Genomic DNA, 53,495 nt, shown 5'->3' on the forward strand with positions numbered 1-53,495 from the left:
TGTAACGCCCCGTTACAAGATTCAATCGGCTGGCGAGGTTGTAACGCCCCGTTACAAGATTCAATCGGCTGGCGAGGCTGTAACCCCCGGTTACAAAAACGCAGCCGCTGGCGGCGACAAAAATCCTGTATCCACTGGATACAAAAATGTAGCCGAAATCCCTGTATCGGGGGGATACAAAACCGGCAGCGCGCAAATTGCTGTGTCCGGGGGACACAAAAACCTGTTCGCTGACAATGGCGACAGCGCAAGCCCTGCATCAGCAGCGCGCATGGACGCATTTACTGGAACAGCATGGACGGCTTTCGCTGCAACTGGTCGGGACGGCATGGTTTTCTTTGGGGCAGGACGGAGCGCGTTTACTGTTGCAGGATGTTTTGAACGGTTTGCGTCTGGCATTCGCTGTGCCGGATGCGGTTATGTCGTGATGAATTCATTTTTCGCATGCCGTGATGGATTTATTTTTTCCCGGCTTGTCATTTCCTTTCTTCCTTTAAAGGAACCTTTAAGGGCAAGGGGGATTTTTCTCTGTTGGAGGTTTTATGAGTGTTGATACTGACGATGTAAAAAATGTGGCTGCGGAGACTGCGGCAGGGGCGGAACAAAATGCCGCCTCCGTATTGCCGGATGATGTGCCGGCGGAAGTCAGAACCCGCTGGCTGGATGGTACGCGCAGCCGTGAGCTGGAAGCCGCCGAGCAGGAACTGGCGGATGACCCGGAAATAAAATTGTCGTCGCTGGACCAAGACATGATTCGCGCGGAATCCGAAACCCCGGAAGAAGCTGCGGCGGTAATCGCCGGCGAGGAATCGCGCCTGCGCAAGGACAAGGCGCTGGAGCAGGCGGCAAAGCTGATTAACCAGGAAACGCCGTCGCGCATGTTGCTGGAGCGTCCGGCCTGGGGCATCACCGGGGCAACCGGGGAACTGCACATGCGTTCGTCATGGGCGATTTGTCTGGGACGGAGCAGTCCGATGATTACCGGTATGTACGGTTTCGCTGCCAAGGTGAAAGCGGTCATCGGCGCTTACCGCCGGGGCTGTCCATTTGCGGCGCAGCGCCTGCTGAAGCTGGAAGACGAGCTGAAAAAGGTCAACGGGATTTTCCGCATCAAGGAAGTTGAGGTGCGCAAAATGTTGGGCTCAGCAGTACGCACCAAAATGGAGCCGTTTACTTCGGAGCGGCCTTCTTCGGTCAGCGTCCATTTTATTTCGCCGTATGCCTATCACGCATTCGAGTTGTTGCTCATTTACGACGACATCATGCGCATTATTTTTCCTTATGCGCAGATGGGCATGATTGATCCCAAAATTTATCAGGCAGACCTGAAAGAGCTGGGCCGCCATATTCGCCGCATTTTGGGCTCCTGCGATGGCTACTATTATGTGGGTGAGGCATCCTGTCGCGCCCAGGATGATATTTATCAGGCAGCGGTCAATGCATTCGGTGAACCGGACGCGCGCATTATCGAAGGGAAATTGCTCCCGTATTTGGTGGCAATACCGCAGGCCTTTGTACGTTAATGCCGTTATAGATTCATCGGGAGGCGGTTTTGTTATTGCCGGTTTTGCAGGAATGTTTCGCGCCTTCGCGGCGCAAGCGGGATTTTGATTTGCGTCTGTCCCGGCTGGAGGCAGACCTGCTTGAGGTGCGTCAGCAGATGCTTTTGCTGCTTGCCGAAGCGCAGCGCTTTGCGGTGTTGATGTGCTGCGATGACAAGGTGTCGATGCGCCTGCTCCGTGCCAATGGCGTGCCGCAACTGGCCTGGCAATTGCACGGGGTGCGCAGCGGGCTGTGGCAGAACGGACGGCACGGGCCGATGCAGGTACTGATGCCGGTGGAAGCGCTCGATGATGACAAACGGGCTGCGGTGCGTTCTGCGCTTGCCTTTCGTGAGGACGATGCCTTTCTGCGCGGTTTCCGTGAGCAGGAGGCACAACGCATCAGCCTGAATTTGCAAGCCAAGGTAATTTCATTTATAGCAAATAGTGTCAAAAGTCAAGTTAATTTCAGGGGAATGACACTGAATGTCGATTGGCTGTTACAGCCGGGAGGTCAATAAACGATGGAACAGTACATTTCCGTACCGTGCGGGGCGCTGACGCTGCACCCGCAGGATTTCAAGGCTTACGCACTGCTGCGGCAGGAGGCGGAATTTCCGCAGCCGGGTGTGCCGCTGTCGGTCGCGGCGGCACGGGTGAACCTGCCGTTTGCCACCCTGCTCGCCAGCATGGCGGTACTGCGGCTGCGCGGCTATATCGTCGTACTGCCGGGCATTGATTCCCTTGCCGTCATGCATGAGCGGGGCGATGCGCTGGCAGTGCAACTGGTGGACCAGTGTTTGCCGGTGCGCGAAATTCTGCGTCAGGACGCGGCATTTCCTGATTTTGTCCGGTACTGCGCTGGCATGGAGGGGCAAATCTATGGTGGTTTCAGTCCTGATTTTATCGACCTTGCCGGTATGGATGCACTCAACCGGGCTGCTGACGATGCACGGCGCATTCTCGATCTCTGGAGCAGTACAGAAGCGCTACCCGCCGGAGCAGAAGATGCAGCTGGCGGTGCAGCCGTTACTGGAGCAGGGAATGCACGCGACGCAGGCAGGCTGCCTGCATCCGGCGCAAAGCGGGCGACAGACGGCCTTCCACCCAAACCGTTTTAACCATTTTTCTTGAGCAAAAAGGAGTAGCAGATGGGCGCAAAAATTACCCTCAATGGCAATCTCGGCGATGACCCGCGCTGTGGCGTGACCACGGGCCGCAACAATGAACCGCTGCACTGGATCAGTTTTTCCATGCGTCAGCCGCACTGGAGCAAGAACGACCGGGATCAATTTGTGGACAGCGGCGGTTTCTGGATGAATGTCTCCTGGTTTGACAAGAAGGCGGAAACCGCAGGACGCCTGCTGAAGAAAGGCGCCGCTGTCCTCGTGACCGGCGACCTGCACGTCGAAACCTGGGCCGACCCGAAAACGGGCGAGTTGAAAGCGGCCTTCAAGGTAAACGCCGATGAAGTCTGCTTTGACATGCGCTCGCTGGCCGATGTGACTTACCGTCAGCGCAGCGCCGAACGAGGCCTGCAGCCGCAGCCCAATATCGGCAACAGCGGCCATCCGGGCAACGCAGCCCCTGCGGCAATGGCGGACGGCGGCAATGATCATCTTGCGGCAGACGGTTTTGAAGATATGCCGCCAGATTTTATGGGTGAGGCACCGCCACAGGGTGAAACCGCCGCCCCGGCTGCACATCCCCATCCGGCTGGCCAAAAAGGCGACAAGAACGGCAACAAGGCGGGTGCGGCAGCATCTGAGACAGCCAACAACTCACCATTCCCCACGGATGACGACCGGCCCATCTGAAGCAGGAGGCGTGTATGCGCAACAACAAACATGGCAAAAAATGGTTGCGGCAACTGGCGCTGGCGGCGGGCGTTGCGCTCGCCTGTACCAGTCAACCGGCCCATGCCGGCTTTGGTACCGCCGAACTGGTCAGCACGACCATCAGCCAAATCCCGGACTGCCTCGATTACCGCATCCTCGGCCTGTCGTTGCGGGTCATCTGGACGCCTTATGGTCCGTACTACTTCTGGACGCTGCACGTCGGCCATACCGTACCGGCGATGGTCAACCAGTCGCATCCCTACCTTGACGAAATGCCGTGGGAAGATTACTCGCGCCTGCTGGGCAGCGCCTACCGCGCCGCGAGCGAGGCCATCGTTCACGTCGGTTTCCTTGGACTGGCCGACAACGTCGAAATCGGTGCCGGACGCTACAAGCACCACAAGTTTGGCAAGCACTACGCACCACAGCACTACGAATCGGCGCTCATCGGCCACCCGGCGATGATCATCTTCCAGAAAACCGGAGGTGGTGAAAAATCCGGCGGCGGCAATGGCGGAAGCGGCAGCAGTGCGTCATCGCCGGAGAAACAAAAAGCCCCGTCGAACCCGACCAACAGCCGCTACTTCCAGGGCACGGGCAACGTGCCGCGCAACAACGGCGGCAACGCCGGGAATGGCAACGGTCAGCAACAACCACCGCCGGGCGCGGGCTTCCTCAACCGCTGGCAGAACAAGGGCAGCGGTCAGGGACAGTTTACCGACCAGGAACGGCAGTCGCTGGGCTACGACGAAACCATGTCGCAAATTGACGGTGCCGATTACACCGACTACGACCGTGCCAACGACAGCGTCACCAGCGCGGTTGACGGCTACGACGTCAGCACCGGCGGCCGCTACTTCTGCACCCTGCCGTACACGCCCTTCTGGCCGTACTACCTCAGCGGCCTGGATTCCATCCTGTGGCGGCATGGCTGGCCGCTGGTGGATCTGCACCGCATCTGGAATCCCCTGTGGCCGGGACCGCGCATTGCGCCCAGTACCGGCACCATCCTGCCGGAAACCTGGGGACACCTCTATCCGCGTTATGGCACGGTCGATCACGTTGATGACGCCAAGGCCTCGGCAGTCATCGCGCGGCGCGGACTGGACATTCTCGCCGACCCGCAAATTGGCCGGGTCTATTGGCCGACGACCGCCCCCAGCGGGGTCGCCTGGTCGAAGGTGTACCCGGAGCAGGTGAGCTGTCACAAAAACATCGCGCATACCGGCACGAAACGCATTGAAGAAAGACAGTATGCCTGGACCAGCTGGTTCTACGCTACCTGCGACCTGGACGAGCGCGGCCAACTGGTACTGCGCATCCCGCTGGGGCCGATTCAGGTGACACCGGCCATTCCGGAATAGGAAAACATATGAATATGACACATCAAATCTTACAAACCGTGCGGCTCGTTTGCAGTTTCAAGGCCTTCCGGCGTGAGTTGGATGCGATTGAACGATTGCCACAAGAACAGGCGAACGAGTTTTCTCGGTAGACAGTATCAGCAGGCGGGATAGCAGGAACTGACATGACAGAGAACAGCACAATGGCTACCACCATATACACCCAGGACGATTACTGCCGGCTCTGCGAGCGTCTCGACGATGACACCGTAGCCGCCCTGCTGCACGCGCATATCCGTGCCTTTGCCGCCGACGGCAACCGGCAACTGCTGAAGCGTCTCACGGATGCGATGCGCATCGCGGCAGAATTTGAACAAGCCTGCCGCAACGAACATTCCGACCTGGCAGAACAGGCACGCCGCGCGCGTTGGGACAACCAGTTCAGGGAGTTGCAACAGCAGGCGCGCATGGCGGGCGACCAGATTACCAATGCCGATAATGCGGCGGTCTCGCGCCTGACCGCACAATGTGAGCGCAACGGCAGAAGCGATACGGAGCTGCCTGTAGCGCGCGATGACGCTTACGGCTTTGCCGCTGCCTTGCGGGATATCCCGTTGACTGCGCCGCAAATCAACCTGCTCTGGTGCATGGCGGTACTGACCGTCGCAGAGATGACGGATACGACGCCGTCGTTGGCAGCATGCTATCTCAACGGCACGGCGGGCGAACACCTTGGTCGGGCACTGGTGGAAAAGACGGTCTATCCGGTGACGGTAGTTTCCAACCTCGCCTGGCTGTTGCATGAACAGCACAAAAGCGGGCAATTGCAGCGTGATCTGCGCCATACCGCCAAATTGCTCAGACTGACAGAGGTGGCAGAAATGCGTGAGGCAATGCCGCATCGTGCCGTCTGGCAGGCGGACAATCCGAAATCCCGTCAATCCACACTTGAACCTGGTGAATAACATGCACGTCATAAAAATGGTTGGCAGCCTGTTTCTGCTTTTTTGTCCGGGTGGCCCGGCATTGGCACAGTCAAACATCGCCATCCCGGCAGATATGCTGCGCCAGTTTTCCGGGGTTGGTGCGACCGGTGCGGCTGTGAAACTGTGGCTGTTCATAACGGTCATCATTTTGCTGGCAACAGTCATCATCAACCTGCTGTGCTGGATATATATCTTTATCCGGGAGCTGGTTTGGACATCCAGCACCTGGATTGCCACAGGGGCGGCAAATGAAAACGCAAGAAAACTTGCAAAAGATATTTTTCCTGCCTTTCTCTTTTCTATTTTTGGCTCCCTGATTGTTTGTTTCGTCCTCGTCCTGGTATTGGGAAAAGACGTAATCACCCGTGACCAGTTTATTGACATGGTGGAAAAAAATGATATCGAAGGGGTGCGTCATGCCCTGGAGCAGGTCGGAATGGACGATATGCCATCCGGCAAAAAATTGCTGATGCAGATGCAATCTGGCAGACAGGAGTAAATGTCATGAACCACACATGGACCCCTGAAATGATCAAAGCCAGCATCGTGCTGGCGGTGATTTTTATGGCAATGGCGGTTTATTTTTTCCGCAAGGACAAGGCTTTCATGCTGGTGGTGTGTTTTTTTATCTTTTACGGATTTGTTTACCAGCCTGCCTTGCAAATGCAACAACAGGAATGCGAACAGGCCAAGGCGCAAGCACGGCAAGCCACACATACGGTCCATATTTGGCTGGGACCGGTGCTCATAACTTCCACAACAACCGGCAGGAATCGGGATGAATGAATCCGTCAGGGCAGAACTGGCGGCCATCATGGCGCTGGTGCAGGCAGGACAAAAAGATGAGGCAGGCGGGCGATTTTTCAGTCTGTACTGCATTATCTGCGCGCAATGCCGGGTGAACCGGCTGGAATTGTTGTCACTACTCCTCATGGCGGTACTGTTCACACAATGGGCGGTAAATAGTGAGTCCTGGCGCATTTATGCCATGTTTTTCCTGATGGCAGATATTTGTGCGCTTTCGGCATTCCTGCAAGCGGATTATCCCTTCTTGCCCCGTCAATTGCGCATTATTCGTCAGCCCGAATGCCGGCAACAAATTCGGGAAATCGGCGAGGCATTGCATATGCAGCACATATGGCAGTCGCTGTTCCCGGCAGATACCCGGCATACATTGCGCACCCGCCCGGTGATTGCTGTCAGAAACCACATGGAAATACAACATGAAAAGCAAAAATAGCAAAAAAGATATTGGAATCGCAAAAAAGGTATTCCCGGATATCTGGAACCTGAAAGACAGTTACGAAATCCCGGAGGAATTGCGTCCGGCGCTCGTTGCCTTTAAATCAACGGTTACTGTTAGCGATGATGCAATAGAGGATCTGGCAAAAAGGATTACCTGCGGTGAGTTTTTTGATGTGGTTGTTTCCGGGAATCATTTGTCGGAACAGAAACCATCGCCCCGATGAAGTAGCACCTCTGAAGGCCAGTCCATGAGCAAACTCCTCATCGTTGAATCGCCGAACAAAACCGAAAAAATTCAGCACTACCTCGGTAGTGGCTGGGTGGTTGCCGCCTCATACGGTCATATCTGCGACCTGCCGCCGGGCGAGATGGGCGTCGCGCCGCCCGATTACCGGCCGCAGTACGTCGCCGGCGAGCGCAGCGGCAAAACCATCGCCAGGTTAAAGGCGCTGGCACGTGATGCCGATGAAATCTGGCTGGCGACCGACCCCGACCGCGAGGGCGAAGCGATAGCCTGGCATTTGCAGCAGGTGATTGGCCACGGCAAAACCTGCCGCCGCGTCACCTTCAATGAAATCACCCAAGCCGCCATCGCACAGGCCATCTGCCAGCCGCGCCAGGTGGATACCCGCCTCTTTGCCGCGCAGGAGGCACGGCGCGTGCTCGACCGCCTCTACGGCTACAAGGTCTCACCGCTTGCTGGGCAAAAACTCGGTCAGCGCGGTATCTCCGCCGGGCGGGTGCAGTCACCTGCGCTGCGTCTCGTGGTTGAGCGCGAGGAGGCAATTCGCGCTTTTGTGAAGACCAAACACTTTGGCGTCGCGGTTGAACTCCCCGGCGACGCCGGTACTGCGTCATGGCCGGCGCAGTGGGACACCCGTCCATTGGTCACGGATGACCACCCTTACATCACTGACCGCGACACCGCTGTCGCGGTACTGGAAGCGGCACTACCGGGGCTGGTAGTGGTCGCTTTTGACGAAAAGGTACAGGCGCGCAAGGCGCCGCCACCGTTCACCACCTCGACCCTGCAACAGGCGGCGGCAAACCGGCTGAAAATCGGTGTAGAGGCGTGCATGAAACTGGCGCAGGCGCTGTTTGAGGCGGGCCTCATCACCTACCACCGCACCGACAATCCCAATCTCTCGCAAGAGGGCGTGCAGATGGTCTGGGACTATTTGCGTGCCAAAGGGCAGGCACAGTACATCCCGGAGAAGGCGAATGCCTGGAAGGCCAAGGATGGCGCGCAGGAGGCGCACGAAGCAATCCGACCCACCGATTTTCATGTGTTTGACCCGCAGTCGGGTAACGCGCAACAAGATGCGCTGTACAAACTCATCTGGAAACGCGCGCTCGCCTGCCAGATGAAGGATGCGCAGTTTCAGCTGCGCACGGCGCAACTGCAAACCCTGTCGCCGGTCGCCGCCCTGCGCGGCCTGCCGCCTGGCAACGACGCACCCGCACCCACGGCGCTGTTCAAGGCCAGCGGCAGCCTGCGCACCTATGACGGCTGGATGCGCGTCGCTGACGATGATTACACCAGCGAGGAAGAAGCGGAAGCGGCGAATCCGCTGCCGAAGCTGGCCGTCGGCGCGCAGTACGTGCCAGAGGACGGCAAAATCCTCGACCTCGAAACCAAACCACCCGCGCGCTACAGCGAGCCTGCGCTCATCCGCGCGCTGGAGCGCGAAGGCATCGGCCGACCATCCACCTACGCCAGCATCATCGGCACGATCCAGCAGCGCGGCTACGTTGAAGTGGTCAAACGGCAGTTTGTGCCAACTGAACTCGGCACCGCGCTGGTTCAGGCGCTGCGCGGCCGTTTCGATTTTCTGGAGATTGCCTACACCCGTGGCATGGAAGACCACCTTGATGCCATCGCCCACGGCAAGGCGGGCTACCGCGCGGTAGTTGCACACTATGACCAGGCGCTCGATGCGCAACTGGCGTTATTCGCCGCCGACACCTCGGTTCAGCCGCTCGCCGGGGCGGCAGAGACCTTCCCCTGTCCCAATTGCGACGACGGGCGTTTGCGCCGCCTCAAAGGCAAAAACGGCTTCTTCTGGGGTTGCTCCAACTACCAGCGCGAGCCGAATCCCTGTCAGACGACGCTGCCGGACGAGCACGGCAAGCCGGGCAAGCGGGTGGAGAAAAGCCATGACCATCCCTGTCCCGCCTGTGGTGAGGGATTCTTGCAACGCCGTCCCGGCAAGAAGAAGGACACCTTTTGGTGGGGCTGCGACCGCTACCCCGCCTGCACGCACAGCGCCCCGGATGACGGCGGCAAACCGGGCGCATGGGGCGAACGTCCCCCGGCGGCAACAGGCGGGATACAAGCCGCTGCTGCTTCAGGCGCCACAACCGCGCGGCCTGCTTCAGGTGGCAAAGCTGCGTCAGGCAACAAAACCGCCGCTAGCAAGCGCAAGGCCATCGACAAAACATACCCCTGCACCGCCTGCGGCAAGGGCTGGCTGCAAAAGCGCAGCGGCTCACGCGGTGCCTTTTGGGGTTGCAGCAATTACCCCGCCTGCACCCACAGCGAGAACGACGCGCAGGGTGTGCCGCAATCGCATGCGCAATCTTCATTTTGAGAACGGGAAAGACATGGAAACTTCCGACAAACCACATATTCAGTATCTTGTTCAGCATGGCCATATCGCAGGTGATGTATTCCCGGTTTATGTCGTCAATGATCGGGAAACTGCCATAAAAAAGGCAAAATCATTGATGCTGGACATAGCGGAATCCTTCCGTAACGGCCGCTTGAAAAAATTGGGTTTTGTACAAGATGGTTATTATTTTTTCTGGAGTGAGAGCAGCAGACAGGAACCTGGTGAAAATTTTGTTTCCATACTGGTGATAAGAGACGGAATTATAACAGGTCAGGACCATCCCTCTCTTGGCGGGCCTGGCTGAAGGTTAAAACGAATCATCCTGGCACAGCCGGAGAAACCCATGAATACATGGAAAGACAATAAATCCACTATTACCGCTGCCATCCCGGGATCGCTCAAATACGGACTGCAACGTATGGTGGCAAGTGCAAGTGTTCAATCTTAAGCAATTACAGTAAAAAGAGAGATAAAAATGGCACTATTTATGATATTAATGTTTAGCTTGCTGTCTGTGGTGGCAATTTTTTCTGCATTATTTTGTAAAGGAAACATCTATGAAGAAAATGGAAAAAATGCAATTATTTGTCTGATTATCTGTATCGCTTTATTAATTACAAATGTAATTTTGATAAATATATGCGACTCTATGGGTATTATACATAAATCTGATATTGCAGCGCTATATCCCCTTCTGTGGTTAACAACAGTAGTGATCTTGTTCTTTTTAATTCTATAAACTCTAAAATATTCAAGGCGCAAACGGCACGATTTACCCCCACCCCACAAGCAACATCGAAGGAGAAAACGCATGAGCCACACCCTGAATTTTGAGCACTGCCATCTTGCGACCGGCAACAACATCCGCGCCGACAACATCGCGCTGCTGCTGCCGGAAAACTCCCTGACGGAACACTACGCCGCGCTGTGGCAGGTGGCTTTCGCCGACAATCAATGCTGGCAAGAAAGCCTGCACCTTGACCGGCTGGGTATTCCCGGTGTGAGTGGCGATGCGGATTACCCGCCAGGCGTCTGCCTGTGGCGGATCACGGAACTGCCCGGGTTTTGCCGTGAAGTGGTTGCATCCTGGTTGCTGCGTCGCAAAAGCCACGGGGTACAGCTGGCAGCGCTCTTGACCCATGAAACGCCCTGCTATCGCGCCACATTGCTGGACGAACCTGAAGCAAGCTGCGACTGGCGGGACGAGATCTTTATCACCACCTTTTTTGACAAAAACATCTGGCGTTCCCTGCGCACTGTCCTCGCCAACCCGGCGCAGAAATACCGTAACAAGGAAGTGGCGGCGCTGCTGGTGCGTAACGGCCTGGGGTTTGCCGCGTACTACGACACACCGATTCGCTACGTAACCGCCGCCATTCATCTGTTGACCGGTGAACAAATCCACAACGGTGTTCTGTCTCCGTTTGGCATTGTCGAGATTCTCCAGGGTTTGCGCCGTATTGCTGCCCAACCCGGCATGGCGACAGAAGACATAGAACAAGCGATGACGCTGGTCAAACAGCCGCGCAATTGGGGTATCGTCTGCCAGCCAACGGTTCATCTGCCGCCGGAGGGTGAGCACGTCGTAGATCTGTTGTTGCAGCTACGCTTTGAGGACAGTCCGGGCAGCGCGGCTGCATAGGAGACACGCCATGTATAACCCGCTGAATACTGAATTGCCACAGGGCTACACCGTATTCGCCAGCTACGGGCGGCGCACGCCGGAGATTGCCGTTGAGCTGTACTGGCAGGGGAAAGTGCTGGCAACGGCGCTGATGGAAGTCGAAATACAGTCCTTCAATCCGGCAGACGACCCGGAAGTCGAAACCGCTTATGCCAACGCACGCGCATTTGCGCGGCGTTGTGCGGTCATTCACGCGACCCTCCGCGAACAACTCGGCGACGACGGGCTGCATGACGCACAGGTCGGCATGGCGCTCGGCTGGCACTACCGTGCCGCCGAAGACGACGGAGACCGGCTAGAGATTGAAGTGCACCGGGGGGCGGAACTGCTGTTGCTCAAAAATTACCCGCTGCCGCCTGCCGTGCACGATTTTGACGCCAGGCGCGAAGACGTGGCGGCATTGACCCGCACCGCCCTGCAAACGGTGCTCGACGAGTGGCAGCGGCTATACAGCGGTAATACCGCCTTTCCCGGCACCTTTGCCGCCGTCATGCGCACCGTCACTCTGCCCAATCTTGATGATGACGCCTGGCACCTAGGTCCGGCATCACGGCAATGCCTGCCGGAGTTTGTTTACCGCCTCTGCCAGCAGCCCGGCGGGGTGCAAGGCATCCATGCCGTACCCTGGCCAGGTGTGCCGGGCGAAGCCTGCCTGCTCTTTTTCGGCGACCTGTGCGAGCGTCGCCTCTACCTGCACCTCAACGACGGCAGCAACGCCTGGGAAAAATGCCGCGACAACCCGCAGTCGTGGGAAGCCTGCATCAGAGACGAACGGGAAAAGGATGGACTGCTACAGGTATTTGCCGAAATATTCCAACTGGAGCAGCAGGACAGCAAAGACGGTGAAAGCAGTGGGGTATTGCGTTACCGGCGGCGGCAAAGGGAAGAAACCGCATGAACCATCGACGTACCCCAAAAGCACCGCCAGTACGGCGTCCGGCGGCGTCAAACAGTTTTCAGCTTCGCCCGTGCCGCTTCGGCAAGGAAACCGCTGCGGCTGCCGCCGTGTTTGGCGACGTAATCATCAATGGCAGCCAGCAGGTTTTCCGGCAGGGTTGCATTGAAGCGCCGGGCGCGGCTGGAAATGCGCGACTCGTCAATGTCAAACAGCATCCACACCCCGTCGTAATCGTAGTCGGGCAGATGGCGCAAATCTTCGATGCGAGACGGCTGGGGCAGTGCGCCATCCGTGCCTTGCAGATGTACCTCTACCGCCTCCTGCACCATCGCAGGCAGGTCTTTCGCTTCATCGGCGGCAGAAAAGCAGCCGGGAAAATCAGGCAATACCACGCCGTAGGCATGGGTCTCGTCGCCGAGTTCAACAAATGCAGGGTATAACATGATGCTCTCCTTATTTTGCCGATGGCTTGCCCCAACCGGCCTGGGCAAAAATGGCTTTCAGCGTGCCGTAGGGGAAGTCTTTGCGCGGATGCGGGACGGTGACATGACCGGGACGGTCGGGATGGACGAAGCGCTGATGGCTGCCCTGACCGCCGTCGCGTATCCAGCCCTCTTGCAACAGCCGCCGGATGATTTCTTTGCTGTTCATCCCGCGAATTATGCACACCGGATACACACTTTTCCAGACTGATATGGAGGAATACTCATGAACTGCAAGCAACCGAAAAAATCCCGCAGCGCGCCGTCCGACGGTTTCCTCGGCTGGCTTTACGACCTGCTGTTTTCCCGCAAAAATGCGGGCGTGGATGAAACACCAACATCCCCGGCACGGGAAACCATCCCGGAACACGACAATGGCCGGGCGGAGAAACTCTTTGCGCAAATGCAGCAGGCAACTTCTGCCACCAGCACACGCGCGGCACATCAGGATGCCAGCGAATCAGGCAGTCATCATCATGCGATGTCTGCATCACACGACGACGGCGGTAGCTCCAGCTCCTGCGATTCGGATTCCGGCTCGTCCGGTTGTGACTGAGCTACAGGAAGCCGGCATGGATTTGCAACCCCACCCTGAAGCGGCGCCATCTGCCGCAGTTTTGCCTGAAACCGCCCCGGAAGTGCAACCAAAACGCCGTGCCGCCGCGCCTTTTGGCGATGCGCGCTTTAACCGCGTCTGGGAGCAGGCGCTGGACTACATCCACCGCCACAACCTCACCCGGCTGTCGCAGTACGGGGAAACGGCAGACGGGCTGCGGCGGCTGACCATCTGCAACCTGTGGCGGATGGAGCGGCAGGGCGATGACAGCGATTTGCGCCTGTCCGTTTTTGATCTGCAAAACGGGGTATGGCGGCGCACTACCTGTCCGGCAGGCTGGCCGGTCATTCCCCTCTACCCGCGCAGCCGACGTCCCGATCTGCTCTGGTGGCGCGACATCATCAGGCTGATGCTGTGGCGGGCGCTCGCTGCCGCCGGTTATCACGAATTGCCGCAAACGGTACACCTGCCAACAACAGATGATGGCAAACTGTGCCGCGAACGGCACGACTACCAGCTGTTCGGTGTCTTGTGCGGACGTTTTATTGGCAGGGAAGAATCGGTTGGCTGGGGCGGTGAGGTACTGCACCCGGCCAGCCAGGGCAAACTGGACGATGCGAAAATGGCGCAGGCAGCGATGTCTTTGCGCCGCGACTTTTATCGGTACATTCTCGACCGCGAGGTGCATTCGGCGCTGCTGGCCATCAACTACGGCGCCGCGACCTTTACCCGCTATCTCGCCTGTGACTGTCACCGCACGACGCTGTTGAAGGTGGCACGCGAACACCGCAACCTGCTGCCGCTGTTGCCGGGCATTGACCCCGCGCAATGGGGGCGGGATGACCTCTTTTCGCGCAAGCTGTGGGTCCGGGACGGACGCAAAAGCACCGCGCTGGAACGCAGACCGGTGCGACCGGAGAGGACGCGGACGCACGTGGCATACGGCTACAATCCGGACGGCATTTTTGCCTTTGATCAGCCGGACTGGCGACCGCTTTGCGCCTTTGACGATGTCGCTGCCTGGAACTGGCTGCGCCGTGCGCCGCTAACCGTGGTGCGCGCCTGGTTTGTACACGGTGCACACGAGCACGAGGTGATCACCGCACTTGCTGCCGCCAATGTCAGCCTGCGCCTGCCGGCGCGGGTATATGCCGGTTTGATGAAGGGCTTCCGCAGCCGTTGCGACACCATGCCGGCGGTAAAACAGCAGCAGTTGCTGCGCTGTTACCTCGTGCATTGCCACCAATTGTGGCAACAGGAAGGTTTTGCCGCGCTGAAAGCGCAAGGCAACGACGTCATCGGCGACATTGCCGACTGGTTGAGCGCAGAAGGACTGGAACAGGGGCATCCGCACAAACAGTCCACCTGGGCGGCATTGAAGCGGCGCAGCGATGACTGGCACCGGCGCGTCGCCATCGCCCGCACAATCCGTTACGACGACAACGGACAACCGCTTGCCTGGCGAAGCCTGCTACCGCAAACAGAAATTGACGGCATCGTCTTCACCCCGCTGGAAGATGCCGCAGCGCTGGCTGCTGAAAGCGCAAAAATGCACCACTGTATCGCCGGTTACACAATGCGCTGCCATGGCAAAGGATATCGTGCCTGGGCAGTATGCGAGCCGGATGGGAGACGCTCGACCTTGGGGATAGAACGTCGCAACGGACGTTACCGAATCGAACAACATCGCGGACCGCACAACGGTGCCGTCTCGACAGCGGCAAAAAAGGCGGGCAAAAAATTGCTGAAGCAGTACCAGCAGGCCTGGGACATCAGCATAGGCAAGATAAAGCTGCCGCGCAGCGAAGACGGTACCGGGGCGATGGCGGAGGCAATGCTAGAGATGCGCCATGCAGGCTGACCAAGTCATTACCGGCGACTGCCGCGTCATTTTGCCGAAGCTCATCGCCGCCGGGGTGCGGGTACAAACCTGCATCACTTCACCGCCCTACTATGGACTGCGTGACTACGGCCTGCCGGGACAAATCGGACTGGAGCAGACCATGCAGGACTACCTCGCGGCACTGCTACAGGTGTTTCGTCTGGTACACGACCTGCTGGCCGACGACGGTACGCTCTGGCTCAACTTGGGCGACAGCTACAGTACGGGCTTCAACAGGGGCGGCCTGCCGCCGAAAAATCTGATGGGTATCCCGTGGCGGCTGGCGTTGGCCTTGCAAGACGATGGCTGGTTTCTCCGCCAGGACATCATTTGGCACAAAAGCAACCCGCTGCCAGAATCGGTAACCGACCGCTGCACGCGCGCGCACGAGTACCTATTCCTCCTTAGCAAACACGAGCGCTACTACTTCAATCACGAAGCCATCCGTGAGCCGTCGCGCATCTATGGCCAAGCGGATGCTGACAGCCGGGCGAGCTTCACCCGCACACAGGGCAAGAACACCACGCTGCGTGTTCCTGGGCACCACGACAGCCAGCATCGCCGTGACCGTCCGCATACCCGGTCAACCGCACTGCGTAACCGGCGCAGCGTCTGGAGTATTGCCAATATTCCCAGCCGGCATGGCCACATCGCTCCGTTCCCACCGGGACTGGTCACGCCCTGCATCCTTGCTGGTAGCCGTCCCGGCGATTGCGTCCTTGATCCGTTCGGTGGCAGCGGTACCGTGGCGGCAGAAGCAACTCGACTGGGGCGTCGCTGGCTCAGCATTGAGTTGGACGAACGATATGCCGATTTGCATGCGGCGCGCACGGTACAGCCGGGATTGGCGATGTAGGAACGTTGGATGAAAGACCCCAACGACCCGTACACACCCGACCTGTTTGATGCGGCACAGCGGCATCCGGGTAAAAGCCCGGAGAAAAGCCCACGACAGAAATACTACAATCCCTGCAACAAGCGGCTGGACATGTGGGTCTCGCCGCGCTGTTTCGTGCAGCTGGACGAGCTCGCGCGACTGCGGGGTTGTACCAAACGGCAGCTCATTGAAGATCTGCTGGAGCAGGAATGGCAGGCGGCGAAAGTGGCGATGACGCAGGCCGAGCTGCCGGGGATATAGCAAATTCATTTCATCCGTGAGAACGAGATACAGAAAAACTTGGCTTGACGGAAATACGATGTCGCTTTAATATTTCTCCACCTCTTTTATGAACATTTAAATCTCCTTATGGATTGCGTCCTCTTTGGACGCTTTTTTGTGTTGAGAATGTGTAAATAGTTCCATTGCCTTCATTCAGGCAAAGAAAAACCCGGCTTGCGCCGGGTAACAATCAGAAAGGGATATCGCAAACGACATTTGGTGTGCCGAAACGGCGTTCCCAATCACGCGCCTGTTGTTCAAACGCATGAAACACAACGTTGCTCTCTTCCGGTAACAGCACGATTTCTTTGATGCACTTGCCAAATAACTCGCACTTATTGCCAAAACGCACAGCAAAATAACGGCCACTTGCAGGATTACGGAACAGGCAGGCTGTACCGGACACGGCCAGGCAAATTTCCGTTTTCTGACACAACGTCTCAATTCTGCGAATTAGCTTTAGGGGCTCAAGATCAGCAGAAAGGTCAACGATGCCATAGCTCGGTATTGCCGATTCATTGCCGATAATACTGACCAGGAAATAACCCAAATCAGGCTGGTTCATAAAGACATGATAATCACCATGCAGGAAACGTACATGCTCGATGCCGTCACCACGCAAATAGTGGATCTGTTCGGGCTGTTTACGCCATTGTAGCGCCTGCGCATGAAACGCTGCCAGACACTCCTGCCACCCGAAACAGGGCGGCAAGGGAATTAACTGGTCGGTTCTTTCGGACACACGGTCACGGCGATTCTCAACCAGGATATAGGAGCGGTTGCGTAAGCGTAACAGCGAGACCCGTTCACCCAACGAACGGACAACGTCAATCTTGCTGCGGAGAGTATCAATCATGACACACCTCTGCACGATAACAAGCCAAGGAGATGGGGAGGTACGCCATTCTGGCCGTCATCTCAATCTCTCGCCAGCGTTCGGCATCATATCCGGTCCAGGAAAGTGCATTGAGTTCCGAATAGCTTTTTCGGTCGAGAAAGTCAATCAACCGAACCAACCAATTGCGAATATTCTCAAGGCATTCTTGCTGTGATGGCTGTTGACCTTCCCGTGTTTTATACCTTACTGCTTTGATCAAGGATTCTGGTGAGGACCAGGTAATCCAGTCATCATTTTCTGCGGCCAGATAGCTAACCAGTTTCTTTTGGGCAAAGAAATGGGTTATGACGACATTCAACTTCAGGTATTCTTTTTCAAGTTGATGCCCATTAAAAGAAGATACCATGTGATAATCACCGAAAATTCTGCCGGTGATTTCGATACCATTTCTCTTCCAAGAAAAGTAATCCACGTCATAATCCCAGCAGACATGGGCATGGGGCGAATTTAGCAGGGTGATAAAGTCAAACTGGTGCCAGAAAGCTGGCATTTTGTTCGGAATCAGAGTGTTCATAAGATTCTCCTGTGAATTGAAATAAAAAAACAGGAGAAACTTACCCGTACAGGGGATGTTTCCCCTGCGGGTTGAAGAAGCTGTCGTGGCAGCAGATTGAAAAGATGCCAACGCCGTGATGGCTGGACGCAGGATGTTGGCATGGCGTCCGTGATGCACCTTGAGCAAGTGCGGCTATGTAGCCATTGCAGCAAAGATGTAAAAATTTGTCAATACGACGTTATGGACGCGCTTCCCTGCTATGCCAGATGCGTAAAATATAGATATCGTCGTTTTGGATTTCGTAGCGAATTTCGTAAGCATCAACCAGCAGACGGCGGACTTCGCGCGGGTAAAAGCGAAACAGCTGTTCACCAATACGCGGATGTTCCAGCAGCATTTGCGGCGCGCGCACCAATTTTTGCACAACCCTTGCCGCTGCCTTGGGATTATGCGGCAGGATGAAATCGTACAAACGCTGTACATCATCCAGCGCCTCAACTGCCCAATGCAATTGCATCAGCGCGGCAGCGGTTGCGGGGTTTCGCTGTCCAGACTGTCCGCCCAGGCCAGTACCCGTCCATGTGGTACCACCTTGCCTTCTTCCACGGAAAGCATGGCATCCTGTGTCAGACGGTCGCGGGCTTCTTCCTCGGCAATCCAGTTGGCGAGTGCCTGCTTGATTACCCAGGCTCGGGTGTGTTCCAGTTGTTCTGCCATCTGGTCAATGCGGTCAGCCAGTGAGAGTGGAATGTGGGCGGTAAAGACTTTAGTCGGTTCTGACATGATGCTCCGGTCGAAAGTGATGTTTCCAAAATCATATTATCGCATCAGGTGAGTTGCAACCGCCCTTACAACACTATCTACTATAAGCATACATAAACATATCACTAGGTGATTATTTCTTGCCGCCTTGATGTTTCATTAGGGTATACCCCAACGAAACACCTTTTTTGCGCCGTAAAACGAATTATGAGATAACCTATACTAAACCGGTAATATGAAACCATCTATATGAGACCACCCGCCATAAAAATGGACAAATAATGGAGGAACCATGAACTTCGTGTACGCCTATCTGCGTGCCAGCACCTCGGAACAGGATGCCAATCGGGCACGCAAACAACTGGACCAGTTTGTTGCTGATCATGGGCAGCGCATCGCCGCCTATTTTGTTGAAAACATCTCTGGTGCAACCTTGCACCGGCCGGAGCTCATGCGACTGCTCGACACAGCCAAACCCGGCGATACCCTGTTGGTGGAGAGTATCGACCGCCTGAGCCGTCTGGCGAATGAGGATTGGGAGAAACTGAAGCGGATGATTTCCGAGAACGGCATCAACATCGTCGCCATTGACCTGCCAACCACCTACATGGTGCTCGGTAACGACGAGCTGACCGCGTCCATCATGCGCGCCATCAATGTGCTGATCATCGACATCCTGGCGGCGGTAGCGCGCAAGGACTATGTGATGCGTCGCCAGCGGCAGGCACAGGGCATCGTCAAAGGAAAGAAAGAAGGGAAGTACCGGGGACGGCGGCCGAACACGGAGAAGCACAACGCCATTGTCGAGATGCTACGGCACGGTATCAGCTACTCCGCCATAGAACGGGCAATTGGCGTCTCTCGCGCGACGATTGCGCGGGTCAGAAATGCAAACAAAGATATTCTGGATCAGCCGGATATGTTTCCGGCGCGTAGCAATAACAGCAGCGCAAAAATGAGTCTAGTCTAGCCGCGACGCGCCATGAGTATTATTACTAAATTTTGTGCCAATGAATATCGGCAAATAATGATATTACTCACTTGCAGTGTATTAAAGACAAGAAACAAACAGGATTGCCAAGCATGAGCAAAATCACCCGCATCCATTTGGAAAATTTCACATCTTTTGCCAACCTGGAACAGGAATTTTCCCCCGGCATCAATGTCATTATTGGTGCCAATGGTACCGGCAAGACGCATCTGCTAAAAACATTATATGCAGCATGTGCCGTTACTACGGGTGAGGACCGGGAGAAAGGTTTCGCCTGGAAACTGCGCAATACTTTCAGTCCCTATGAAGGCCGGATTGGACGTCTGTCACGTCGGCAGGCTGGCAGTATCAGCACCAAAATTGCAGTTATCCGACAAAGCGGAAAATTGACGGCGGAATTTTCCAACCATACTGACAAACCGGAAACAGTAAAAATTACCGGTAATACTGGTTGGGGAAAAAAAGAATTGATTAGCGCCTATATACCGGTAAAAGAAATGCTGGCGCATGCGCCGGGTTTTTTGGCCACGGCATCACGGCGTGAAATAGCTTTTGAAGAAGTCTATCTGGATATTATCAAATTTGCCTTTTTACCAAAGCTCAAAGGCCCTGTTGACAAAGGGCGACAACGCTTGCTGGACTTGTTACAGAAAACCCTTGATGGCAAGGTCATCAACAAAGGAGAATATTTCTTTCTGAAAAACAAACAGGGAGAACTGGAATTTACCTTGTTGGCAGAAGGAATGCGTAAGCTCGCCCTGATTTGGTTACTTATTCAAAATGGAACATTGCTGTCCGGTTCCGTGCTTTTTTGGGATGAGCCGGAGGCAAACCTGAACCCGTCCCTGCTCGGTGAAGTCATTGAAATTCTGCTGGAATTGCAACGCATGGGAGTGCAGATATTTCTCTCGACACATAATTATGTTCTGTTGAAAGAATTTGACTTGCGGCAAAAAGATAGTGATAGCGTTCGTTATATTTCGTTATTTCGTGACGAGACTGACAGCGTGCAGGCAAGAACCAGTAACAGTTATATTGGGGTGGATCCCAACCTGATCACGGAGACTCTTGACACACTCTATGACCGCGAGCTGGAACGCAGCTTGGGTAAAATATTTGAATATCCTAAAGTAGATACCCATGAAGTAGCATCAGACGAAGTGGTAGAACCATGACCGTATTGACTGAGCGCAATTTGCAGCTTGTTTTACCAGCCAATGCGACAGGAAGAAAGTTTGATATACCTGCCATACACAAATTGCTGCATTGTATGAAAGCGGTAGATTTTATTATTGAATATTCCGCTTATACCTGTTTTGTTGAGTTCAAAGATCCGGAGGCTCCAGGCGCAGCGCCAGAGAATACAACAGAGTATATCAGGAAATTTAAAGCGGGCGAATTCGATCAAACTTTGAAAACCAAATTTCGTGACACCTGGCTATACGAATATGGGGAGAAAAGATGCGAAAAACCCATTTATTACCTGGTATTAGTTGCCATCAGTTCGCTTACCTCCGTAGATCTCATGCGGCGCACGGAAGCACTAAAACGTAATATTCCGTTACTTGGACCGGGCGGCAATAAATGGCCATTTGCAAAAGGTTGTGCTGTGATGAATATAGAGAGCTGGAACAAAAAAATTAAGCATATGCCAGTTTCTCGTCTGCCATAAAAATACTACGTTTTTTAAATTTCTTTCAGCCCGTGAAAATGTGTTTTAAAAAAACAAAATACAGTCGCTAAAATCAAGTTCATGGTCTGAACCGCTGTCACTAATTGGGATAGCGCGCGTAAAAAAGCGCCCCTTTCGGGGCGCAGCAGAGGCAGAAGGTTATTTTTGCAGCAGCTGTTTGGCCAACGCCTCGGTCAGCGAGGCTTCGCTTTCTTCCTCGTCGAAGACGTCGAGTCCCGTTTCCGGCATGACGCCCATCGTCGAGAGCGCGGTTTTGATTTTCTTCGCCATCAGCTCCAGGCAGTCCACCTGGGCGCTTTCTTCGTAGCAGGCGTAGTAAACCTTCACCGCGTCTTTTTGCCCGATGCGCCAGCTGCGTCTTGAGGCTTGCGCCACGGTATAGACGTTGTAGCCGGTCTGTGCAAAGTAGATGCTCGGGAATGCCAACAAATCCAGCCCGGTTTTCACCAGTTCGGGATTGGTGATGAGCACGTCAATACCATGCTCCACCTGGTCGGCAATCCAGTCTTCACGCGCGTCACTGTTCACCGTTGAACGCAGTACGGCCGCTTTCAATCCCGCCGCTTGCAACAGGTTGCGCAGGCGGCTTGAGGTGTCATGCCGACCGGTGTAGGTGGTATAGACGATAATCCGCCGCCCCAGCTGTTTTTCTTGCCTACAAACGTCGAGGATGTCCTGCTCTTTCGGTGTAGGCGTGTCGTCATCGCACAGTGACGGAGCTTCGGCGAGGATGATGCTGCGTTCACCCGGATGGGTCACCTGCTCCGCACGGAAGCAGGTATCCGGCCAGCGCAAGAGCGCATTGATCACCACCCCGGTGAGGCGGTTGTCACGGCGCGCCAGCGCGGCTTCGAGGGCGGCAGTCAGCTTCAGTTTCAGCACGCGGTAGTGTTGCAGCATGGCGCCGCTCATCATCACCATCCGTGTTTCTTCGCTGTACGCCGGCAGGATGCCTTCGCCCAGGTCGGTCAGACGCATGAAGACGGTATGCGGCAGGATGAACTGGGCAATACCCATCGGCCCGAATCCCGGTGCCTTCTTCACGTGCAACGTGGTCTTTTTGCCGCGCGCGGTTTGGAAGGATTCGCTTTGGTCGCCGCTGTAACTGAAGACGTCTATCAGGCAGCCGTGTTGGCGCATGAAGCGGGTTTCCGCTGCGGCGAAGGAGTTGTGCCGGTTGGCACCGTAGCCCATCTGCACCATCACCCCGGGCATCGCCCGGAACAGCAGGTAAAACAGGTCGGAGGCGTAACCGCCCATCAGCGTGCCGGTGAGGCAGAGCACCTTCTCGGCTTCGTTGCACAGTACCGCCATTGCCTGTCCCTGCGCGGAACCGGCATTCTTGTACTCGTGCGCCTCGTCGATGAGGGCCAGGCTGAAGGCTTTGCGCGGGAAGTAGCGTTTGACGTACTCCGACGGCTGATAGCTGATCATCCGCAGCGCGAATTCCAGCCGTCCCAGCGTTTTTTCCAGCGCGGCCGCGTGTTTGTCCTTGAAAACGAAGTTGCCTTCGCTGTCGCAGAGGTTCACGAAATCCTGCACGTTGTCGTCAATGATGCGGGTCAGCATCTCAACGCCGAAGGTTTCAACCAGGCGGTCGGCACTCACTTTGCCAATACCGGGCAGTTGCAGGAGGAATTTGCGTAGCTTGCGCTCCGCCGTTTCGTCTTCGCTTTCGCGGTGGCGCATGGTCCACAGCGGCTGCTGGCATTGCTGGCAGCTTTTGCGCTGCTCCGTTCCCCATTCCGGGGTGGCCAGTATCGGTTCGTCGGCGCTGTTGCGCTGGTATGCTCCGCAGCCAGGGCAGGCAACGGCATCGTAACCGCCAACGGTTCGCTCGCCTTTGTCATTGATCATGGTGAAGCGGTAGGGGCGCTTCCAGTAGGCGGGTCGCCAGTAGAAGCCCATGCGCATTCGCACCCGGCCAAAGATGAGGTAATGCACTCGTTTCGGGTCAAGGCGTCCCTCAACCAGCGCACGGCGGAAGCGAATCAACTCGCCGATGGCATTGCTGCCGTTGACGACATGCACCATTGCCTGCGGCACGGTGTCGAGGATTTCGCGGCGCCATTTGTAGACGAGATGCGGTGGTGAGATGACCAGGACGGGTTTGCGCGAGTATTCATGCTGCATCAGCGCCGAAACGCAGATGCCCATCAGGGTTTTGCCGGTACCCATTTCGCCGTTGAGAAATACCGCAGGCAGGCCGTGCGTGACCAGTCCGGCATAGCAGGCGTGGATGCGGTGTTTCTGCGCGGGGAAGGGCTGGCGTTTCAGCCCGGCGAGGACGTCGTCCTGCCAGTTGTCGTGCCGGCCGTCATAGACCACCGGCGTTTGCCGGTTGATTTGCGCCATCAGCGGTTCGCCGAACTCGGCAAGGAACTGGGCCAGCGGCATGACATCGCCGTCGTCCGTTTTGTCTGCATCAGCGATTGGTGCGTCGACGCCTGCATCAGCAATGGCCGTATTGCACATCACTGCATCAGCAATGGACACGTCGGTGGCTGCATCAGGAGCAGCCGTATTTGCGCCTGCTGGTACAGGGCTTGCCGTAGCGGTGTCCTCTGCATCCGGCCAGGGCGAAGGCGCGCCTTTCCAGGAGAGGACGATGCGCTGTGCGCGGCGTGCCTGTTCGGCATATTCGGACAGCGGCGCTACCGGCCGGAAGGCCAGATTGCAGCGCAGTTCCGCATTCACGGAATCGGCTGCCGCCAGCACTTCGCGCAAATCAACATAGCCAAGCTCCGGGAATCCGGCACCGAGGTCGCAGAGACCAAAAGCCACGTCATCGTGGGTATGGAGCTCGGTCAGCAGCCACTGGTGGCTGCTGCCGGGCAGGTAGAGATGCACGACCGGTTGCGGGTCATGGCCCTGTTTGTGGCAATGTTTGCTGTTTGCGCGCAGGGCGGCAAGGCGCGTCGCGCCAAGCAGGTTTTCGACATCGGCGCGGGTTATGTCGCCGTAGGGGGTGGTATTTGCCGCAGTAGCAGCAGGATTGAGGTTGTTCATGGTGTTCTCCGGTTTGGATAAACGGGGAACACCACCCCGGCGGGGAAGGGTTCCCCACGGGGTTGGGCGGCAAGGCCGCGATGAAAAAAACCGTAGCGGACGCTACGGTGTGTTCAGGTTAACGAATCAGATGGCAACGAGCTTTTGCAGCAGCATACTCATTCTGGCGACAGTCGCCTGATCTGCCTTTTCGACAAACTCGGCTTTGCGTTCACGATAATCCAGGGATTTGAGCTGGATGGAAATGGCCACACCGCTGATGATTTCGCCATCAATATCCACCTCCGCATTGTTGCCGCGACGGGTGGACGTAATCGGGCACACCAGGGCAAAGCCGGTCTGCCGGGAGAGCAGTTGCGAGCTGACCACCAAAGCCGGACGGCGCTTCTGGATTTCGCGTCCGCTGGCCGGGTCGAAGTCAATGTAGATGATGTCACCCCGTTCCGGAATATAGCGGCTCATAGCAATTCCTTCCCGACCGGACGCATATTCATCCAGTCTTGGTCTTCTGCCGTTTGGTAAGTCTCTGGTGTAATTCCTTCCAGGATTTGCTCCAGCGTCAGTTCCTCCACTTTGGACGGCTCAAGGATAATTTTGCCGTCCTGAAGGGTGGCATTGAAGCTGTCGCCAATGCCGATGCCGAGTTGTTCCAGCAGCAGCTTGGGCAGGGAAACAATGCTGGCATTGCCGCTTTTGCGGATGGTGAGGATTGTGGTTGACATGGTTATTCCCGGATTGGTTTTACTCCAGTATAACCCGATAAAACAAGATTCCATAGGTGTTCTCCGTTTGCTTGAAAGAAGGGGAACACCGCCACGGGACAGTATTCCCCGTGGGGTTGAAGTGAAATGTGGTGATGCGGCATCAGCCGGTCATGGCCTCGCACCAGTAATGAGGGTAGCGCCGGATGGGTGTTACCTCCTGGTAGCGCGGCACGAATTTGACTTCGATGCCTTGCGCACGTAGAGCCTCAACGAAGCGCGGCGCGTCGCAGTCTTCTTCGAGATAGGCAGTATCGCCATGGCGATAAGAGCAGGATGAAATGCTCCAGGCAATGCCGAGACGGCGCAATTCCGCCATCGGCACTTCGAGCCAGCCGTGGCCGGGATCGGTGTGGAGCATATAAGTACGGGAATTCATGGTGTTCTCCGGTTTGCGTAAAAGGACAGGAGAACACCGCCACAGGGGAAGTGTTCCCCTGTGGGAGGCGATGCAGCGGGCTGCATCAGGAATTGAGAAGGCGTGGCAGGTTATTCCGGCTCGTGTTCGAGTTCGCGCAAAAATTCAAGCGCGCTTTCTGCCTTTTCGCGGGTAGGGTAATACCCGCTTTCGCGGCAGAACGGGAATTCGTGGCCTTCTGGCATGATTTCAACACGGCCAACGTAGAAACCGGCGGCGCTTTGCAAGACGCGCAGCTCGCTGACGGTTTCGTCCTGGGTGCCCGGCAGGACACTCCATTTACGGTCAGCAAGGGCGCGGATTTCGGATGGGGTGAGGGACATGTTCGTGCTCCTGGTTGATGAAAGAAAAAATCAGGGGAACAGTCCCGGCAGGGGAACTGTGTTCCCCTGTGGGTGAGGTGCTATTTAAATAGCAGTGTATGAAGTAGTCTAGCGTTAGAAAAAGAAATCAGTGTTCTCTTTTCTCTTTTTCTTTCGCCTCCTTATGCCATTTATCTGCCAAGACAATTAATATGGCGAATATCAACAAGCCAATAGCAAATAAATTAAATAATGTGGTAAACATTTTAACCTCCTCAATCATCATTCTTTCGAACAATGATAATGCTAACAACCCAAAGAAGGGTAGATATAATCAACATTAAAACGGCTGAAAAACCACTACCTTGGATAGTGTAATTTACCATGACCAAGGCGGCCACGGTATTACATGAGGTTGCAACCTGCTTGCGCTGGTCATGGTCAAGGCCATGAAAGAAGGAAATGACCCACTTCTGCAATTTTTTTGGATCCATAGTGTCTCCTGTAAAGTTGAGGGACACCGACCCGTCAGGGAACTGTGTCCCCTGCGGGTGAAATGCTGCGTAACGCAGCGGCTTGAAAAAGGAGCCATCCGGTCTTGCGACCAGCCAGATTTTCAGATGGCGGCGGAATCTATATTCCGCACTGTCCGGCATTTGGTTGCGTGTATAGTTCGCCAACTTTCACGGGCAATATAGCCGCTTCTTCTTTTGTGGTCAATGGATTGCGCGCAGCAAAAACCCGGCTTGCGCCGGGTTGTGCGGGGTCAGGTTGCTGCTTCAATGCTGTCTCCTGTGCCATCGGCAAAGAGCGGTGGCGTGGCGGTATAGGGGCGGATATACCCCCGGTCGGCAAAATGCCGCTGTACCAAATCGCAGGCCCAGTGATACACCAGCCGCTGCCGTGCCTGGTGCGGCGCGTCGAGCAGCTCGTCAAGGCGGTAGTCCGCCTGTTCAAGGATGTCGATGGCGTTTGCATTCACCCAGCGGTGGATGCTGTCGCGGTGGCGGGTATAGAGCCATTCCGTGTCGGCATCTTCGAGTGTGTAGATGACGTCTTCGTAGTTGTCCGGGTTCAGGTCGAGGTGACGTAGCAGGTAGTGCAGGTCGCCGATGCCCGGCAATCCCGGATCGTCACGGATGACGAGAAAGTCACTGTCCACGCAGCCGTAGTTACGACAGAGGTCATTCAGCAGGGCGAAGTCGATGTCTTCCGCATCGTGCAACACCATGCTGAAGACGCGGCGTGCGGCTGCGCGCGGGACGTGATAATGGAAGTCCTCACGCTCGCAGAAGGCCAACCAACGTGCGCCGTCAAGCCGGCCGTCGTCGCCGTGGGCGAGATAGACCAGGGCGCGGTATTCGCGCGGCGGTATTGTCTCCCTGCGGTTGCGTTCACCGATGAAGTCGGTAGCGCTACGCACCGATAGCGCCCATTGGGGCGGATAGCCGTGGGCTTCCAGGTATTGCCGCACTGCCGCCAGCGGGTCGCGTGGTGCGTCTGCGGGGAAGATATGGGCGGAGAGCCGGGCGGCGATGGTCGCTGCCTGTTCGTGCCGGGTGTCGAAGTAAATCATCCAGGCGGAGAGGGTTTGCAGAGAGTTTTTCATGGGGAATCCTTAAAAAGTTACCCCGGTGGCGTGAGCCGTCCGGGGCATGGTGTGTGGAAGATGCAAGATGTGTTTGTGCGGTGTGCTCAGAGCCAGTCATCGTCATCCCAACGGGAGCGGTACCACGGTTTGCGGCCACGCTGCCAGCGGATGAGCAGGCTGACAAGGATCAGGGCAATCAGCACGCGAGCGCTAAAGACGTCACTCAACAGTTCGGCCAGCAGTTCAATGCTGATGGATGAGCAAAAGAGGGAAAGACCGTTCACTTTCATGCGGCCTCCCGCTTGGTGGTGAGGTTGTCGCTGCCGGACGTGGTATTTTGCGGCGCGACGCCCAGCTGACCTTCGCGGATGAGGCGGCAGAGCAGACGCTCGTATTCCCCCTGGCGGGAGAGGTCGAGCAGCACCGCATTGATGCCCATTGTGGTGAGCGGGCGGATGAAGTTTTCTGCGCGCAACTGCGGCAGCAATACATCCTGCCAGTGCGGCAGCAGGCCGAGTTCGGAGAGCTGGGACAGCTCCAGCCAGAGGCGGTTGTCGCAGGTGTCGCCGAGCAGTACGCGCTGTTGGCCGATGCTGTCGCTGACGATGTCGGCATGGAGCATGGCGTGTACCATCTCGTTGCCGTAGCGGCTGTCTTTCGGCAGGCGGCACTGCATTTTGTCGAGCGATTTGTTGACGCCGTAGTGTTCACCGGCGATTTGCAGCGAGTGCTGCGTGCCACTGGTAATCGCGCCGTAGAGTGCCATCATCCGGCTGGCATAACCCCAAAGCGAGACGAAAACCAGTTGCTGGTGGCAGGCGAAGGCGTCGCAGTAGATGCCGTCGAAGTTTTCCAGCTCAATCGGGGCTGGACGGTTGAAAGTAGTCATGGTTACTCCTGACATTTGATTGAGAAATGATGGGAGTAACCCCCGCAGGGGGTACTCCCTGCGGGGAAAGGGCGGCAAAATCCGTTATTTGATCTGGATGATGCTGCCGTAGTGGGGTGAGTCCGGCGTCATGTCGATCGCCTTGATTACGGTAGTGAAGCGGTCACGCTGTTCTTCACTGATGACGTTGCCGTCGTCGTTTTCACGGCGGCGGATGATTTTCGTCTTGCTCGTCCTGCCCTTGATGAGCAGGCAGCGCTGGCCGTTATCAACCAGACCGCTGACCACACCAGCGCTGATGAGCAGGCAGGTGTGCCATTCGGTGAGGTCATGTAGCGGGCGGATGGCAGCATGGTTGTCGCTGCGGCAGAAGTTCGCGGTGAAGTCATGCCACAGACCGGGACATTCGCGGGTGAGCGCGGCCATGCCCTGGGCGTCGAGCAGCCTGCTCTGCATCAGCAGCGCTTTGCTGTTGGCGGCAGGGTGATAGCGGTATGCCGCCGTCTCCGGCAGTGTGGGCCAGGGTTCCTTGCCCGTCTGCCAGGCGGCAAACTGCTCCAGTTGTGCCTGGTCCATTTGCGCACTCGCCGCCTTGCGCTTGCGTGCGATGATGACAATCTGGTCGAAACGGTCGGTTGCCGCCAGCCAGACGCCGATGCCATCGAAGCGGGCGAGCAGCCATTTCTGGCAGGCTTCACCAAAACTCGCCTTGGGGACGATGTAGATGAGCAGGCCGTCAGCGCGCAGGGCGGGGAAGAAGTGTTGCAGGAACTGGTGTTCCAGCCGCACCCGCTTGCCGCCGGCTTCCTTGTCACCGAGATTCCAGCCATAGGGCGGATTGAGAAAAAGGCAATCGACCGACTGCGGGGTGACGTGTGCTTCCAGGGCGTTGGCGTGCAGCAGCTTGTGCAGACGCGGTGTAGCTTGTGCGACACGCCCCCCGTCCAGCTCAATGCCGTAGCGTTGTCCGAAAGGGTAACGCTCATGGCTGGCAAAATGCGCCAGCGCACGGCCACAGCCACAACAGGGGTCAAGGCATTTCACCGCTTCGGTTGAAGGGGCGACGAGGAAACCGATGCCACGCAGGGTGGCATCGTCGGTCGGGTAATAGCCCATCGCCGCGTAGTTGGCGGCGACGCGGGGGTGCATCAGGTCAGCCATGCGCATACGCCTCCTGCTGCGGCAGGTAGAAACTTTGCGAGCGCATGTCGTATTGATAGCCAAAGGCGACCAGTATCTGGCGGCAGCGGATGAGGTTCTCCCGGCCAATGGTGGTGTCGGGATGATAAACATCGCCGTATTGCCAGTCGTCGCCGTCGGCGAGGAAGGAACGCAGGAATTGCACCTGTTCGTCAAACGACTCGTCATCCGGCGTCTCGTCGCGGCTGAAGGTTGGCGCAACGCCTTCTTCCTCCAGCGGATCGGGGACGGATTCCGGTTCGGTGTCGCCGCTTTCCTCGCCATAGCCGTCCAGCTCGAACTGTTCGACCATCGCGCGCAGGCAGACACGCAACTCGCCGTAGGCCTGATAGGTATAGAGGGTGATGGCGGAAACGGCAAAAATACCGTTGTAGTCGCCGTTGGCAAGGGTTTCCAGCCAGGCGTTGTCGCGCTGGTCGCGCACGGTGAAGGTACCGAGGGCGCAATGCAGCGTGCCAACCGGGAACGGGCCGTAACGTCCGTTGCGGTAGGTGACGTTCAGGCGGCCGCTGACGCTGACGAAATCAGCAGCGGCATCTGGCGGGGCGTGGGGGGAAGGTTGGGGATTCATGAGGGTTCTCCGGTTGCAAAAGAAAACGGAGAACCTCCCGTCGGGAAGATTCCCCGTGCGGGTGGGATGCTGGCCGTGGGTGGTCAGCGGGTTGATTTATGAACGGATGGCATCTTTGAGTTCCGCCATGACTGCATTCAGCCCCAATTCATCGGGGAAGTTGATGTAGTCATAGGCGAACAGCACGGCCGCCATCTCCTTCGGGTTTAGCGTAATCGTGAGTTTGCGCTCACGCGATGGGAGGATATGGGCGTATTGCTCCAGCAGCGAGGTGCCGGGGTCGCCCAGGACATGGATATCGGTTTTGGACATGGATTCTCCTGTTGCAGAAAGAAAAAGCAGGAGAACAGCCCGGCAGGGATGATTCCCCTGTGGGTAAAAACGGTGCATATGTCCTATGCGGAGTGGGACAGGGCTCGCGACAACCGCTATGCCGTTACAGACGCTGCAGCAGATTATCGCAACGCGCCTTTGCCCTGATCAGACAGCTCATGACATTGGCTCCGGCAAGATTGCCACGAATCAGGTATTTGACCCGATGTGCCTCAGGCGCTTGTTCTTCCGAAAACCAGTCTTCCGGCTCTCCGCCGTAAAGGGTATGCTCCAGATTAAAATCCAGTTCTTCATACAGGCGGGGATCAATGCGTTTTAGCAGTTTGAGCAAAAGAATGGAGAGAAGATTTCTCATGGTTTTTCTCCTGTTGATTAACAAAAAACAGGAGAACAGCCCGGTAGGGATGATTCCCCTGCGGGTTGAGATGGCGCTGCATGGCGCAGCAGATGGAAAGATGCCGTCCCAGCCTGGCGGCTGTAACCGGAATGGCGACGGCGGCGGGCAAGAATCCCGCGCTGTCCGGTCAGTGGTGGCGACAAGTTCGCCAACTTCAGCCGGGAATATAGCCCTTTCCCCCTGAAGCGTCAATGTGCTGGCGAGAAACCTGTCGCCGCAACAGATACGTCCGGTCGCCTGTTTACCCTTGCTCCTTCCTCCGGTGTCCGCCCGTCTTCATGCGCGGGTGTTTGCGCTCATACTCGCGCGCGAGGAACGGAAAATCGAAACTGGCGTACAACATTTGCGTGGTCACCAGTTTCTTGTGGCCGAGCAGTGCCTGCACCGCGCGCAGATCGCCAGTAGCTTGCAACAGATGGATGGCAAAAGTGTGGCGCAGCAGCTGCGGATGCACATTTATCCCCGGCAGGCGGATGGCGGCGTAATCCTTGACGTGTTTGGCGATACTGCGGTCGCTGAGACGGCCACCCTTTCCATTGAGAAAGAGCGCCGCTTCGTTTGCACTTCCCGGCAGATTGCCCCGTACTGACTGCCAGCGGGCGAGTGCTGCGCGCGCCTTGCTGCCGATAAAAACAGGGCGACCCGTACCGCCGCCTTTGCGGCGGATGAGGTAGCGGTCGCTGTCGGCTCCCAGGTCGCAATGATTGATGGCGGCCAGCTCGGTGAGGCGCATTCCGGTGGAGTAGAACAGCTCAAGTATGGCGTGGTCACGGATAAGCCAGGGATCATCGGTCTCCGGGGGTTCCAGCAGGGTGGTAATCTGCGCAAGGGTGAGCGTGCGGGGTGCCGCTGGTTGCGGCTGACATGGCAGTTCAAGCTCAAGGGCCGGGTTGGCAGACAGGATGCGCTGGCGGTATAACCATTCATAAAAACCGCGCAACACGGAGCGGTGCATTCTGAGGGTCGCGGGGCTGCGGTTGCCGCTGCCGAGATGGTTGACCAGGTAATGTTGCAGGGCTTCGTCGTCCAGCAGGCGCAGGTCACGACCAGAGTGCGCTTCTTCGAACCGGCGTAACAGGCGGCGGTAGGTGGAGAGGGTTTGTGCTGCCTTGCCGCGTTTGTCGCGTAGCCAGGCAAGGTAATCTTCAATGTCGCTAACCATTGATTTTTCCTTTTATGTTATGGGGTTGCGACAAATTATGTTCATGGGCATCATGCCCATGCACCCACACAAAAACCGGCCATGAAGGCCGGTTCGGGTTGATGGTCAGATTTTGACGATGTGCAGCAGGCGGTGGCTTTCAATGGTGACCATGTACGCTTCGTTCTGCCAGACAATGTGCAGGCAACGTTTGAAGCCCGATGTAGCCAGCGGCAGGGGAGCCGGCGGACAAAGAAATTCGATACCCACGCGCGGGAAGGCGTCCTCCGCCTCTGCACCGCTGCAAATGGCGGCCAGTATCGCTACCGCCGCACCCAAGCAGTCGCGCTGCCCAATGACGATGGTCTCCTGCACCGGTTCTACGGCTTCAACCTTGCCGTCCTGGATGCGCACGGCGTACCAGCCGGGTTCATCGGATAGCGCGGGACAGCATGCTTCGTGGTCGTACACCGTTTTCTGCGGCAGGGTCACCAGCGATACCATCTCATTGAGGCGGCGGCAATGCTGCTGACCGTGTTCAAGGTCGCAGCCGTTCCAGGCGGCTACCTGGGCATAGAATCCGGCACCGGCGTCATCGTAGAGCGGCATGGCGACAATATCGTCCAGCTCCCGTTTGCGGGTCACCGGATTTCTGGCAAGGCGCAAGGCGTAGTCGGCGTAACCATAACCGAAAAACCAGGCGGTACCGCTGCCGTCATCGAGCGGGACGATGTCAAAGATACGGCATTCGCTGTCGGCGACAAGCTGGCGTGCCAGTTCGGGATTGTCGGAATACTGCTCCAGTATGGCCGTAATGGCGGTGCGGACTTCGTTGATGTCGTCGTAGTTTTTTTCTTTGGGGAAAAACATGAAAAGCTCCTGTAGAAAAAAGAAAAAGCAGGAGCCTCTCGCAGGGAAGCCCCTGCGGGGGAGTGCCGGATAACCGGCGTATTTACGGGTTTTCGGCGATCTCAAACAATTCGAGAATGTCGCCATCCAACATGGTGACGCCGTAACTGCGTCCGTTCAGGTAAATGACGCGGTATTTGCTACCGTCGCCGTTTGTGCCGCCACCGGTGATGGTGCCATCCAGCGCGGTGATGGCGTGGTCAAGCTCGGCGTCATCTTCGCCATCCGCCTGCTGTTGCACGGCAACAGCGAGCAGGGCGATGAGGTCAAGCGCTTCGGGATACCAAAGAACCGGACGGGCGGGCAGGCGCACGATGCGCATGATCTGCCCCAGCACATGATGAACTGCATGGTAGGCAATATTGCCGTCATCACAGCCGCCAACCAGCAAGAGCTGTGTGTTGATGATACGGCCATACCAGTCCGTACTGCACGGGGCGGTCGTGATATGCCAGCAGGTCGTGAGTGCATAGAGCGCGACCTGGATTTCGTGCGGTTCCAGCTGATCCGGCAGTTGCACCAACTGCTCCAGTTTGAGCCTTTGCGTCTGCGGATCGCGGCTGACAAAGCAGAGATAATCCGTATCATCAAACGTCATGGCGGCAACCTGGGCGGCATGACCCGCTGCCGTTTCGCCACGGATGATTTCCGGGATCCAGGCACCCTGTACCCTGAACAGTTCGTACCAGTCGGCATGCCCTGCGTCGTCGCGCATGAGGCAGACGTTCAGCATCGCCTCTACGATGGTTTTCGGATGAATGTCGTTCATAAAAAGCTCCTGTTGTTGAAAAAAAGCAGGAGCCTCCCGCAGGGAAGCCCCTGCGGGGGAAATGAACCGGTCGGTGCGGTGAATCAGGCGGTCAGCGTTGTGGCGGACTGCATTCGCGCAACCCGGAAATCTCGCGTCGCTGCCGGATTTCGATGCGGAAATAGCGGCCGGCGTAACGGACGGCCAGCCATTCACGCCAGATGTCTGCACATTCAATTGGCGGTGTGGGCGGCTCCAGCAGGAAGCCGCCGAGTTCCTCAATGCTCTCCGGCAGCGCGGTGCCGTGGCGCTCGCGCAGTTTCAGCGCCATGCTGAGAATGGCGATAATTTCGGCAGCATCCGGATACCAGACGAGTGCTTTCGCCTGGATTTTGGCGACAGCGGTGATGACGCCGTAGCTGACGATGGCGCCGTACTGGCACACCCGCTCATCTTCGTCCGCACAGCGGACGGTCAGCAGGCGTTCATTGAGCCTGCACGTCGCACAAGGTGCTGCCGGGTCGTTTTCAAATTCCCAGAAACACAGCTGGGCGGCGAAGGCCACCCGGAGGTCATCTGCCGTGTCATAGGCGGGCAACCTGACCAGTTCGAACAGCCTCGCATCGCCCGGCCTGTCGTAGAGGATGGCAGCGGCATAACTGCTGCCGAGGTAATCGAGCAGCAGCCCGTGTGCGTCGCGGCCATCAATGAATTGCCGCCGCTCGGCGCGGCGGATGTGCAATCCCAACTGTTGATGCAGCAAGGCAAGCCAGTCGCCGTTGTCGTTGCAGTAGTGGGCAAGGCAGGCTTGCAGGATGTCTGCAACGTGTTTCGTATCAACGTCGTTCATAAAATGCTCCTGTTGTTGAAAAAAAGCAGGAGCCTCCGCAGGGGAAGCCCCTGCGGGGACGGGTAGCGGTGCTACCGGACAAGGTTGAGGGTCAGGCTACGGATGATGATAGCGCCCCAATACAATCAGGAAGGCGGCGCAGATTCAGGCGTGTCTTCATCGCCGTCTTCACAGTGGTCTTCATCGTCATCAATGTAATCGTCGTCGATGTGGCGGTAGTAGCCATTGCGCAGGACGTAATCCTCCGCGCAATCCCAGTGCTGAAAAGCCATCTCGAAGGCTTCGCATGATCCGTTTTTGAATTTGCGACTTGCCAACACTTTGCCGTTTTGCATGTCGTAAACACCAGTCCTACTACCGATATATTCATCCGCAAAGCTGGCGCAAAAAACTTCATCAGGAAACTGCCGCGACAGAGCTGCGATGACGGGATACGGATGCTCCCAGGCGGTGTGAAACCGCACCTCGCCATTATCCAGGTCAAGGCGGTATTCGCTGGCGTTCCATTTTGTCCCCCACTTGTCGCAACGCCACTCATGCCAAGTAAGGTAGCCGTACAGGCGGTAGCCCAGCCAGTAGCGGCGCGCCGCCTGTACGGCGGTGTAACGGGGTTCGAACGGATACCGTTTTTCTTCGGCGAAGGCGTCAAGAAATACGGGATTTTCAAGCAGATCGCGCCAGTTTTTACCCTGTTGGAACTGCTCCTCGACATAGTGCGAGATGCCGCCGCAGATGATGTCCAGCACCAGCGGCTGTGGCACGATGCGGTTGAAATCGCGCAGGCGCAGCAGTGCGTCGATGTTGTCGCATTTGACAATGTTGGATGCCCAGTTAGGCATGGTTTAACTCCTTAAGTTGTAAACAAAAAGAGGGATATCCACCCCACGGGCAGATACCCCCGTGGGTGAGCGCAGCGCGGTGCTGCGGATAGTTGAGATGCGACGTCAGTAACCAGGCGGCGCGACGGTGTTTAACGCCGTGCCGGATAATCAGGCAGACGGCGCAGATTTGGACGTGTCTTCGCGACCAGCTTCATCGTCGTCGCGGTGGTGATAGTTGCCGTCGCACAGGACGTAATCTTCTTCGCCACCCCAATGAAAAAAGGCGAGCTCAAAAGCCTCGCGCGAGCCGTCATCCGGCTCGCCGCCAGTCAACAGTTTGCCGTTTTGCATCTCGTAGGTGCCGGTATCGCTGCCAATGTCTTCATCGGCATAGCTGACCGAGAACACTTCGGCGGGAAACTGCCGTGACAACGCCTCAAGGACGGGCCAGGGGTGCATGAGTGCAGTTTCAAACCACACCTCACCGCCCTGGTGGCGGTAGTGGTACACGTTCCACTTGCTGCCCCAGTGCTCGCAACGCCAGTCGTACCAGTCCACGCAGCCGTGTACCTTGCAGTACAACAGATAGCGGCGTGCGGCGCGTTCGGGGGTGAGCCGGTGTTTTGCCGGCGTGTCCTTTTGCTCTTGGTCGAGGCTGGCAACAAAGGCGGGATCGGTGGCGACCGCCCGCCAGCTTTTGCCCTGTTGGTACAGCTGCGCTGCGTGTTGCGCGGCCAGGCCGGAGAGAAGGGCGATGGCCGGATGCTCCGGGATAATCAGGCTGAAATCCCGCAGCCGGGACAGCGCGTCGCTATTGGTGCATTGGACGTGGTTGGATACCCAGTTGGGCATGGATACCTCCTGTTTTCAGGGTTGAAAAAAGGGGTATCCGCCCCACGGGCAGATACCCCGTGGGTGATGTTTGGTGTAAAAGCGACGAACTAATCGCGGTAATAACCGGGATAGTTGCTTACCGGGTTATATTCCCGGTAAACCTTTTTGACAGCAACGGTTTCTCCCCGCGCTGCCTTGGCTTTACAAAACAGGTCGTAATCATCGTCTTCTTCCAGGTAAGCAACTTCGTCAAGGCGGGTAGAAAATCCCGATACCTTGTCAGCGATGCCGAGGCGACGCAGTTCCGCCATTGATACTTCAACCCAGCCGTGGGCAGGGTCAATGTGATAGATATAGTAAGTTTGCATGATGTTCTCCTGTTGAACGAAAAAGCAGGAGAAACAGCAATCCCGGTGGGGGAATCGTTTCCCCTGCGGGTTTGAGGTGCTGCCTGGAGCAGCGGATTGAAAGACGCCGACACCGTTTCCGGCCGGACGCGGGAAAATCGGCATGGCGTCCGTGATGCACCTTGAGCAAGTGCGGCTATGCGGTTCATTGCAGCAAAAACGCGGCAGGCTGTCAATGTTCCGGGATGGCGGGACGGCAATGCTGCCGTACAGGTTGATGGCAGCAGATTCCGGGCAAAAATGAAGGCGGACGCGTGGTACCCGCAGCCGCCTTCTCGTTAGAGTAAATCGCAAAAGGTCGTTGTCTCTGGCTTTTGCCACGCACCTTTTACGAAATGGCACCGGATTCCAGCCACTCACGTCCGGCAGGGTGGCTTCACACGATTAACGTTCGTGCAACGTTTAACCTCTGATTTTAGCAAAAACCGCATGTGCTGTCCGCAACCTTGGCGCAGGCAAAATAAAACCACCCATCATGGGGTGGTTTCATGCCGTCGCGCTTGGCGCAAAGGTGCAGCGATTTGGATACGCGGCTGCATCGCGTCTCGACACACTGCTGAATTTGTAGCCTCGATGACCGTGAGAGCGTCGGGAAGCTGCAAAAGCCAGCAGTGTGAAAATCCGCCCGAAAGACCGGAGTCTTTCGGGGCGGGGTGGTTCAAGCAGCGGTGTTCCTGCGACGGAAACCTTGTTGTCCCTGTTGGGGTTGGGCTTGGCGTTGCGGAGCGTTTTGACGCGCCTGGGGCTGGCGTTGCGCCTGTCCCTGGTTGCTGCGTTGTTGCTGCTGTTGAGGTTGCGGACGGGATTGTCCGCGCGGTTGGGGATTGTCTGGTTGCGGATGCGTTTCGTGTTCGACGTAATCGTCGGAACCGTAAGCGTCATCGACATATGGATCTTCCCCGTAGTTTTCGGCATCGGCAGATTCGGTACGCCATTCAGGCACCTCAATCTGTTCATCGCCGATTTCCAGCCATTTGATGGCGATGAGTCGTCCACCAAGGACGGCCTTCGGTTCACCCTTTTTGCTAAGGTAGGGTTTGGCATACAGGCTGCCAATACGCAGCCCCGCAAACCATGCGGAGCCGTTATTTTGGTAACCTTGTGGCCACTCATTTTCTAAAGCGAAAATAACTTCTTGCGCCTGTTTGCCGACCAATATGAGGTCGCAATAGGCTTTGTCACCATTGGCACCTTCAAGGATAGCAACCTTCAGGGCGATAAAGGGATTACCCCTGTTAGGTTTTACTCTTTTTACTTCGTTTACATACGCCACCGCGTCAGCAGTGAAGTTGAAGTAATTGATTTGGGCTTCTTGATTGGCTTGGTTTTTCATTGCGTTCTCCTGTTAAACGAAAAAAGCAGGAGAAACAGCAATCCCGGCAGGGAAATCGTTTCCCCTGCGGGTTTGAGGTGCTGCATTGCGCAGCAGGTTGAAAAGATGCCGACACCGTTTCCGGCTGGACGCCGAGGCCGGCATGGCGTCCGTTTGCACTTTGAGCAAGTGCGGCTTTGAACCCATTCAAGCACAATTGATGCCAAATGACAAGCCCTGTTTTTGGCAAATTATCGTGTATGGTGCTGCGATGCTGAATTGCGCAAGTTCATGTTTACACGAAGCATAAAAACGCCCTGGCAAAGCAGGGCGCGGGGACTGGGGCAGGCGTTTGGGTTCACGGGTTGTGGCAGACCATCGCCTTGAAGGTTTTGTACGGTGTTTTCCTGATTTTCTTTTTGTTGTTGCAGAATTTCTCGAACCCGCTGTCGTTGAAACCAGGTTGGTCATAGAGTGCTTCAACGCTACGATATGCCCATTGCGCTTTATTCTCATCGCAGTATTCTTCGCGATTTTTGTAGGCCTCCTTGCAGTCCTGTTCACTCAGATTTGCCTTTTTGCTGGCCTGCGAGGTGATGGTGATTTTGTTGCCGTCATAGCTCATGAAATAGCGCTTTTTCTCGCGGAGACCAAGATCCGAGATGAGTTTACCGTTTTTAACCTCGAACTTCTGATCCGGGATTGGTGGTCCCCAAAATTCATCGTCTATAAGGATGCGTGGTACTTTATTTTTCTCCAAAACAACCAATCCGTAATATTGCTCCATGTCGCTGTTTGCACCGGAATGCGAGCGGAAAATATAAATATCCTTTGTTCCCAACTGATAATGCTTTTCAGCAAATTGCGGATAACCATAGTTAGTAAATGAGCCGACTGGCTTGCCATCAAGTGCAATCTTGTCCATGTCCCCGGCAGGTGAATTATCCAGGATAAAGCTCAATGTGCCATACGGTGTTTTTAGGGTCTCGGCGGCGTTGGCAGTCAGGGTGATGGTCAGCAGAACAGGCAGTAGCAGTTTTTTCATGTTTTCCTCCATGCAGATACAAAAGAGGCTCCCGGAAGGGAGCCTGCGATGTTCATTTGAACAGGTTTAACAAGAGCTGGAACAGGGAAGTCGCATTTGGTGCAACCAGCACCAACGCACCCAAGACAATGAAGCCTAATCTCATATCCTTGCGAACATCTGATATTTCGTGGCGTACTTTGACAAACTCCATTTGGGTTTCCTTGCGGAGATCATCAATTCCCTGTTTGGTTTCCCGTCGCAGTTCATCAATTCCCTGTTTGGTTTCCCGTCGCAGTTCATCAATATCTCGCTTGGTTTCCCGTCGCAGTTCATCAATATCTCGCTTGGTTGCCAGACGCAAATCTTCTATATCGCCTTTGGTTGCGAGTTCAGTGATTTTTGCCTGTTGTTGCTCTTCGATGATAGCCATGAGGGTTTCACTCTGTGCTCTTGAAAATTTTACAGATTCGAGACGGTGAAGTATCTCGGAGTATTGTTGAGGATTATAATACATGGTTGTCTCCTAAATGAAAAACGGGAGACAACTTCCCCCGGGGAACGTGTCCCCCAAGGGTGAGATGCTGCCGGGGCAGCGGATTTAATAACCGGCGAGCCGGTGCGTTGGTCTTGCAGCCCGTCCCGCGAGGGATGACCAACAGGGGGCATTGTGGATGATGCGCTCATCCAGGCGTTGCCCGCACTATAGCGCGTTTTTTTCGTGTTACCCACATTTTTTGTGGATAATCGTGCCGTCCTGTGTTGACCCGCGTTCGGGAAGCAGAATAGGGGCGCGCAGGGGGCGCAGCTTGCGATGATGGTTTTTTCGGCAAAGGAGCATCACCATGTTTGAACAGGCGGACGAGTTCCTCGCAGCCCAGCGGATGCGGCGGAAGTTATCGAATCTTTCCATCCGTTGCTACCGTTCCGCGCTGACCCGCATCGCCAGATGGATGGCGCAGCACGGCGAAAGTGTGCTGAGCGAGGCGAACATTGAGGCCTATCTGCGCGAGATAATGGACAATCAATACTCGCGTTCGACCTTCGCCACGGCGACCGTCGTCCTCAACCGGTGGATCAAGTTTTACAAGTTGCCACTGCGGATGCCGGGGTTGACCATGCCGAGGCAGCGTCGCCAGGCGAATTACATCTCGCCGGAAGAAATCGGGGTCATCTTTGCCAATATTCCGCGCACAACGGCGCAGGGCATCACTGACTACGCCATCATCGACCTCGCCTACTCTACCGGGATGCGCCGCAGCGAAATCTGCAAATTGCAGTATTGCGACGTGAACTGGGAGCAGCGGTACATCTTCATCCGCTATGGCAAGCGCGGCAAACAGCGTTTTGTGCCCTTCATGGGCGTCCTCAGGAAAAGCCTGCGCGCCTACCTGAAAAAGGTGCGCCCCACAAAACTCTCAACCCAGTGCAGCAATTTTTTCTTCGTCTCGCCCAAGGGCGACCGTCCGCTAAACGACAACGATATGCAGGAGTTGAATGCGCGCATCAACAACGAATATTCCCCTTTCAGGAAGCACATTACCCTGCACCGCCTGCGCCATGCCTGTGCGACGCACCTGTCGGAGAACGGCGCGGATCTCCGGCTGATTGGCCTGATATTGGGGCATGGCTCGCCCGATATTACCTCCGAGTACATCGACTACAGCGAAGAATACCTCGCAAAAGTCTTCAAAAAAGGCCATCCGCGCGCGTAGCGATGGACGCTGCCGTCCGCCCTGCACCAATGCGACATAGGAGGTAAGCTTGACACTCTGATAAAATCAGGCGTAATATCATATACATACCTTAAACAAACAGGAGACTGTTATGGGCGCTTTGATTACATTAGTCGTTATTGGCATCTTTTTCGGCATTGGTGTTTTTATTCTGATGGTAGAAATGGGAGATTCTTCCAAAATATCTTCGTTAGAAGACGATTGCCCAAATTATAAAAACAACGATGATTTGCCACCTTATCATTACACTGTTGGTGGGTACGCAGCCGGAGGGATAACTTCTAACAATGCTTCAAATAATTATGGGTTATCCTCAAGAGATTAAAGGCTAAACAAGTTGTCATCAAATAGAAGGCTGTTATGGGCGCTTTGATTACATTGGTCGTTATTGGCATCTCTTTCGGCATTGGTGTCTTTATTCTGATGTTAGAAATGGGAGATGGCTCGCCAAGAAAAACGGCTGCTTCGGATGATTATGAGGGTTACAAGCCTATGCCCTTCAGGGAGGATGGAAACCATATTAATCCTGCTGAGTCTCTATATGTCATAGGATCTTGGGAAAAATACAACCCTAATTATTCTCCCTATATTGGAAAAAATGATGAATAACTAATTTCTTAATTAAAAAGCCGGAGATTTCTCCGGCTTTTATTATTTTAATAACGACTTCCTCCTGGCGGTAAATTGCCCTGGTCTTTTCGGTTGGCGCGCCACTGGCGGAATTTATCCATCCCTTTTCCGGCTCCCCGGCCAGCCATCCCGGCAGTGCCACTGGTTGCACCGCCAGCCATCCTTCCGCCAGTCCTACCAATATTTTCTGCCTGACCATTAGCAACAGCAAGGGCAGCCCCTGGTCTTCCCCCACCTGCTTCATTAACCAGATACATCAATATCAACGGGAAGATGATATTAAAGACAGTACTGGCAGCATCCAGCAGTAGCCGCTCCACATAGTTGCCGCTTTGCCGTTTGACCGCGACTGCCAATGAATCAACATCCGGGTATAGCGCGTGCCACAGGGTAGCATCAAGATACTGGGTGATTGCCCACAATCCGGGCAGCAGGCTGATGATAAAGATCAGAATCAGCCCTTTCAGTATCGTTTCCCAGCGGTAATCGGCGATAATCAAATAAACTCCCCAAAAGGCAAAGATGCCCATCAACAGCATCGGCTGCAACAGTTGCAACAATACCCGGAAGAAAAACATTTGTGCATAGAAATTCACCGCATTATCGGCGATTGCTCCCAGTACGTCTGCCTTGCCGGTGAAGACGGACAGTACCGCACCAACGACGCCTAGAGCACCGATAGTTTCTGCGTTTTTACGATCTTCACGGCTTAAAGCCAAAGTGTTGGCACGATTAACATTAGTAATACCATAATAAACAAGATCATCATAAAACTTTTTTCCATATGTTGTTTCTGCATTGGATATACATTTCTTTTTATCATAAATGTCACCACCTTTTATTCCCAATTTAGGAACAGCATATCCTTGTCTATTAAATGTTATTTGACTATAATCCAAACAATCATTTGAGTTAACATTGAAACTGCTACTCATGGATAGCTTTGATGCCACATCATCTGAAATATTATCTTTCAGATCAGGATAAAGTCGTTTCTCCCACCATTCAAGACAAGAGGCAGGGCCGCTATTATTGGCTTGTTGCAGTTGCGAGTTATCCGGGTTGTTGGATGCCACTTCGGTTACACGATCAGCGCTATATAGCGGGTCGCCCTTGCCTGTACCGTTTTCAAAAATCTCTTTGACCACGTTTTGTTCTTCAGCATCAACCAGGCCGCCTATTTGCCCCATATCAGGATTCATGGCTATCCGGTACAATTTGCTGTTTACATAACTTCTTTCTTTGAAATCGGTATAGTCGTCATCCTTTTTGAATTGTTCCAACATTTTGCCGTAGGTTTTGGGTGCTTTGCTTTCCAGGTCATTGAGTCGGTTGCGAGCAGGGATGGCACATTCTTCATTAAAGCGCAATATACTTTGTGCCAGCTCCGGTTTGGTTACTTCGGACATTTTCATGACGGTTGCAAACTTGTTCACATCCTGCGCACAAGGCAATGCACGATAGATAACGTTATTGGTACCGGCACCAATACGCATTGCCAGCGACGGTAAAAGTGGCACCTTGCCGCTTTCAGCAACATCAAAGCGGTAATGGTTTTTCAGGTAATCGTAGGAGGCCTTGTCATTAATTTCCATGCTGGCGCAGATGCCGTTCACCGTCGCCCCTTGTACCGTAATGGTATCCAACGGCACCACTGCCAAAAACAGCGCAAAAAGCATCAGGACAAAGGTAATAATCCCTTTCTTGAACTGGCCATAGCGGTTGGCGCTGTCGCTCAAGGTGTCAATGAAGGTGAGAAACCCAAGCTTCATGAATGGCAGGAACAGCAGCCAGGTCATGGCGAACAGTTCGTACAGGGTGTTGTACATCATCCAGCCATAGACCGAGAGGAAGGCTTCGAGGTAGGACGAGGTGTGCATTTTTCTCTCCTTGAATCAAATCAGGTGGTTCAAATCAGATGCGGAAACTGCACAAAGATGATCTCGATGCAGATGAGCAGGCAGCCCGCAAGGCGGTGGTGCTGCAGCAGTTTTTCGTAGGAGAGGCGCATTTTGTCGCAGTCGTTGGCGCGCGCCTGGATGTCTTGCAGGGTTTCAAAGGTCGCGCCTTGCGCTTCGGCGTTGTCGTAGGCATCAATCCAGCCTTCCAGCTCCCGCGCGTAGCGTTCGGCGCGTTTGGCGGCAAATTTCGGCAGGTAGAGGATGATGCCTGCAATCGCCAGCCAGCGGATGATGCTGGTGAACCACCAGCCCGCATCCAGCAGTTTTTTAAAGTTCACCGTGCCTTCCGGGCCGACGAGGGCGAGCAATGCCAGGCCACCGACGATGATGACCAGCAGCACGAGGATGAAGAAGCCGAAGCGGAGGATGAAGCGGAATGTTCTGCGCAGCATGGCGGCCTCCTCAGCGGTAGCGGCTGTTTTGCAGGCGGGAGATGTCGTCCTGAATGAGGAAGTAGAGTTTTTCGTATTCTTCGCGGGCGACGCCGTAGAGGCTGGACTGCACCATGTCCGGCGCGTTGATACCGGCGCGCAGCACGTCGCTCGCCAGATAGAGGCGGGTCACCATCGTGTCAATCGCATCCTGCTTGGCGCGGTCTTCAATCAGTGCTGCGCGCTGGTAGGGGTCAGCGCGGCGGATGTCTTCCATCACCGCCGGCGCGATGAGGATGCCGGTTTCTTCTTCAAATTTTTTGCGGTCGATTTTGCGGGTGGCGTATTCGTTGAGTTTGGTCAGATAGTCGTTGCGCATTTCGTTGTAGGCCGGGCCGATGCTGCTGCCGGCGCGGCTTTCTACCCCACTTTTGCCGCTGGCATTGAGGCGCTGGGTGGTGCTGCCGTAGATGTTTTCAAGAAACGCGGCCATTTCCTTGCTGCTCTTGAAGTGTTTGGTAATCGGCATATCGTCGGTTTTGCCGGTGAGCGGGCTGTCCCAGCCGGTTTTGCCGTCCTTGTGGCCGGTGATGATGGAGTAGCCTGCTTTCACCAGCGACTGGGTGAAGTTGATCGGCTCCTGGTTTTCGCCGCCGTAGGCCTTGCCGTCGGCCATAACGATGCCTTCTTTTGCAGCCTTTTCGGCGACTTTTGCCTGAATGTCGCGGCTGTTTTTGAATTCTCCTTTTTCAATCATCCGCTTCCATTCGTCGCCAATGGCTACCTGCATCAGCCGGTCCAGACCGGGTGCCTTGTCGCCGTCGCGCAAGAGCTCACTGCGCACCTGCTCGCAGGTTTTGACGTTAATCTGGAACAGCTCGAAGTATTCGTCGAGGTTCAACTGGGTCAGCTGGTAGAGTTCGGGATTGACTTTGGCCAGCGCGTATTCCAGCGCCGAACTGGCGATGAGTGAGGGAAGGCTTTCCATAAATGCCCTGAATTCTCTTGCCTTTTCTCCGACGTTTGTTTCCAGCTGGTCTTTTATATTGGCGAAGGGATTGAGCTCGCCGCACTGGCGGTTCAGTCCGAGGCGGTAGCCCGCACCGAACTTGAAGGTCTGGCCGTAGTAGGCGGTGGCAACGCTGTCGGCGCCGGCGGCGGCTCCCGGAATGTAGTAGTAGCCAGCCTCGCCGCTGGGGATGTCATCAGCGCGGTAGTCCTGTCCCTTGCCCGGCAGCACCGAGTTGGGGTTGAACGGGTTGCCCTTGACCTTGACCGGTGCGGGAGTGCTGGCGGGTGCCGGGGCAATTTGCGCGCCTGCGGCGAGGCTGAGGGTGATGCAGCAGGCGAGCAGGGTGGTGCGGAAAAGCGGGGTGTTCGGGTTCATGGGCGTACTCCTTGCGGTTGGGATGGGGTTGCCACCGGGGCGGGGCTGAAGCGGTTTTGCCAACGGCGGCGGCTGGCAGAAATCTGGTCGGCGATGCGGATGGCGGCTTCCAGCTCGCTGATGCCGTGTTCGTCCATCAGCCGTTTGCGCGCGTTTTTTTCATCCGCGTCGGTTTGGGCGAGGGCGAGTACCAGCGATGGCGGGATGTAGCGGATGAGACCGCAGCCGAAGCGGTCGGAGAGCATCGTCCCTTCGGTGTAGTTCGGTTTCTCAATCTTGGCCTGGCGGATGAGGTAGTGCTCCTCCGGGGTGAGGTTCTTGAAGCGCGAGATTTGCTGCGCCTCGTCCTCGCCCATTGACAACAGCCACCAGAACTCTGCCTGCGACAGGATTTTGCGCGCGTCCTCGTGGAAGTCGGAGAAGTCCTGCGTGCCAAAAATCAGCCAGATACCGAGTTTGCGCCAGACTTTGGTGGCGCGAATCATGCCGAGGATGAGCATCACCAGTTTCATCCAGTAGTGGCCTTCGTCCGTATAGACTTCGATGTGGCGGCCATCGGCCTGGGTGCGTTCGCCGAGCGCGGTGATGTTGGTCAGGGTGGCAAGTCCGGCGACGGCGAACATGTCTTCGTTACCTTCGTTGGTGAGCGAGCCGGTTTCGATCAGGGTGAGGTCGGCATCGGCGTCAAAGCCGCCGCCGTGCTGGTTAAAGAGGCGGCCGCGCGGTCCTTCTGTCCAGAATTTGATGGCATCGGCAAATTCGCGGTAGCGCAGTTTCAGCGCCTCGACTTCTTCTTCGGCAGCGATGCGGCGCATGGCCTCATGGACGTCCTGCGGCCGCGCGTGCGGGTCGCCGTTTTCCTGGCTGGCGCGCAAGCCCTTGATCAGCGCGTCCTGAAGAAAGGCCATGTCCGACTGGGTCAGCCGTTCGGCATCGCTTTGCTTGCCACCGGTGGCCATGATGCGCAGGGTATTGAGCATCTCCGAGAGGTAGCTGCGCTCTTCGTCATCATCACCGGCGGCGTCTTCACCGGTCAGCGCCTGCGGGCGGCCGCTGTTGTCCGCTTCGCGCAGGGCTTTGGCGGTCTCGAAGAAGGGCGGGAAGGTATCGGTGGAGGCGCTGTTGAAGGTCATGCGTCGCACTTTTTTGCCCATCGCCTCGTAGTAGTCGGCGAGCAGGCCGAAGGAGTTGCCCTTGTCAAGCACGAACTGGCGTGGCGCGTTCACCGCCATGCTCATCAGTGCCATGCTGATCATCGTCGCCGATTTGCCCGCCCCGGTCGGGCCAAACACCATCTGGTGGGCGACGCGCGAGCGGTCGGATTTGAGGAAGGGGTTGCACATGAACGGCTCGCCGCTGCGCTTGTAGCCGAGGTAGCAGAGGTTGTCCGAGCCGCGCCCGGAGCCGAAGAACGGCAGGATGGAGGAGAGCTGGCTGAGGTAGGTCATGCGCGCCCGCAGCGCCGCTTTGCGGTCGTGCCTGAAGTCATAGACGAACGGCAGCGCACGGACAAAGCTGTCCTGGCTGATGAGGTCATCCTCCGGACGGATGAAGCTGAGGCAATTGGTCTTGAGCAGGGTGTCGCTGGCGACCAGGGTGCGGTCGAGCAGGGTTTCGTAATCGGGGGCGGAGATATAAGCACCCACTTGGGTGTAGAAGATGCGCTGGCCGTTGCGCAGGCATTCAGATTTGGCGGTATCCGCCTGCTCCAGGGTGTATTCCGCTTCGCTGGAGGTGCTGATTTGCGCGGTCGCCTTGATGGCATCAATGCGCCCGTCCAGCATCACTTTCGGCTGCGGCGCGATGGTCCACACCATCATCGTCCCTGGCGGCATCTGCTCCCACGGCGAGGCATCGCCTTCGCGGCCAATGCTGAGGCAGCCGTCTTCCGGCACCGCCTCCAGTCCGTGGGTGGTGAGGTAGCGCAGGTAGCGGTCGCCAAATTTCCAGATGCCGCGCTCCCCGGCATCCTCGCTCTTGCGGTATTCCGGCTGGATGGCAAAGCATTCCTGCCCCAGGTCGAAGTTGGCCAGTTGCTGTTTGTCGTCGTAGATGGCGCGGCTGGTGACTTTGTCATGTCCGGCGGCAAAGTAGGGAGCAAGCCAGCGGATAAGGCCGTAGCCGTCCAGCGGTTTTGCCTGGATGCGCATCCCGTTCAGGGCGCCGAGGAAGGCACCGACGTCATCGAGCAGTTTTTTCGCAGGAGTTTTGCGTTGCCGCTTCCAGTACGCCTCGCTCTCCAGGCGGTAGATGCAGACGTAGATTTTTTGCGTGGCGACGCGCCAGCCTTTTTCCTGGGCGACGCGCGTGTCCTGAAATGCCCCCAGCTCGTGCGTCAGCAGGTCGCTGTGCTCGCGCAGGAGGCGCACCACGTCCAGCGACAATTTGTCCTCGCGCAGATGCTCCGGCAGGCAGGCGTGGAGGTGGTCGCCGAGGTTGTCGATGTCGGCGTTTTGCAGGTAAATCTGGACGATGTAGGGGTTGTCCGGATTGTCTTTTTCCTGCGGCAGCTGCGACAGCGCCTTTGCCAGCGCGTCATTGAAGGCGGCGAGCGTTTCTTCCGGCTTGGCGTCCATGTCGGCCGGGGTGCATTCCCATACCGCGCCGATGTTGATGCCGTCGACCATGGTGAATACCCCGTTTTGCCTGTCGTAACCTTCCACCGGGAAGTAGTCGGCAAAGCTGGTCTCTGCCTTGAACAGGTTGCGGTAGTCTTCTTCAAACAGCGGGATGGGACCAACCAGCGGCGCAATGCCGGTCACGCGCAGGAAGAAATTTTTCAGGGGGTGCATCCGCGCCGTGCCGCTCATCGCGCCCATCCTTCGGCGGCACCTTCGCGCATCAGCGCGTTGTGATTGACCCGGTAGAGGCGGAATGAGGTGAAGTAGCCCGGTACCGCCATGCCGGTGCTGTTGTAGTGGGCATAGACGTAGCCGAGGATTTTCGGGTTGGGGACTTCCTTGAAGTCCTGGTTGAGCTCGTCAAAGTGGCTGCCGGTGATGCTGCTCATCGCCGTCCGGCTGCCGACTTCGGTCATGCGGCTGCCTGCGACCGGATAGCCGCCGTCCGGGATACGGCTGCCGCCGTCTTCACGGCTCTCGCGGTAGTTGCCCTGCCAGATTTCTTTGGTGGTCGGCCCTTCGTCGGGCAACAGTGTCGGCCCCTTGCTGCACGCGGCCAGTGTCAGCATCAGGGCAAGCAGGAGGGGGCGGGTGCAGGGGTCAGTCGTCATGGCGGGCTCCGTTGGCGGAATGACGCAGGTAGGACACCTTGCGCGCCTGGGTGTCGTAGTCGATGTCCACCTGCTGTTCGAGGATGATTTGTACCTTGTGCGCCTGCGGTACATAGACGACGTCAAAGGCGTCCATCGCCCGCTCGCGCACATAGGAAGCGATTTCGGCGGCGGTGCTGCCGATGCCTTGCGAGGCGGCGTACTGGTAGGTGTTGCCGCTGATATAGGTGTCGCGGAAGCCGTTGGCATCGGTGGTGCGGCGCATTTGCGCGTTGCCGTAGGCACCGGCCAGCCCTTCAAGGAAGGCAGCGGTGGCGCGCGAGGTCAGGTACTCGCTGCCGTTGTTGATGTAGGTACCACGGATGCACGGCTTGCCCCAGGAGTCGGCGAGATAACCGAGACCGCCGTTGCTGTCGCGGCTCGTGCCGTCGCCGACGGTGTGAATGCGGCCGTCCCTGAAGATGAAGGTCAGCACCTGAATCGAGCCGCGCACGCATTCCTGCTCGCGGTTGCCGACCACGGTACCGGCGGCGATGACCTTGACCACGCCGGGAATGCGGTGGCCGTTGGCGGCGAGGTTGTCCGCGCCCAGCTCAACCTGGAACTTGAACGGGTCATGCACGTTGCCGCCGACCGGCACCCGCCCCACCATCGGTGTCAGCGTCACCGCGCCGGTGAGCATCGTCGTCACCGGCAGGGTATAAACCGGCCAGCGCGTCGGCTGCGGCGGCTGCGCGAGCGCCGGATTCTGCCCGCTGCCGTTCGGGTTGCCGTTGAAGACGTTGCCGCCCCGGCTGATCATCCCGGTGAGGTTGTTCTGACCCGTGCCGGTTATCGCCCCGTAGGGCTGGAAATGGACGCGGCCATCGGCATCCGGCAACGGTGTCGGCGGGCGACTGCCGTCCGCTGCGCCGGGTCGCAGGGGCTGCGGTTTGTTGTCCTCACCGGTCAGGTTGTTTACCGCATTTTTGCCGTCTTCCAGCAAGCCGGTGAAGACGTTTTCGCGCGGGGTATCGTCGCGTTTCGTGTCCTTGTCCGTCGCCCCGGCGCGCACTTCTTCCGGTGTCTTGCCGGTGATTTTGGCAAGCTCTGCCGCGACCTGTGCCGACACGTCCGGCGGTTCGCGGTTGGCCATTTCTTCCTGGCGCGCCTGCATTTGCCCCAGCGTCTCCTGCATTTGCGCCATCTGCGCCTGCAATTCGCTGTTTTGCCGATTGAGCGCGTTATTGCGCTCGGCAAGCCCCTGCACTTCCTGGTTGAGCTTGCTGTTGGTACTCGTGGACTGCTCGCGCAGCTGCTGGCGCAGGTTGTCGATTTCCCGCTGCCGTGCCTGGTCTTTTTCCTTCGCCTCGTCCGCCTGCTGCTTGAGGCGGGCGGTCAAGGTGCGCACTTCCTGCGAGTAGCTGATGTCGTCGTCGCTGCGCTCGGCCAGCGGCGACAGGTTGTTGCTGTTGTGGTTCCAGGCGGCCATGTCCGGGCTGCTGCGGAAGTACACGCTGACGCCGGCAATGCCCAGCACGGCGAGCAGGAACAGGGTGAGGACAATCTTGGCCATGCGCATGGTTAGCGGCCTCCTGATGCCTGGTTGAAGGGAACGTCGCTGATGAAGACCCAGATGGTGGTATCGTCCTGATGACCGCGCGGTTGCAGGGTCTCGTGCAGGGTGGCGACAAAGAGAAAGCGGCCACGGATGGCGCGCGGGTCGAACGTTATCGGGTCAATGCCGGTGTTACGCGCCTGCACGGCGGTGATGTATTGCCCCTGATAGTGCCAGCTGTCGAGCACCTTCAGCTGCACCTTGCCCTGCCAGACGCGCAGCAGATGTTTGCCGATGAAGCCGTTTTTGACCCTGGCTGCCGGAAGATTGCTGATGAGCCGCGCCGGGCCGAGGTAGTGCTGCATCGCAAAGGCGGCCATGTCGGTGTAGTCGTACTGCGGGGCGTTGTCGGTCAGCGTCACCCCGCCGCCGCTGTCCATGCCTTTGCCACCCATCAGTTCGGCGACGAGAAAATCCGGCAGTCCGGCCTGCCGCGCCGCCTGTGCCGGGCTGGCGTTCTGCGCCTGCACTACCTGGGTCATCGCCGGGGTCAGCAGGCGGTACACGGTCTCGTCATCCCTGGCGGACGGGGTGGTGTGCAGGTCAAGCAGGATGACGTCACCGGCGGCGGTGGTGGCAATGGCGCGGCTGTTGCTGATTTGCCCGGTTGCCTTCCAGAACAGCGCGCCGTTGGGTTTGAGCAGGGTTTGCAGGCGCTCGCCGACGGCGGCGGGTACGTTCAGGTCAATCACCGCTTCGGGAAATTCGATACGGATTTCGCGGTTGAGCGGCAGCGCAATGGACACCGGGTCATTGCTGAGGGTGATGTCCTTGCCGCCGGCCGTGGCGGCAATCAGCAGCAAGGCGAGGAGGCGCAGGCGGGTGTTCATCGGGCAGGCTCCAGTTTGTCCTTGTCGTAGGCAATGGCGCGCGGCTCCTCCCAGTAGCAGTCAATTGCCAGCCCCCACGGGTTGTATTGGGTCGGCACGGTGTTGTGCACGATTTTCAGCGGGTACTGCATCGTCTGGTTGCGGGTGGTGACGCCGCCGACATCATCATCAAGCTGGTATTCGAGCACGACGTGCCAGAGGTCCCGGGAAATCCGCTGCGTCTTGCCGAGGTCGGCAATGGCGTTCTCGGTCGGCAGCAGGCGGCGTGAGCGCGCCTCGTAGAGGTTGGACTGGCGCTCGTAGCGGGTTTTGAGGTCGGTATAACAGGCGTTGGTGAGGAAGGCGCGGTACTGGTCCAGCGCTTGCGGAAACTCGGTCATGCAGTCCTTTTTGCAGAAATTGATGGACTCCCACAGGGTGCGGGCAAAGCCGTAAACGGTCTCGTTCGGCACGTCACCGCTTTTTTGCAGGAAGGCGCGCGAGATGTCGGGCGCGGTATAAACCGGAATGGCGTCCGGGTAGGTGGCGAACTTGTAGAGCGACAGGCCAACCATGAGCAGCAAAAACCAGATGATGCGGTTCTTGAAGCGGCCTTCCTGGGCCAGTTGCTCGTCTTTGCGTCTCGGTTGCACGGTTACTCCTGGTCGGATTTTGTGAGGGTGAGGCGGGGCTCTGCCCGCATCGGGGATTCAGGCAAGGCGTCCGCTGTGGCAGGGATGTCCGTGTCTGCTGTAGCAGGCAGGGCGTTGTCGTCCGCTGTGTCAGTAACGGCGATTTCGGGTTGGTCAGTTTTTTTCCGGCTCCAGGGGAAAACCATGCCCTTGCCGGATGGCGGTGTCTCCCTGCTGCCAGCGGGTGCAGCGGGTGTATTGCGGCTGCGTTTTTGCGCCTGCCGGGCGGCGTCCAGTAACGGATCATTGCGATTGCGCTCGCGCTGGTAGCGCGCAGCGGGCTGGATGAATTGCGGCCGTTTGTAAATCAGCGCGTGCAGCTCGTAGAACAGTGGCCGCCCGGCACGCAGGCTGGCAATGCGGTACAGGCGGCTGCGGGTAAACAGGTAGGTGATGCCCATCATCGACAGCATCCAGATGGGCACCAGGGTTGAGCCACGGAGAAAGGCGGCAGCGATCGCGGTGAGCAGGCTCGCCGCGAGTGCGCCAATCACCATGCCCCGGCGCAAGGCGGAGAAAATCTCGCTGCGGGTACAGCCCCAGAAAACGACGGGCTCCCGCTCCAGTTCGCTCAGGATGGCGCCGGGTTTCATGACGGCAGCCCTATTTGCTCGGCCAGTAGGAATCGAATTTGCCCACCAGCTCAAACATGTAGTAACCGACCCACAGCGCCACGCCGATACCGATCAGGATCAGCAGCAGGATGAAGAAGAAATAGCCGATATTGCCGTCGCGCAATGCCTGGCGCAGCGCGGTAAAAATACTGAGGATGGCGTCGCCAAAGACGAAAATCATGATGACGAACGGCGCGGCAACCACGATCAGCTTGATGAAGAAGCCGAACATACTGTTCAGGTTCTTGTTGTCGCCTCCGGCAATGTTGATGCCGGACAGCGGGTTGGAGGTGCCGCCACCCTGGCTTTGTTGTGCCAGCGCGGGCAGGGACAAGAGCAGCAGGATAAAGGCGGCAAACAGCAGCCAGCGCAGCGTTTGCGGGTTTTTGAGGGGTTGGATAAGGGTCATAAATACTCCTGGGGGTTATAACAAAGAGAAAAACAGCAAAATCAGGGCAATGCCGCACATGACGAACAGCAGCTGGAACCAGGTGTCCAGCCCCGGCTGCCGTTGGCCGTTGCGCATCACCATCCCCAGCGCCAGCAGGGCGCTGCAGGCAAAGAGGATGACGATCAGCGCCAGGCTGCCGAAGGAGAGCATCCCGCTCATGGAATTGCCGCCCATGCCGGTCGCGGCATTGAAGGCGGAAGCGATGTTTTGCGTACTGCCGCTCATGGCGACACCAGCGGGCGGGATTTGATGACGGCAGGCGGCGCGGCGTGCAGCTCCATCACCTCGTCTTCGAGGTAAGCGATACAGCCGTCACGCGCGGCGGTCAGTTGCGCGAGCAGCGCAGGGTAGTTGAAGCGGATACGGGACTTGTCACCTCCATGTTGGCGTTGCAAATTGCGGGCTACCTCAATCAGGTAGTCCAGTTCATGTACCAGCGCGTCAATGTCGCGCGCCTGGTTGTTGGCGGGCGTGCGGCGACTGCCGCGTTTTTTGCCGGTACCTGCAGCCAGCGCCGCATGACCGCCAGAGAGGGCGGCAATGGTGGCGGCGAGCAGCAGGCGGCGGGATGTTTCGGGGGACGGATTCATAAGCGCTCCTGCATCAGACGTATTTGCGGAAGGTGAAGAAGGCGATATAGGTGGCCATGCCGAAGACCAGCGCCGACGGCAACACCACCCAGGCCGGGTTGATCGAGACCGGCACGGAGAGATAGATGATGGGCGACCATGCCAGCGGGCGGCTGATCCAGATTTTGGCGTGGTGGAAGACGGCGGCGTGTTCGATACCGCCGCCTTCCTTGCGCAGCTCGCGCTCAACCAGACCGTCAATCAGGGCGACGACGAAGACGACGATGAAGAACACCGCGCTGAGCATGATGATGAACAGGCGCACCACGGTGTTCATCGCCGAGAAAATGACGCCCTGCCAGTACGGCTGTACGGTGAGCGCGGTTTGCTTGGCGAGCGCGATGAAGGCACTGTCGCGTGGCGACGGGTGCACCTGGAAGGAGAGGTAGTCGTGGACGGCGCGGCTGATGGCGAGCGCGACCTCTGCCGGAGAGCGGCCGAGAATGGAGGTGGTGAAGTGTTCGCCGAGCCAGGCAATATCCTGCGACAGCACGGTGAGCGAGTGATCGGGACCCCACCAGCCGGCGAGCATGCCGAGCCAGTCAAGGACGGTACCGATGACGACCGAGAGAAAGAGCCAGACGACGCACTTCCAGACGAGACGGAGGGTGCCGCTGATCGGTGAAAATACTGGCGAATCGGTCTGCGGGGCGGCAGGCGGCGCGTTGTTGGCGGTAGTGTCGCGTTGTCTTGCCATCAGTCACCGTCCATCAGCGCCGTCTGCTGCTGCATGAAGGCATCGCTGTCCAGCTCGCGCAGGTAGCTGTTGCACAGGTCCTGCATACTGCCGTACTCGCCGTCGG

68 protein-coding genes (1 of these 68 running past the window's edge) are annotated in these 53,495 nt (G+C 56.9%); 25 read left to right on the top strand and 43 right to left on the bottom strand.

Annotation, left to right across the window (positions count from 1 at the left end; all coding sequences use genetic code 11):
- The 15 genes from ACO54Z_RS08220 to ACO54Z_RS08290 all read left to right on the top strand — a co-directional run.
- On the top strand, nt 1–553 hold a 553-nt coding region (locus tag ACO54Z_RS08220; protein ID WP_485996567.1), incomplete at its 5' end, for a hypothetical protein.
- Nucleotides 543–1,523 carry an AcaB family transcriptional regulator gene (locus ACO54Z_RS08225; RefSeq protein WP_485996568.1) on the top strand — a complete coding sequence of 327 codons (981 nt, stop codon included), beginning with the start codon at nt 543–545 and terminating at the stop codon, nt 1,521–1,523. The genes ACO54Z_RS08220 and ACO54Z_RS08225, both read left to right, overlap by 11 nt.
- A gap of 29 nt (nt 1,524–1,552) precedes the next feature.
- Complete coding sequence (locus tag ACO54Z_RS08230) at nt 1,553–2,062, top strand: hypothetical protein (protein ID WP_485996569.1); 510 nt, start codon at nt 1,553–1,555, stop codon at nt 2,060–2,062.
- Between the two features lie 3 nt (nt 2,063–2,065).
- Entirely contained in the window at nt 2,066–2,662 is a 597-nt protein-coding gene (locus ACO54Z_RS08235; protein WP_485996570.1) for a hypothetical protein, read from the top strand.
- 30 nt (nt 2,663–2,692) lie between these two features.
- Nucleotides 2,693–3,358: a single-stranded DNA-binding protein gene (locus ACO54Z_RS08240; protein WP_485996571.1), complete on the top strand. Its 666-nt coding sequence runs from the start codon at nt 2,693–2,695 to the stop codon at nt 3,356–3,358.
- A 14-nt stretch (nt 3,359–3,372) separates the two neighbouring features.
- The gene (locus tag ACO54Z_RS08245) at nt 3,373–4,743 is read left to right on the top strand and encodes a TraU family protein (protein WP_298078881.1); all 1,371 of its coding nucleotides are present in this window, start codon (nt 3,373–3,375) and stop codon (nt 4,741–4,743) included.
- Between the two features lie 164 nt (nt 4,744–4,907).
- Entirely contained in the window at nt 4,908–5,687 is a 780-nt protein-coding gene (locus tag ACO54Z_RS08250; RefSeq protein WP_485996572.1) for a hypothetical protein, read from the top strand.
- A gap of 1 nt (nt 5,688) precedes the next feature.
- Complete coding sequence (locus ACO54Z_RS08255; protein ID WP_485996573.1) at nt 5,689–6,207, top strand: hypothetical protein; 519 nt, start codon at nt 5,689–5,691, stop codon at nt 6,205–6,207.
- A 5-nt stretch (nt 6,208–6,212) separates the two neighbouring features.
- Entirely contained in the window at nt 6,213–6,494 is a 282-nt protein-coding gene (locus ACO54Z_RS08260; RefSeq protein ID WP_485996574.1) for a hypothetical protein, read from the top strand.
- Entirely contained in the window at nt 6,487–6,948 is a 462-nt protein-coding gene (locus ACO54Z_RS08265; protein ID WP_485996575.1) for a hypothetical protein, read from the top strand. The genes ACO54Z_RS08260 and ACO54Z_RS08265 overlap by 8 nt, the downstream gene beginning before the upstream one ends.
- Nucleotides 6,932–7,177: a hypothetical protein gene (locus ACO54Z_RS08270; RefSeq protein WP_485996576.1), complete on the top strand. Its 246-nt coding sequence runs from the start codon at nt 6,932–6,934 to the stop codon at nt 7,175–7,177. The genes ACO54Z_RS08265 and ACO54Z_RS08270 overlap by 17 nt, the downstream gene beginning before the upstream one ends.
- Nucleotides 7,178–7,201: 24 nt before the next feature.
- Nucleotides 7,202–9,544, top strand: a complete 2,343-nt coding sequence (gene topA, locus ACO54Z_RS08275) for a type I DNA topoisomerase (protein WP_485996577.1) — start codon at nt 7,202–7,204, stop codon at nt 9,542–9,544.
- A 13-nt stretch (nt 9,545–9,557) separates the two neighbouring features.
- Nucleotides 9,558–9,869, top strand: a complete 312-nt coding sequence (locus ACO54Z_RS08280) for a hypothetical protein (protein WP_485996578.1) — start codon at nt 9,558–9,560, stop codon at nt 9,867–9,869.
- Between the two features lie 507 nt (nt 9,870–10,376).
- A complete protein-coding gene (locus ACO54Z_RS08285) occupies nt 10,377–11,207 on the top strand; it encodes a hypothetical protein (RefSeq protein WP_485996579.1) in 831 nt (276 codons plus the stop codon).
- Between the two features lie 10 nt (nt 11,208–11,217).
- Nucleotides 11,218–12,147, top strand: coding sequence for a hypothetical protein (locus tag ACO54Z_RS08290; protein ID WP_485996580.1), 930 nt, complete (start codon nt 11,218–11,220; stop codon nt 12,145–12,147).
- A 47-nt stretch (nt 12,148–12,194) separates the two neighbouring features.
- Here ACO54Z_RS08290 and ACO54Z_RS08295 read toward each other — a convergent pair whose 3' ends face one another.
- On the bottom strand, nt 12,195–12,590 hold the full coding sequence (locus tag ACO54Z_RS08295) for a type II toxin-antitoxin system HicB family antitoxin (RefSeq protein ID WP_485996581.1): 396 nt from the start codon (nt 12,588–12,590) through the stop codon (nt 12,195–12,197).
- Between the two features lie 10 nt (nt 12,591–12,600).
- On the bottom strand, nt 12,601–12,798 hold the full coding sequence (locus ACO54Z_RS08300) for a type II toxin-antitoxin system HicA family toxin (RefSeq protein ID WP_485996582.1): 198 nt from the start codon (nt 12,796–12,798) through the stop codon (nt 12,601–12,603).
- Between the two features lie 57 nt (nt 12,799–12,855).
- Here ACO54Z_RS08300 and ACO54Z_RS08305 point away from each other — a divergent pair, with 57 nt between their 5' ends.
- The 4 genes from ACO54Z_RS08305 to ACO54Z_RS08320 are packed head-to-tail and all read left to right on the top strand — an operon-like array spanning nt 12,856 to nt 16,205.
- Nucleotides 12,856–13,185 carry a hypothetical protein gene (locus ACO54Z_RS08305; protein ID WP_485996583.1) on the top strand — a complete coding sequence of 110 codons (330 nt, stop codon included), beginning with the start codon at nt 12,856–12,858 and terminating at the stop codon, nt 13,183–13,185.
- A 16-nt stretch (nt 13,186–13,201) separates the two neighbouring features.
- Nucleotides 13,202–15,046 (top strand): hypothetical protein, encoded by a 1,845-nt coding sequence (locus tag ACO54Z_RS08310; RefSeq protein WP_485996584.1) that lies wholly within the window; start codon nt 13,202–13,204, stop codon nt 15,044–15,046.
- Nucleotides 15,036–15,923: a DNA-methyltransferase gene (locus ACO54Z_RS08315; protein ID WP_485996585.1), complete on the top strand. Its 888-nt coding sequence runs from the start codon at nt 15,036–15,038 to the stop codon at nt 15,921–15,923. The genes ACO54Z_RS08310 and ACO54Z_RS08315 overlap by 11 nt, the downstream gene beginning before the upstream one ends.
- A gap of 9 nt (nt 15,924–15,932) precedes the next feature.
- Nucleotides 15,933–16,205, top strand: a complete 273-nt coding sequence (locus ACO54Z_RS08320; protein WP_485996586.1) for a hypothetical protein — start codon at nt 15,933–15,935, stop codon at nt 16,203–16,205.
- A 211-nt stretch (nt 16,206–16,416) separates the two neighbouring features.
- Here the strand turns inward: ACO54Z_RS08320 and ACO54Z_RS08325 are convergent, their stop codons facing one another.
- The 4 genes from ACO54Z_RS08325 to ACO54Z_RS08340 form a co-directional block, all read right to left on the bottom strand.
- Nucleotides 16,417–17,082, bottom strand: coding sequence for a hypothetical protein (locus ACO54Z_RS08325; RefSeq protein WP_485996587.1), 666 nt, complete (start codon nt 17,080–17,082; stop codon nt 16,417–16,419).
- Nucleotides 17,075–17,638 (bottom strand): hypothetical protein, encoded by a 564-nt coding sequence (locus ACO54Z_RS08330; RefSeq protein WP_485996588.1) that lies wholly within the window; start codon nt 17,636–17,638, stop codon nt 17,075–17,077. The genes ACO54Z_RS08325 and ACO54Z_RS08330 overlap by 8 nt, the downstream gene beginning before the upstream one ends.
- 220 nt (nt 17,639–17,858) lie before the next feature.
- On the bottom strand, nt 17,859–18,137 hold the full coding sequence (locus ACO54Z_RS08335) for a type II toxin-antitoxin system RelE/ParE family toxin (RefSeq protein WP_485996589.1): 279 nt from the start codon (nt 18,135–18,137) through the stop codon (nt 17,859–17,861).
- The gene (locus ACO54Z_RS08340; RefSeq protein ID WP_298080076.1) at nt 18,137–18,403 is read right to left on the bottom strand and encodes a CopG family ribbon-helix-helix protein; all 267 of its coding nucleotides are present in this window, start codon (nt 18,401–18,403) and stop codon (nt 18,137–18,139) included. The genes ACO54Z_RS08335 and ACO54Z_RS08340 overlap by 1 nt, the downstream gene beginning before the upstream one ends.
- A gap of 271 nt (nt 18,404–18,674) precedes the next feature.
- Here ACO54Z_RS08340 and ACO54Z_RS08345 point away from each other — a divergent pair, with 271 nt between their 5' ends.
- The 3 genes from ACO54Z_RS08345 to ACO54Z_RS08355 all read left to right on the top strand — a co-directional run bounded on the left by ACO54Z_RS08345 (nt 18,675) and on the right by ACO54Z_RS08355 (nt 21,045).
- The gene (locus tag ACO54Z_RS08345) at nt 18,675–19,352 is read left to right on the top strand and encodes a recombinase family protein (protein WP_485996590.1); all 678 of its coding nucleotides are present in this window, start codon (nt 18,675–18,677) and stop codon (nt 19,350–19,352) included.
- A 113-nt stretch (nt 19,353–19,465) separates the two neighbouring features.
- Nucleotides 19,466–20,548, top strand: a complete 1,083-nt coding sequence (locus tag ACO54Z_RS08350; RefSeq protein WP_485996591.1) for an AAA family ATPase — start codon at nt 19,466–19,468, stop codon at nt 20,546–20,548.
- Complete coding sequence (locus tag ACO54Z_RS08355) at nt 20,545–21,045, top strand: hypothetical protein (protein WP_455003614.1); 501 nt, start codon at nt 20,545–20,547, stop codon at nt 21,043–21,045. Before ACO54Z_RS08350 ends, ACO54Z_RS08355 begins: the two co-directional genes overlap by 4 nt.
- Nucleotides 21,046–21,204: 159 nt before the next feature.
- Here the strand turns inward: ACO54Z_RS08355 and ACO54Z_RS08360 are convergent, their stop codons facing one another.
- From ACO54Z_RS08360 to ACO54Z_RS08470, 23 genes are all read right to left on the bottom strand, one after another.
- Nucleotides 21,205–24,075, bottom strand: a complete 2,871-nt coding sequence (locus tag ACO54Z_RS08360; RefSeq protein WP_485996592.1) for a DUF2958 domain-containing protein — start codon at nt 24,073–24,075, stop codon at nt 21,205–21,207.
- Nucleotides 24,076–24,201: 126 nt separating this feature from the next.
- Nucleotides 24,202–24,537, bottom strand: a complete 336-nt coding sequence (locus ACO54Z_RS08365; protein WP_298078954.1) for a type II toxin-antitoxin system PemK/MazF family toxin — start codon at nt 24,535–24,537, stop codon at nt 24,202–24,204.
- Nucleotides 24,534–24,797 carry an AbrB/MazE/SpoVT family DNA-binding domain-containing protein gene (locus ACO54Z_RS08370; RefSeq protein WP_485996593.1) on the bottom strand — a complete coding sequence of 88 codons (264 nt, stop codon included), beginning with the start codon at nt 24,795–24,797 and terminating at the stop codon, nt 24,534–24,536. Before ACO54Z_RS08370 ends, ACO54Z_RS08365 begins: the two co-directional genes overlap by 4 nt.
- Before the next feature lie 142 nt (nt 24,798–24,939).
- Nucleotides 24,940–25,215 (bottom strand): hypothetical protein, encoded by a 276-nt coding sequence (locus tag ACO54Z_RS08375; RefSeq protein ID WP_485996594.1) that lies wholly within the window; start codon nt 25,213–25,215, stop codon nt 24,940–24,942.
- A gap of 110 nt (nt 25,216–25,325) precedes the next feature.
- Nucleotides 25,326–25,577 carry a hypothetical protein gene (locus ACO54Z_RS08380; RefSeq protein WP_485996595.1) on the bottom strand — a complete coding sequence of 84 codons (252 nt, stop codon included), beginning with the start codon at nt 25,575–25,577 and terminating at the stop codon, nt 25,326–25,328.
- A gap of 254 nt (nt 25,578–25,831) precedes the next feature.
- A complete protein-coding gene (locus tag ACO54Z_RS08385; RefSeq protein WP_485996596.1) occupies nt 25,832–26,212 on the bottom strand; it encodes a hypothetical protein in 381 nt (126 codons plus the stop codon).
- A gap of 110 nt (nt 26,213–26,322) precedes the next feature.
- The gene (locus ACO54Z_RS08390) at nt 26,323–27,165 is read right to left on the bottom strand and encodes a hypothetical protein (RefSeq protein WP_485996597.1); all 843 of its coding nucleotides are present in this window, start codon (nt 27,163–27,165) and stop codon (nt 26,323–26,325) included.
- An 86-nt stretch (nt 27,166–27,251) separates the two neighbouring features.
- The gene (locus ACO54Z_RS08395; protein ID WP_485996598.1) at nt 27,252–27,437 is read right to left on the bottom strand and encodes a hypothetical protein; all 186 of its coding nucleotides are present in this window, start codon (nt 27,435–27,437) and stop codon (nt 27,252–27,254) included.
- Nucleotides 27,434–28,036, bottom strand: a complete 603-nt coding sequence (locus tag ACO54Z_RS08400) for a hypothetical protein (protein ID WP_485996599.1) — start codon at nt 28,034–28,036, stop codon at nt 27,434–27,436. The genes ACO54Z_RS08395 and ACO54Z_RS08400 overlap by 4 nt, the downstream gene beginning before the upstream one ends.
- Before the next feature lie 84 nt (nt 28,037–28,120).
- A complete protein-coding gene (locus ACO54Z_RS08405; protein ID WP_485996600.1) occupies nt 28,121–29,197 on the bottom strand; it encodes a DUF6094 domain-containing protein in 1,077 nt (358 codons plus the stop codon).
- Complete coding sequence (locus ACO54Z_RS08410; protein WP_485996601.1) at nt 29,190–29,807, bottom strand: DUF3275 family protein; 618 nt, start codon at nt 29,805–29,807, stop codon at nt 29,190–29,192. Before ACO54Z_RS08410 ends, ACO54Z_RS08405 begins: the two co-directional genes overlap by 8 nt.
- A 96-nt stretch (nt 29,808–29,903) precedes the next feature.
- Nucleotides 29,904–30,119, bottom strand: coding sequence for a hypothetical protein (locus ACO54Z_RS08415; RefSeq protein WP_485996602.1), 216 nt, complete (start codon nt 30,117–30,119; stop codon nt 29,904–29,906).
- A 124-nt stretch (nt 30,120–30,243) separates the two neighbouring features.
- A complete protein-coding gene (locus ACO54Z_RS08420) occupies nt 30,244–30,495 on the bottom strand; it encodes a hypothetical protein (protein WP_485996603.1) in 252 nt (83 codons plus the stop codon).
- 283 nt (nt 30,496–30,778) lie between these two features.
- Nucleotides 30,779–31,699 carry a tyrosine-type recombinase/integrase gene (locus ACO54Z_RS08425; protein WP_485996604.1) on the bottom strand — a complete coding sequence of 307 codons (921 nt, stop codon included), beginning with the start codon at nt 31,697–31,699 and terminating at the stop codon, nt 30,779–30,781.
- Nucleotides 31,700–31,804: 105 nt separating this feature from the next.
- Nucleotides 31,805–32,548 (bottom strand): hypothetical protein, encoded by a 744-nt coding sequence (locus ACO54Z_RS08430; RefSeq protein ID WP_485996605.1) that lies wholly within the window; start codon nt 32,546–32,548, stop codon nt 31,805–31,807.
- Between the two features lie 82 nt (nt 32,549–32,630).
- A complete protein-coding gene (locus tag ACO54Z_RS08435; RefSeq protein ID WP_485996606.1) occupies nt 32,631–33,356 on the bottom strand; it encodes a hypothetical protein in 726 nt (241 codons plus the stop codon).
- 91 nt (nt 33,357–33,447) lie between these two features.
- Entirely contained in the window at nt 33,448–34,185 is a 738-nt protein-coding gene (locus tag ACO54Z_RS08440) for a hypothetical protein (RefSeq protein WP_485996607.1), read from the bottom strand.
- 125 nt (nt 34,186–34,310) lie between these two features.
- Nucleotides 34,311–35,024: a DUF1281 family ferredoxin-like fold protein gene (locus tag ACO54Z_RS08445; RefSeq protein WP_485996608.1), complete on the bottom strand. Its 714-nt coding sequence runs from the start codon at nt 35,022–35,024 to the stop codon at nt 34,311–34,313.
- A gap of 150 nt (nt 35,025–35,174) precedes the next feature.
- Nucleotides 35,175–35,858: a DUF1281 family ferredoxin-like fold protein gene (locus ACO54Z_RS08450; protein WP_485996609.1), complete on the bottom strand. Its 684-nt coding sequence runs from the start codon at nt 35,856–35,858 to the stop codon at nt 35,175–35,177.
- An 89-nt stretch (nt 35,859–35,947) separates the two neighbouring features.
- Nucleotides 35,948–36,208, bottom strand: a complete 261-nt coding sequence (locus ACO54Z_RS08455) for a hypothetical protein (protein ID WP_485996610.1) — start codon at nt 36,206–36,208, stop codon at nt 35,948–35,950.
- A 697-nt stretch (nt 36,209–36,905) separates the two neighbouring features.
- Entirely contained in the window at nt 36,906–37,580 is a 675-nt protein-coding gene (locus ACO54Z_RS08460; RefSeq protein WP_485996611.1) for a DUF3577 domain-containing protein, read from the bottom strand.
- Between the two features lie 337 nt (nt 37,581–37,917).
- Nucleotides 37,918–38,604 carry a hypothetical protein gene (locus tag ACO54Z_RS08465; RefSeq protein WP_485996612.1) on the bottom strand — a complete coding sequence of 229 codons (687 nt, stop codon included), beginning with the start codon at nt 38,602–38,604 and terminating at the stop codon, nt 37,918–37,920.
- Between the two features lie 52 nt (nt 38,605–38,656).
- Nucleotides 38,657–39,016 carry a hypothetical protein gene (locus ACO54Z_RS08470; RefSeq protein WP_485996613.1) on the bottom strand — a complete coding sequence of 120 codons (360 nt, stop codon included), beginning with the start codon at nt 39,014–39,016 and terminating at the stop codon, nt 38,657–38,659.
- Between the two features lie 412 nt (nt 39,017–39,428).
- Between ACO54Z_RS08470 and ACO54Z_RS08475 the strand changes: the two genes are divergently transcribed.
- From ACO54Z_RS08475 to ACO54Z_RS08485, 3 genes are all read left to right on the top strand, one after another.
- The gene (locus ACO54Z_RS08475) at nt 39,429–40,298 is read left to right on the top strand and encodes a tyrosine-type recombinase/integrase (protein WP_485996614.1); all 870 of its coding nucleotides are present in this window, start codon (nt 39,429–39,431) and stop codon (nt 40,296–40,298) included.
- Nucleotides 40,299–40,410: 112 nt separating this feature from the next.
- Nucleotides 40,411–40,644 (top strand): hypothetical protein, encoded by a 234-nt coding sequence (locus ACO54Z_RS08480; protein WP_485996615.1) that lies wholly within the window; start codon nt 40,411–40,413, stop codon nt 40,642–40,644.
- A gap of 35 nt (nt 40,645–40,679) precedes the next feature.
- Nucleotides 40,680–40,928, top strand: a complete 249-nt coding sequence (locus tag ACO54Z_RS08485; protein WP_485996616.1) for a hypothetical protein — start codon at nt 40,680–40,682, stop codon at nt 40,926–40,928.
- Between the two features lie 47 nt (nt 40,929–40,975).
- Here ACO54Z_RS08485 and ACO54Z_RS08490 read toward each other — a convergent pair whose 3' ends face one another.
- The 14 genes in view from ACO54Z_RS08490 to traD are tightly spaced (at most 29 nt apart) and all read right to left on the bottom strand, a layout consistent with a single transcriptional unit that may run on beyond the window.
- A complete protein-coding gene (locus tag ACO54Z_RS08490) occupies nt 40,976–42,829 on the bottom strand; it encodes a hypothetical protein (protein WP_485996617.1) in 1,854 nt (617 codons plus the stop codon).
- A gap of 29 nt (nt 42,830–42,858) precedes the next feature.
- Nucleotides 42,859–43,302, bottom strand: a complete 444-nt coding sequence (locus ACO54Z_RS08495; RefSeq protein WP_485996618.1) for a hypothetical protein — start codon at nt 43,300–43,302, stop codon at nt 42,859–42,861.
- 10 nt (nt 43,303–43,312) lie between these two features.
- Nucleotides 43,313–44,668: a hypothetical protein gene (locus ACO54Z_RS08500; protein WP_485996619.1), complete on the bottom strand. Its 1,356-nt coding sequence runs from the start codon at nt 44,666–44,668 to the stop codon at nt 43,313–43,315.
- Complete coding sequence (locus ACO54Z_RS08505) at nt 44,665–47,460, bottom strand: conjugative transfer ATPase (protein WP_485996620.1); 2,796 nt, start codon at nt 47,458–47,460, stop codon at nt 44,665–44,667. Before ACO54Z_RS08505 ends, ACO54Z_RS08500 begins: the two co-directional genes overlap by 4 nt.
- A 14-nt stretch (nt 47,461–47,474) precedes the next feature.
- Entirely contained in the window at nt 47,475–47,900 is a 426-nt protein-coding gene (locus ACO54Z_RS08510) for a hypothetical protein (RefSeq protein ID WP_485996621.1), read from the bottom strand.
- Nucleotides 47,890–49,461 carry a hypothetical protein gene (locus ACO54Z_RS08515; protein ID WP_485996622.1) on the bottom strand — a complete coding sequence of 524 codons (1,572 nt, stop codon included), beginning with the start codon at nt 49,459–49,461 and terminating at the stop codon, nt 47,890–47,892. Before ACO54Z_RS08515 ends, ACO54Z_RS08510 begins: the two co-directional genes overlap by 11 nt.
- Before the next feature lie 2 nt (nt 49,462–49,463).
- Nucleotides 49,464–50,327, bottom strand: a complete 864-nt coding sequence (locus ACO54Z_RS08520; protein WP_485996623.1) for a DUF3438 family protein — start codon at nt 50,325–50,327, stop codon at nt 49,464–49,466.
- Nucleotides 50,324–50,959 carry a DUF2895 family protein gene (locus ACO54Z_RS08525; protein ID WP_298080535.1) on the bottom strand — a complete coding sequence of 212 codons (636 nt, stop codon included), beginning with the start codon at nt 50,957–50,959 and terminating at the stop codon, nt 50,324–50,326. Before ACO54Z_RS08525 ends, ACO54Z_RS08520 begins: the two co-directional genes overlap by 4 nt.
- 2 nt (nt 50,960–50,961) lie before the next feature.
- A complete protein-coding gene (locus tag ACO54Z_RS08530) occupies nt 50,962–51,591 on the bottom strand; it encodes a DUF3487 family protein (protein WP_485996624.1) in 630 nt (209 codons plus the stop codon).
- A gap of 10 nt (nt 51,592–51,601) precedes the next feature.
- A complete protein-coding gene (locus ACO54Z_RS08535; protein WP_298080538.1) occupies nt 51,602–52,021 on the bottom strand; it encodes a hypothetical protein in 420 nt (139 codons plus the stop codon).
- A 15-nt stretch (nt 52,022–52,036) separates the two neighbouring features.
- Nucleotides 52,037–52,288, bottom strand: coding sequence for a hypothetical protein (locus ACO54Z_RS08540; protein WP_485996625.1), 252 nt, complete (start codon nt 52,286–52,288; stop codon nt 52,037–52,039).
- Nucleotides 52,285–52,653, bottom strand: coding sequence for an RAQPRD family integrative conjugative element protein (locus ACO54Z_RS08545; protein ID WP_485996626.1), 369 nt, complete (start codon nt 52,651–52,653; stop codon nt 52,285–52,287). The genes ACO54Z_RS08540 and ACO54Z_RS08545 overlap by 4 nt, the downstream gene beginning before the upstream one ends.
- Before the next feature lie 13 nt (nt 52,654–52,666).
- Nucleotides 52,667–53,389 carry a TIGR03747 family integrating conjugative element membrane protein gene (locus ACO54Z_RS08550; protein WP_485996627.1) on the bottom strand — a complete coding sequence of 241 codons (723 nt, stop codon included), beginning with the start codon at nt 53,387–53,389 and terminating at the stop codon, nt 52,667–52,669.
- Nucleotides 53,389–53,495: the 3' end of a type IV conjugative transfer system coupling protein TraD gene (gene traD / locus ACO54Z_RS08555; RefSeq protein WP_485996628.1), read on the bottom strand. 2,227 nt of this gene lie beyond the right edge of the window; 107 of the gene's 2,334 nt are visible here — the last part of the coding sequence; its start codon lies beyond the right edge, outside the window — the gene reads right to left on this strand; it ends in the stop codon at nt 53,389–53,391. Before traD ends, ACO54Z_RS08550 begins: the two co-directional genes overlap by 1 nt.

Source organism: Cardiobacterium sp., from assembly GCF_057314735.1.

Bases quoted from the DNA above. Each gene is read 5' to 3' on its own strand.
- ACO54Z_RS08250 (WP_485996572.1), top strand. From the start codon at position 4,908: ATGACAGAGAACAGCACAATGGCTACCACCATATACACCCAGGACGAT.
- ACO54Z_RS08430 (WP_485996605.1), bottom strand. From the start codon at position 32,548: ATGTTTTTCCCCAAAGAAAAAAACTACGACGACATCAACGAAGTCCGC.
- ACO54Z_RS08375 (WP_485996594.1), bottom strand. From the start codon at position 25,215: ATGAATTCCCGTACTTATATGCTCCACACCGATCCCGGCCACGGCTGG.
- ACO54Z_RS08420 (WP_485996603.1), bottom strand. From the start codon at position 30,495: ATGAGAAATCTTCTCTCCATTCTTTTGCTCAAACTGCTAAAACGCATT.
- ACO54Z_RS08320 (WP_485996586.1), top strand. From the start codon at position 15,933: ATGAAAGACCCCAACGACCCGTACACACCCGACCTGTTTGATGCGGCA.
- ACO54Z_RS08515 (WP_485996622.1), bottom strand. From the start codon at position 49,461: ATGCGCATGGCCAAGATTGTCCTCACCCTGTTCCTGCTCGCCGTGCTG.
- ACO54Z_RS08535 (WP_298080538.1), bottom strand. From the start codon at position 52,021: ATGACCCTTATCCAACCCCTCAAAAACCCGCAAACGCTGCGCTGGCTG.
- ACO54Z_RS08285 (WP_485996579.1), top strand. From the start codon at position 10,377: ATGAGCCACACCCTGAATTTTGAGCACTGCCATCTTGCGACCGGCAAC.
- ACO54Z_RS08460 (WP_485996611.1), bottom strand. From the start codon at position 37,580: ATGAAAAACCAAGCCAATCAAGAAGCCCAAATCAATTACTTCAACTTC.
- ACO54Z_RS08325 (WP_485996587.1), bottom strand. From the start codon at position 17,082: ATGATTGATACTCTCCGCAGCAAGATTGACGTTGTCCGTTCGTTGGGT.
- ACO54Z_RS08530 (WP_485996624.1), bottom strand. From the start codon at position 51,591: ATGAAACCCGGCGCCATCCTGAGCGAACTGGAGCGGGAGCCCGTCGTT.
- ACO54Z_RS08360 (WP_485996592.1), bottom strand. From the start codon at position 24,075: ATGAACAACCTCAATCCTGCTGCTACTGCGGCAAATACCACCCCCTAC.
- ACO54Z_RS08440 (WP_485996607.1), bottom strand. From the start codon at position 34,185: ATGAACGACGTTGATACGAAACACGTTGCAGACATCCTGCAAGCCTGC.
- ACO54Z_RS08505 (WP_485996620.1), bottom strand. From the start codon at position 47,460: ATGCACCCCCTGAAAAATTTCTTCCTGCGCGTGACCGGCATTGCGCCG.
- ACO54Z_RS08490 (WP_485996617.1), bottom strand. From the start codon at position 42,829: ATGCACACCTCGTCCTACCTCGAAGCCTTCCTCTCGGTCTATGGCTGG.
- ACO54Z_RS08280 (WP_485996578.1), top strand. From the start codon at position 9,558: ATGGAAACTTCCGACAAACCACATATTCAGTATCTTGTTCAGCATGGC.
- ACO54Z_RS08415 (WP_485996602.1), bottom strand. From the start codon at position 30,119: ATGTCCAAAACCGATATCCATGTCCTGGGCGACCCCGGCACCTCGCTG.
- ACO54Z_RS08245 (WP_298078881.1), top strand. From the start codon at position 3,373: ATGCGCAACAACAAACATGGCAAAAAATGGTTGCGGCAACTGGCGCTG.
- ACO54Z_RS08495 (WP_485996618.1), bottom strand. From the start codon at position 43,302: ATGCTGCGCAGAACATTCCGCTTCATCCTCCGCTTCGGCTTCTTCATC.
- topA (WP_485996577.1), top strand. From the start codon at position 7,202: ATGAGCAAACTCCTCATCGTTGAATCGCCGAACAAAACCGAAAAAATT.
- ACO54Z_RS08260 (WP_485996574.1), top strand. From the start codon at position 6,213: ATGAACCACACATGGACCCCTGAAATGATCAAAGCCAGCATCGTGCTG.
- ACO54Z_RS08330 (WP_485996588.1), bottom strand. From the start codon at position 17,638: ATGAACACTCTGATTCCGAACAAAATGCCAGCTTTCTGGCACCAGTTT.
- ACO54Z_RS08315 (WP_485996585.1), top strand. From the start codon at position 15,036: ATGCAGGCTGACCAAGTCATTACCGGCGACTGCCGCGTCATTTTGCCG.
- ACO54Z_RS08410 (WP_485996601.1), bottom strand. From the start codon at position 29,807: ATGAATCCCCAACCTTCCCCCCACGCCCCGCCAGATGCCGCTGCTGAT.
- ACO54Z_RS08520 (WP_485996623.1), bottom strand. From the start codon at position 50,327: ATGAACACCCGCCTGCGCCTCCTCGCCTTGCTGCTGATTGCCGCCACG.
- ACO54Z_RS08425 (WP_485996604.1), bottom strand. From the start codon at position 31,699: ATGGTTAGCGACATTGAAGATTACCTTGCCTGGCTACGCGACAAACGC.
- ACO54Z_RS08305 (WP_485996583.1), top strand. From the start codon at position 12,856: ATGAACTGCAAGCAACCGAAAAAATCCCGCAGCGCGCCGTCCGACGGT.
- ACO54Z_RS08545 (WP_485996626.1), bottom strand. From the start codon at position 52,653: ATGAATCCGTCCCCCGAAACATCCCGCCGCCTGCTGCTCGCCGCCACC.
- ACO54Z_RS08295 (WP_485996581.1), bottom strand. From the start codon at position 12,590: ATGTTATACCCTGCATTTGTTGAACTCGGCGACGAGACCCATGCCTAC.
- ACO54Z_RS08255 (WP_485996573.1), top strand. From the start codon at position 5,689: ATGCACGTCATAAAAATGGTTGGCAGCCTGTTTCTGCTTTTTTGTCCG.
- ACO54Z_RS08380 (WP_485996595.1), bottom strand. From the start codon at position 25,577: ATGTCCCTCACCCCATCCGAAATCCGCGCCCTTGCTGACCGTAAATGG.
- ACO54Z_RS08290 (WP_485996580.1), top strand. From the start codon at position 11,218: ATGTATAACCCGCTGAATACTGAATTGCCACAGGGCTACACCGTATTC.
- ACO54Z_RS08435 (WP_485996606.1), bottom strand. From the start codon at position 33,356: ATGAACGACATTCATCCGAAAACCATCGTAGAGGCGATGCTGAACGTC.
- ACO54Z_RS08310 (WP_485996584.1), top strand. From the start codon at position 13,202: ATGGATTTGCAACCCCACCCTGAAGCGGCGCCATCTGCCGCAGTTTTG.
- ACO54Z_RS08485 (WP_485996616.1), top strand. From the start codon at position 40,680: ATGGGCGCTTTGATTACATTGGTCGTTATTGGCATCTCTTTCGGCATT.
- ACO54Z_RS08270 (WP_485996576.1), top strand. From the start codon at position 6,932: ATGAAAAGCAAAAATAGCAAAAAAGATATTGGAATCGCAAAAAAGGTA.
- ACO54Z_RS08510 (WP_485996621.1), bottom strand. From the start codon at position 47,900: ATGACGACTGACCCCTGCACCCGCCCCCTCCTGCTTGCCCTGATGCTG.
- ACO54Z_RS08400 (WP_485996599.1), bottom strand. From the start codon at position 28,036: ATGACTACTTTCAACCGTCCAGCCCCGATTGAGCTGGAAAACTTCGAC.
- ACO54Z_RS08500 (WP_485996619.1), bottom strand. From the start codon at position 44,668: ATGAACCCGAACACCCCGCTTTTCCGCACCACCCTGCTCGCCTGCTGC.
- ACO54Z_RS08450 (WP_485996609.1), bottom strand. From the start codon at position 35,858: ATGCCCAACTGGGTATCCAACCACGTCCAATGCACCAATAGCGACGCG.
- ACO54Z_RS08345 (WP_485996590.1), top strand. From the start codon at position 18,675: ATGAACTTCGTGTACGCCTATCTGCGTGCCAGCACCTCGGAACAGGAT.
- ACO54Z_RS08395 (WP_485996598.1), bottom strand. From the start codon at position 27,437: ATGAAAGTGAACGGTCTTTCCCTCTTTTGCTCATCCATCAGCATTGAA.
- ACO54Z_RS08480 (WP_485996615.1), top strand. From the start codon at position 40,411: ATGGGCGCTTTGATTACATTAGTCGTTATTGGCATCTTTTTCGGCATT.
- ACO54Z_RS08550 (WP_485996627.1), bottom strand. From the start codon at position 53,389: ATGGCAAGACAACGCGACACTACCGCCAACAACGCGCCGCCTGCCGCC.
- ACO54Z_RS08335 (WP_485996589.1), bottom strand. From the start codon at position 18,137: ATGCAATTGCATTGGGCAGTTGAGGCGCTGGATGATGTACAGCGTTTG.
- ACO54Z_RS08300 (WP_485996582.1), bottom strand. From the start codon at position 12,798: ATGAACAGCAAAGAAATCATCCGGCGGCTGTTGCAAGAGGGCTGGATA.
- ACO54Z_RS08390 (WP_485996597.1), bottom strand. From the start codon at position 27,165: ATGAAAAACTCTCTGCAAACCCTCTCCGCCTGGATGATTTACTTCGAC.
- ACO54Z_RS08355 (WP_455003614.1), top strand. From the start codon at position 20,545: ATGACCGTATTGACTGAGCGCAATTTGCAGCTTGTTTTACCAGCCAAT.
- ACO54Z_RS08370 (WP_485996593.1), bottom strand. From the start codon at position 24,797: ATGTCAACCACAATCCTCACCATCCGCAAAAGCGGCAATGCCAGCATT.
- ACO54Z_RS08405 (WP_485996600.1), bottom strand. From the start codon at position 29,197: ATGGCTGACCTGATGCACCCCCGCGTCGCCGCCAACTACGCGGCGATG.
- ACO54Z_RS08540 (WP_485996625.1), bottom strand. From the start codon at position 52,288: ATGAGCGGCAGTACGCAAAACATCGCTTCCGCCTTCAATGCCGCGACC.
- ACO54Z_RS08445 (WP_485996608.1), bottom strand. From the start codon at position 35,024: ATGCCTAACTGGGCATCCAACATTGTCAAATGCGACAACATCGACGCA.
- ACO54Z_RS08265 (WP_485996575.1), top strand. From the start codon at position 6,487: ATGAATGAATCCGTCAGGGCAGAACTGGCGGCCATCATGGCGCTGGTG.
- ACO54Z_RS08235 (WP_485996570.1), top strand. From the start codon at position 2,066: ATGGAACAGTACATTTCCGTACCGTGCGGGGCGCTGACGCTGCACCCG.
- ACO54Z_RS08340 (WP_298080076.1), bottom strand. From the start codon at position 18,403: ATGTCAGAACCGACTAAAGTCTTTACCGCCCACATTCCACTCTCACTG.
- ACO54Z_RS08385 (WP_485996596.1), bottom strand. From the start codon at position 26,212: ATGCCGGACAGTGCGGAATATAGATTCCGCCGCCATCTGAAAATCTGG.
- ACO54Z_RS08475 (WP_485996614.1), top strand. From the start codon at position 39,429: ATGTTTGAACAGGCGGACGAGTTCCTCGCAGCCCAGCGGATGCGGCGG.
- ACO54Z_RS08350 (WP_485996591.1), top strand. From the start codon at position 19,466: ATGAGCAAAATCACCCGCATCCATTTGGAAAATTTCACATCTTTTGCC.
- ACO54Z_RS08365 (WP_298078954.1), bottom strand. From the start codon at position 24,537: ATGAGCCGCTATATTCCGGAACGGGGTGACATCATCTACATTGACTTC.
- ACO54Z_RS08240 (WP_485996571.1), top strand. From the start codon at position 2,693: ATGGGCGCAAAAATTACCCTCAATGGCAATCTCGGCGATGACCCGCGC.
- ACO54Z_RS08455 (WP_485996610.1), bottom strand. From the start codon at position 36,208: ATGCAAACTTACTATATCTATCACATTGACCCTGCCCACGGCTGGGTT.
- ACO54Z_RS08465 (WP_485996612.1), bottom strand. From the start codon at position 38,604: ATGAAAAAACTGCTACTGCCTGTTCTGCTGACCATCACCCTGACTGCC.
- ACO54Z_RS08470 (WP_485996613.1), bottom strand. From the start codon at position 39,016: ATGGCTATCATCGAAGAGCAACAACAGGCAAAAATCACTGAACTCGCA.
- ACO54Z_RS08225 (WP_485996568.1), top strand. From the start codon at position 543: ATGAGTGTTGATACTGACGATGTAAAAAATGTGGCTGCGGAGACTGCG.